Raw genomic sequence first — 53,066 nt, 5'->3', positions numbered from 1 at the left:
GCGCTGAGCGGCATCAGACTTCCAAGCGAAGGGCGCCATGCATGGCGCGGCCCCGCGGTCAGGTCTTGCAGGGGCCGGCCCCGCGGTCAGGTCTTACAGGGATCGGGCAAGCGGTCAGGGCACCGCGCGTGCCGGCACCGGCGGCATCGCATCGGTCAGGCGGGCCGTCTCGCCCGAGAGCCGCCAGCGGAACACCGCCTCGCTGGCCAGCACCCGCTGCACGTAGTTGCGGGTCTCGCGGTAAGGCATCGAGTCGACCCAGGCGTCGGCCGGCAGCGCGCCCTGTTCCGGCAGCCAGCGGTCGACGCGCGTGGGGCCGGCGTTGTAGGCGGCCGTGGCGAGCACGCGGTGATCGCCGAAACGGCCCAGCATCTGTGCGAGGTAGGTGATGCCGAGGGCGATGTTGGTTTCCGGGTCCACCAGCATGGCGGCGCCGCCCCAGGGCAGGCCGGCCTCGCGCGCCAGCTGGCGGCCGGTGGCCGGCATCAGCTGCATCAGCCCGAGGGCACCGGCGACGGAGCGCGCGTCGGGAATGAACAGGCTCTCGCTGCGGGCCACGCCGAGGGCCCAGGCGGTATCGATGCCGGCCTGGCCGCTGTACTGCTCGAAGGCGGGTTGCCAGGCGAGGGGGAAGCGCAGCCCGAGGTCGTCGTTGGCGCCGGCCACGGTGGCCGCGGTGATGGCGCGGGAATGCCAGCCCCAGCGGCTGGCGAGGATGCCGGCCTGGGCGCGCGCGGCCGGGTCCAGTTGCGTGAGCACGTCCTGCCACTCGCCGCGGCCGTAGGATTCCAGCCCGACCAGGAACAGCTCGCGGCTGCGCCGCACGTCGGGACGCTGCGCCAGCGCGGCCAGCACGTCGTCGCGCGGCGCAGTCGGGGCGTCCTGCCAGGCGTAGGGGGCATTGAGGTGGTCGGCGGCGAGGAAGCTGTAGTAGCCGCGCTCGCCGGACAGGGTGGCGTACACGGCCCGCGCCTCGTCGCTGCGGCCGGTGCTCTCGAGCAGGCGCGCGCGCCAGTAGCGCCAGGTCGGTTCCTGCGCCTCGGCTGCGGGCATGGCGTCGAGGGCGCGCTCGAGCGCGGCCCAGTCCTGCGCGCGCAGCGCGATGCGCGCGCGCCAGGCGCGGGTGTCCTCGTCCTGTGCCGCCGCCGGCAGCGCGTCGAGGAGCCCGGCGGCGCCGGGCAGGTGCCGCCAGGCGTGGATCAGCGCGATGCGCTGCTCGATCTCGGCGCGGGCGGCGGTGCTGAAGCTGAAGCGATCGCGGAAATACGGCCAGCGCCCGGCGGCGATCTCCGGGTGGGTGGCGGCGAGACGCCGGAACCCGTAGTGCAGCAGCTCGCGCCCTTCCGGCGTGTCGTGCCAGCTTGCCGGGCGGACCAGCCGGCCGAGCGGATCCTCGTGCATCTCCTGCCGGCGGGCGATGGCCGCCAGCTCGCTGTCGCCCAGGGGCCGGGCCAGCCAGCGGGCCAGGCGGAACTCTCCCGCCTCGAGCGCGAGCTGGACGCGGGCGCGGCGGGTGGCCGGGTCGATGCCGCCCTCGCGCTGCAGCCAGGCGAAGGCCGGGTCGCAGGCCTCGGGCTGGCTGGCCGGGGCCAGCCAGCGCTGCCGCACGGCGGCGGCCAGCCCGTCGAGGCGTCCCAGCGCCAGGCGCGCGCTGAAGGCATGGCACGCCAGCACGGTGTCGTCCGCGCGGGCGAAGTGGGCCTCGTACAGGGCGAGGTATTCGGCCCAGCGCTGGCGGCTGGCGAGGGAGCGGGCCCACTGGCGGCGCAGGCCGGGCGCGAAGCCGAGCCCCTCGTGCGCCGCGAGGAAGGCGCCGACCTCGGCGTCGTCGATCCGGCCGAGCCGGGTGCGCAGCCAGGCCGCCCGCAGGTCGGGCAGCAGTACATAGCCCTGGAGATCCCCCAGCAGCGGCTCGACTTCGCCCCAGCGGCCGGCTTCGGCCAGCGGCAGGGCGCGGCGGAACACTTCGCGCTGGGCTTCGAGCCGCGCCTCCGCGTCCAGCGCCGCGCCGGCCGGCTGGCCCGCGGCGAGCAGCACGAGGAAGATCAACAGTGGGCGCAGCGGCATGTGGTCGGCCTCCATGGCACGGCGGCAGCCTCGCAGGGCTGGTGGCGAACCATTATGCTCCCGCCACTGCCGTTCACAACCGGAGCGCGGATGCCGACGCCGCTGGTCATGTTGCTGCTGTTCCCGGCCATCGGCGCCGTCTCCGGCCTGCTGGCCGGGCTCTTCGGCATCGGCGGGGGGCTGGTGATCGTGCCGGCGCTCAACGCCGCCTTCGTGGCGGGCCTGGTGGCGGTGGACCCCGCGATCCGCATGCACGTCGCGATCGGCAGCTCGCTGGCGGTGATCGTCTTTACGGCCCTGTCCTCGGTGCGGGCGCACCACGGCTACCGCGCCGTCCTGTGGCCGGTGGTGCTCGGCCTGGCGCCGGGCATCGTGGTCGGCGGCCTGCTCGGCGCGGCGCTGGCCGACGCGCTCGCCACGCGGGCGCTCGAGTTGTGGTTCGGCGCCTTCGTGCTGCTGATGGCGGCCCAGCTGGCGCTTGCGCCGCGGGTGCAGGCCGCCGGCGGCGCCGGCCTGCCGGGACCGGGGCGGAACCTGGCGGCGGGCACCGGGATCGGCGCCGTCTCGGCGCTGGCGGGCATCGGGGGCGGCATCATGACGGTGCCGTATCTCGCCTGGCATGGCGTGCCGCTGCACCAGGCCGTGGGCACGGCCGCCGCCTGCACGCTGCCCGTGGCGCTGTCCGGCGCGGTGGGCTATGCGCTGGCGGGCCAGGGCGCCGGGACGCCGGCCTTCTCGACCGGCTACCTGTTCTGGCCGGCTGTCCTCGGCATCGCGGTGGCGGCGATCCTGACGGCTCCCCTGGGGGCGCAGCTGGCGCACCGGTTGCCGGTGCGCCAGCTGCGGATCCTGTTCGCCGTGCTGCTGGTCGTCGTCGCCGCCGACATGCTGCGCGGCTAGCGCCGGCCGTTAGCGGATCGGCAGGATCAGGTTGGCGTTGCCGCGCCGGATGTTGAGCAGCAGCGAGCCGCTGTCGGCGTACTGCTGCAGGTCGGCCAGGCTGTCGACTTTCTGCCGGTTCACGCCGGTGATCAGGTCGCCCGGCCGCAGGCCGCGCTGGGCGGCGGGGCTGCCCGGCATCACGTTGGTCACCAGCACGCCGGCCTGGCCCTCGTAGTCCGGCGAGCTCTCGTCGAGCGTCTCCAGTTCGGCGCCCTGCAGGCCCGGGTGCAGGTCCTCGGCGGCCAGCTGCGCGCTGACCGCCTGCTCGCCGAGCTTGGCGCGGAGGGTCCGCTCGCGCCCGTCGCGGACGATCTCCAGCGTCACGGTGTCGCCGCTGCGCTTGAGCCCGATGGCGTTGCGCAGCGCGTTGGCGTCGGCCACCGCCTCGCCGTCGACCTTGCGGATGATGTCGCCGGCCTCGACGCCGGCCTGCTCGGCGGCGGAGCCGGGCAGCACCTGGGACACCAGCGCGCCCTTGTTGTCCTTGATGCCGTAGGCCTCGGCGATGTCCGGCGTGATGGTGTAGATGTTCACGCCCAGCAGCCCGCGCCGCACCTCGCCGAACTCGAGCAGCTGGTCCATGACGCTGCGCGCCATGTTGCTCGGAATGGCGAAACCGATCCCGATGTTGCCGCCGCCGCGGGAAATGATCGCGGAGTTGACGCCCACCAGCTCGCCGCGCAGGTTGACCAGCGCGCCGCCGGAATTGCCCGGGTTGATCGAGGCATCGGTCTGGATGAAGTCCTCGTAGCCTTCCGGGTTGATGCCGGAGCGGCCGAGGGCGCTGATGATGCCCGAGGTCACGGTGTGGCCGAGGCCGAAGGGGTTGCCGATGGCGAGGACGAAATCGCCGACCTGGGCCGCGGCGGAGTCCGCCATCCGGATTTCGGTCAGGTTGTCGGCCTCGATGCGCAGCAGCGCGATGTCCGACGCCGGGTCGGTGCCGATGATCTCGGCCTTGTAGTTGCGGTCGTCCTGCAGCGTGACGTCGATCTCGTCGGCCCCGTCGACCACGTGGGCGTTGGTCAGCACCAGGCCTTCCTTCGCGTCCACGATCACGCCGGAACCGGCGCTCTGTGTCTGGCGGCGGCGCGGCTGGTCCGGCATGTCGAAGAAGCGGCGGAAGAACGGGTCGTCCATGAAGGGGTTGTTGCCGCGCAGTTCCACGCTGCCGCGGGTGGCGATGTTGACCACGGCCGGCGACGTGCGCTCGACCACCGGGGCCAGCGACGGCAATGGGGTGCCGTCGACCACGGCGGGGAGCTGGGCAGTTGCGGGCATTGCGGCCGTCAGGGTCGCCAGCGCCGCCAGGATGGCGAGTGAGCGTGAAATCATGGGAGGGGTCCCTCCAGGTGGTAGTCCGGTAAATATAGTCAGGATAGACGATGCCGCTGCGACCAAAAGGGTCGCAGCGGCTCGCTTCGGGGGGGATTCGACCGGCGCCGGCGCCGTCAGTTCACCTTGACGCTGATCCGGCGCGGCATCACCCGCTCGTGCTTCGGGATCACGACCTCGAGCACGCCGTTGGTGCTGGCGGCGGTGATGCCTTCGGCATCGGCGGTGTCGGGGAGGGTGAAGCGACGGAAGAAGCGGCCGGCGATGCGTTCCACGCGGCGGTAGCCGTTCTCCTCGTCACCCCGGGTCTCCTCGCGCGACCCGCTGATGGTCAGCACGCCGTTCTCCATCGTGACCTCGATATCCTCCGGTTTCACGCCCGGGATATCGGCGTGCAGGAGGAAGCGGTTCTCTTCCTCGCGGATGTCCACCGGCGGCGTCCAGTTGGCGACGCTGGCGCTGGTCTCGTCGAGGCCGAGGCGCTGCTCGAACAGGCGGTCGATGTCTTCGTGCAGGGACCGCATCAGGCCCCAGGGCTGGTAACGAATGAGGCTCATGGTTGACCTCCTTTGAGGGATCGGTTGGATTGGCTCATGGCCCGTGAAATAGGGGCTCGGCGCCGTTTTTCAAGGCCCCGGAAGCGCCATTCCGGGCCGTTTTGGCGCCCCGCCGAGACACAACATCTAGTGTCGCGGTGCAGCATCAGCTTTTTTTCCATGATCCGCCCGAAAACCATAGATGATTTCTATAAAAGATCTGTAACTAACTGTTTTTTAATAAAACATAACGTCATGGCGATTTACCGCAAAGTGCTTGACAGCACCCCCTCAGGCCCTTAACTTAACGCTCCCGTAACACAACATCTTGTGTTTAGCCGTCGTCGCCGCCACAGGCGGCCCGCAGGGAAGGCAAATACCAAGGCAAGCATCGCCCGGGGGGGTTCAAGGCATAATGAAAACCGCGCTTCAAGAACAGGTGATTCCGGTGGAGTCCGTCAACGACATCCCGTTCCAGGCTGCATCCCTGGATATTTGGGAGAAGAAGTATCGCCTCGTCGCCAAGGACGGGACGGTGCTCGACCAGACGATGGACGACACCTATCGCCGGATCGCGCGGGCGCTCGCGGACGTGGAGCCGGAAGACCGCCGGCAGCACTGGTACGAGCGCTTCACCTGGGCGCTGCAGAACGGCGCCATCCCCGCCGGGCGCATCGTCTCCAACGCCGGCGCCCAGGCGCACAAGCCCGCCACCTCGACCATCAACTGCACCGTGTCCGGCACCATCCGCGACTCGATGGACGACATCCTCGACAAGGTGCACGAGGCCGGCCTGACCCTGAAGGCGGGCTGCGGCATCGGCTACGAGTTCTCCACGCTGCGGCCCCGCGGCGCCTATGTCACCGGCGCCGGCGCCTACACCTCGGGCCCGCTGTCGTTCATGGATATCTACGACAAGATGTGCTTCACCGTGTCCTCGGCCGGCGGCCGCCGGGGCGCGCAGATGGGCACCTTCGACGTCGGCCACCCGGACGCGATGGAGTTCGTGCGCGCCAAGCGCGAGAACGGCCGGCTGCGCCAGTTCAACCTGTCGCTGCTGATCACCGACGAGTTCATGCAGGCGGTGGCTGCCGACGAGCAGTGGCGCCTGGCCTTCCCGATCAGCCTCAAGGAGCTGAAGGACGAGGCGCTCGACCTCGACGACGAGGAGACGGTGGTCTGGCGCGAGTGGCCGACCGACGGCGACTACGTGCGCAACGACGCCGGCCTGGTGGCCTGCAAGGTCTACAAGACGGTGCCGGCCCGCCGCATGTGGGACGTCATCATGACGTCGACCTACGATTTCGCCGAGCCCGGCTTCGTGCTGATCGACCGGGTCAACGAGATGAACAACAACTGGTTTTGCGAGAACATCCGCGCGACCAACCCCTGCGGCGAGCAGCCGCTGCCGCCCTACGGCTCGTGCCTGCTGGGCTCGGTCAACCTGACCCGCTTCGTGGTCGATCCCTTCACCCCCGAGGCGCGCTTCGACTGGGAGCGTTTCCGCGAGGTGGTGCAGGTCTTCACCCGCATGCTGGACAACGTCGTGGAGGTCAACGGCCTGCCGCTGGGCCCGCAGCGCGACGAGATCTTCCGCAAGCGCCGCCACGGCATGGGCTTCCTGGGCCTGGGCTCGACCATCACCATGCTGCGCATGAAGTACGGCGACAAGGCCGCGGTGGCGTTCACCCAGGACGTATCGCGCGAGCTGGCGCTGGCCGGCTGGGAAACGGCGCTGGAGCTGGCCCGCGAGAAGGGCCCGGCGCCGATCATGGAAGAGGAGTTCACCGTCACCGAGGAGATGCTGCGCAAGCGCCCCGAGATGCGGGCGGACGGCTGGCGCGTGGGCTCGCGCATCAAGGGCCGGATCCTGCATGCCCGCTACAGCCGCTACATGCAACGGGTGGCCGACGCCAGCCCCGAGCTGGTGGACGAGCTGGCCGAGGTCGGCGCGCGCTTCACCCACCACAGCTCGATCGCGCCGACCGGCACCATCTCGCTGTCGCTGGCCAACAACGCTTCCAACGGCATCGAGCCCTCCTTCGCGCACCACTACTTCCGCAACGTGATCCGCGAGGGCCGCAAGAGCAAGGAAAAGGTGGACGTGTTCTCCTTCGAGCTGCTGGCCTACCGCGCCCTCGTCAACGAGCGCGCCATGCCGACCTCGGACGACCCGCAGGAGCAGCTGCCGGACTATTTCGTCACCGCCGACGACATCACGCCGCGCCAGCACGTGGACATCCAGGCTGCGGCGCAGATGTGGGTGGATTCCTCGATCTCGAAGACGGCCAACGTGCCGACGGACTATCCCTACGAGGACTTCAAGGACATCTACACCTACGCCCACGAGCAGGGCCTGAAGGGCTGCACCACCTTCCGCTTCAATCCGGCCGCTTTCCAGGGCGTGCTGGTGAAAGAGCAGGACCTGAAGAACACCACCTACGTGTTCGAACTCGAGGACGGCAGCACGGTCGAATTGAAAGGCGACGAGGAAGTCGAGTACGACGGCGAGATGCACACTGCCGCGAACCTGTTCGACGCCCTCAAGGAAGGCTATTACGGCAAGTTCTGAGCCGCGCGCCCGTCGCGCCCCGGAACCCCCGCCGCCACCCCCCCAGACACAGGATTACCGCTCATGGCCGCAATGAAGATTGGCAAGAAGATCGTCGGATACCACGTCGCCAAGCCGGAAGAGAAGCCGGCGGCGCCGAAGCCGCGCGTGGAGGAGGGGACCGAAGGCAAGGTCATCCGGATGCACGAGAAGCTCGAGCGCCCGGAGATGCTCATCGGCGCCACCTACAAGATCAAGCCGCCGGTGGCCGAGCACGCCATGTACGTGACCATCAACGACATCGTGCTCAACTACGGCACCGAGCACGAGAGCCGGCGTCCTTTCGAGATCTTCATCAATTCCAAGAACCTCGACCATTACCAGTGGATCGTGGCGCTGACGCGGATCATGTCCGCGGTGTTCCGCAAGGGCGGCGACGTGACCTTCCTGGTGGAGGAGCTGAAGGCGGTGTTCGACCCCCGCGGCGGCTACTGGAAGCCGGGCGGCAAGTACATGCCCTCGCTGATCGCCGAGCTGGGCGAGGTGGTGGAGAAGCACCTCGTCAGCATCGGCATGATGCCGGCGCCGGGGCTGGACGAGCACCAGCGCGCGCTGATCGAGCAGAAGCGCGCCGAGTTCGAGGCCCGCGGCGCGCAACAGGACGCCTTCGCCGAGAACGCCTTCCCGGAGGGGGCGCAACTCTGCGCGAAGTGCAACACCACGGCCGTCGTCATGATGGACGGCTGCATGACCTGCCTGAACTGCGGCGACTCGAAGTGCGGCTAGCCGGGGACTGTCCCCGGGACTGTCCCCACCAGCGCGGACGCCGGCCGGCCGGTTCGTTGTCGCAGCCCAGGCGGCTCCCCGGCTGACCAGGACGCCGCGCCCGGGCGCGAGTTCAATGTGACTCTCAGTCGCTCGTGTGAAGCTGCCGCGGGCCGCGGTAAACTCCCGCCATGCCGCAGCCCCGCCATCCCGCCCGCCTTCGCTTCCCGCTCTTCGCGCTGTTCCTGCTGCTCGGCTGGCAGGCCGCCGCCGCCTGCAACCCGGCGCCGCCGCGGCCGCCCATCCTGCAGGGCTATACCTACGACGCGATGGCGGCGGGCGCGCTGCTGCGCGACGCCGATGCCGTGGTGAGTGCGCGACTCGTCTCGCGCATCGACCTGCAGCTGGCGCCGGGCACGGCGCCGGCGGGCGACACCGCCAGCTATGTCTTCGAGGTCATCGAGGGCTGGCAGGCCGAGCGCCCACAGCGGCTGGTGCTGGCCGGCGTGTGGGTGGACTGCGAGCTGCCGCTCGAGCGGGGGCAGGTGTTCCTGCTCTATCTCGCTGGCGAGCGGCTGCTCCATGCGGTGCCCGCCGAGGCGCTGTCGTTCGAGTTCGACCTGCTGGGGGACCCGGCGTGGTTCTACGACGCCGGCGGTCGCCTCGTGCGCCTGGAGGAAGAGTGACGCCACGCGTCCGGCGCGCGCGCCACTGCGGCCTGCTACTGGCCTGCTGCCTGGTGCCGGGGGGGCCCGCCGCGACGGCGCCGGCCGCCACCGCCACCGCCACCGCCACCGCCACCGCCACCGCCACCGCCACCGCCGAAGCGGACCTGGTCGCCGACCTCTCGGGCATCTCGCTGCGCCAGGCGCGGGTGATCGGGCTGCTGATCGAGTCGGCCCGGGCGATCGACGAGCTGTACCAGCGCCAGCTGGCGCCCGGCGGCTTCTATCCTGCCGACATGGGGCGCGCCGAGTTCGAGGCCTGGGCCGATCCCGGGGCCCAGCCGAAGGCGCGCGATCCCCACCATGCCGTGCGGCGCGGTCCCGACGGCGGGCTGGTGGCCGTGCCTTACCACGAGGCCTGGCCGCATGAGCTGGGCACCGTGGCGCGGCTGCTGGCCGAAGCCGCCGAGATCACCGCGGACGAGACACTCAAGCACTACCTGGCCCTGCGTGCCCGCGCCCTGATCGTGGGGGACTATCCCCGCGCCGACGCCGCCTGGCAGGCCGTGCGCAACAGCGACGTGGACCTGCTCATCGGCCCGCTCGGCGCCGATGCGGACCGCGACTTCGGCCTCAAGGCCGGGTTCGGCGCCTACGTCCTGCTGCGCGACTGGGCCTGGGGCGCCCGCGTGGCGCGCTTCAAGGTCTTCCTGCCCGAGCTCCAGCACGAGCTGCCGGTGTCGGCGGCCTTCCGGGACGAGGTGCCGCAGGTGGACGCCAAGCTCGCGGTCTACGACCTGCTGTACCACGGCGGCTACGGCATGCCGCCCGCGGCGGGGCGGCCGGACTCGGTGCGCGACGGGCGCGTGCGGCTGGAACGGGGGCCGCGCCAGCTGCAGCTGCGCAACGTCATGCGGGCGCGGTTCGAGACCCTGGTCGAGCCGGCCGCCGCGCTGCTGCTGGATCCCGCGCAGCTGGATGCAGTCCGCTTCGAGCCCTTCTTCCTCAACCTGATGCTGCGGGAAATGGCCCATGCGCTCGGGCTGAGCCGGACCGTCAGCACCGGGGAGCCGGTGGCCGTGGCCCTGGGGATCCACGCCGAGGCCATCGAGGAGGCCAAGGCGATCGTGCTGTCGCTGTGGCTGGCCGAGCGGCTGCACGCGCGCGGCGAGCTGCCGGACACGACCCCGCTCGAGCATTACGCCAGCTTCCTCGCCGGCAGCCTCCGCACGCTGCAGCTCGATCCCGGCTCGCCGGCCGGCCGGGCGCGGCTGCTGGTCTTCAACCACTGTCGCGACCGGGGCGCGATCCGGCGCGACCCGGCGACCGGCCGCTACCGGATCGACGCGGCGGCGATGCCCGCGGCCCTGGCGGCCCTGGCCGCCGAGCTGCTGACCCTGCAGGGCAGCGGGGACCGGGACGGCGCGGGCGAGTTGCTGGCTTACGGGGCGACCCTGCGGCCGGAGCTGGCCGCGGATCTCGAGCGCCTGGCGGCGGCCGGGCTGCCGGACCGCATCGCCTTCCGCCAGGGCCCGGCGCTGCTCGGGCTGTGAGCGTCCGTTACAATGCCGGCCGGACACCTCCCGGAGGAAACGCCATGAAGGCATGGTGCTGCCTGCTGGTCCTGCTGCCGGTGCTGCTCGCCGCCAACCCCGTCCGGGCCGACCGGGCCCAGGGCGGCGTGGCCGAGGCCTACCCGATGGCGGACGAGCTGGTGGTGTTCAAGGCGGAGCGCCGCCTCGAACTGCGGCGCGGCGGCGAGGTGCTGCGCAGCTTCCCCATCGCCCTCGGCGGCAGCCCCGAGGGCCACAAGGCGCAGGAGGGGGACCAGCGCACGCCCGAGGGCCGCTACCTGATCGAGGGACGCAACCCGAACAGCGCCTTTTTTCTCGCCCTGCGGGTCTCTTATCCGAACGCCACGGACGCGGAGCGGGCCCGGGCGCGCGGCGTGAGCCCGGGCAACAACATCATGATCCACGGCCTGCCGAACGAGCCCGAGCATCCCTCGCGCCAGTACCTGCAGGCCGACTGGACCGACGGCTGCATCGCGGTGAGCAACGCCGCGATGATCGACATCTGGCTGTCGGTCGAGGACGGCACGCCCATCACCATCCTGCCCTGAACCGGATCCCGCCTTGGACAAGCTTCCCGACAGTGTCACCGTCTACCCGCTCGGCAGCATGGACCTCCTGTCCCAGCTCGAGGTCGCGAAGCTGCGCGACATCGGCGCGGGCGAGGTCCGGGAGCGCTTCCGGCGCTGCGCCCTGGCGGTGCTCAACACCGGCAGCGACTTCGACGACGCCCGCGCCGTCTACGAGCACTTCGCCGATTTCGACATCGAGCTGCTGCAGGTGGAGCGCGGCATCCGCCTGCGCCTGGTCAACGCCCCGGCCCAGGCCTTCGTCGACGGCGAGCTGATCCGCGGCATCCGCGAGCACCTGTTCGCGGTGCTGCGCGACGTCATCTACTACAGCACCGAGATGGAGCAGCGCGCCGAGGCCGACGCGCCGGCCCGGATCACCGACATGGTGTTCCAGCTGCTGCGCAACGCGCGCGTGCTGCACACCCGCGTGGAGCCCGACGTGGTGGTGTGCTGGGGCGGGCATTCCATCGACCGCGAGGAATACGACTACTCGAAGGCCGTCGGTTACCACCTCGGCCTGCGCGGGCTCAACGTCTGCACCGGCTGCGGGCCCGGCGCCATGAAGGGGCCGATGAAGGGCGCGGCCGTGGCGCACGGCAAGCAGCGCATCAAGGACGGACGCTACATCGGCATCTCGGAGCCGGGGATCATCGCCGCCGAGCCGCCGAACCCGCTGGTCAACGAGCTGGTCATCATGCCGGACATCGAGAAGCGGCTCGAGGCTTTCGTCCGCTTCGGCCACGGCATCGTGGTGTTCCCGGGCGGCGTCGGCACGACCGAGGAGCTGTTCTTCGTGCTCGGCGTGCTGCTCAACCCGGCCAACGGCGACCTGCCCTTCCCGGTCGTGCTGACCGGCCCGGCGGAGGCGGCGCCCTATTTCGAGCAGGTCGACGCCTTCCTGCGCGGCACGCTGGGCGCGGCCGCGGCGCAGCGCTACCAGGTCGTGCTGGGCGACCCGGAGAAGGTCGCGCGGCTCATGCGCGAGGGGTTGCGGGAGGTGCGCAATTTCCGGCGCGACCAGGGCGACGCGTGGTACTTCAACTGGCGCCTGCGGATCGAGCACGAGTTCCAGCAGCCCTTCGAGCCGACGCACGAGGCCATGGCCGCCCTCGACCTGGGCGGCGCGCAGCCGCCGCACCTGCTGGCCGCCAACCTGCGGCGCGCCTTCTCCGGCATAGTCGCCGGCAACGTCAAGGACGACGGCATCCGCCGCATCGAGGCCCACGGCCCCTTCGAGCTCCGCGGCGAGCGGCAGGTGATGCAGCAGCTGGACCGGCTCCTCGAGGCCTTCGTGACCCAGCAGCGCATGCGCCTGCCGGGCGTGGAATACCACCCCTGTTACCGCCTCGTGACCTGATCCCCGCCTGCGCGTGACGCCCTTCACACTACCGCGGTCGAAGTTGTGCATCGGCACCCGGGTGTGACCCCCGTCACGGTGGCGCGCGCGGGCCCGTCGCCAGAATGGCGCCCTGTTCCATGCACAAGGCTGCTTCCATGGCGGGATCAACGCGCAAGCGCCAGGGGCCGAAGAACCGGCTGCCGGTGGCTGCTGCGGGCATGCCCGGAGTGGCTGCCCGGCTCGCGCCGCTCGGTCGCCGCCCGCCCGTGCTGGAGGAAGATTCCATTTACACCCTGCGCGGCTACAAGGCGTGGGCGGCCCGCGTGAAGGCCGCCTGGGACGCCGAATCGTGAGCCGCCGCCAGCCGCCCCCGGAGGGCGACGCGATGACGGAAGACGCTGTGCAGCGCGCCGGCGAGGCGTGCGGCCCGTCCACACTCGATGCCTGGTCCTGGGTGGCCCGCGCGCGCGCGGCTGCCAGGCGCGCGGTCGAGCCGGCCGGCCCGGCGCCGGAGGGAGACGCGCATGAGTCCGACAACAGCGCGGAGGCCCGGCCCGGCTAGGGTCGCGGCACCCGGCGCCGGCGCGAGACTGTCGTGCCGGCCCTGAGCCTGTTGCTGCTGCTGCCGCTGCTGGCCCTGGTCGGCTGGCTGGCGCGCGCCCGCCGCCTGCGCGGGGCCCGCCGGCGCCGGATTCACGACGTGCTGCTGCAGACCAACTCCGGGGACGATTGCTTCCTGGCCGACACCCTGGACGCGCTGCCGTTCCCGGCCGAGAAATACCTGCGCCACGCGCTCGTGCCGGGCGCCCCGCTGCCGCGCTCGGCGGATATCCGGCTGCGCGGGACCCTGCGGGTCGGCCCCGACGACTGGGTGCCCTTCGAGGCCCGCGAGCGGGTCAATGCCGAGCGGGGTTTCGTCTGGGAATCCCGGATCGGGGTGGTCGGGCGCATGATGCTGGAGGGCGCCGAATGGCTCCTGGTCGACGAGGCCGGCGCGGCCTATGCCCTGGCCGACTGGGTGCCGGCCGTGGAGCGCAACGGGCCGGAGCTGGCCCGCTCGGCGGCCGGGCGCCTGCTGGTGGACCTGGCCTGGCTGCCGGCGGCGCTCACGCCGCAGCGCGGCGCCCGCTGGAGCCGTGGCGACAACCAGCGGGCTGTGGTGACCATCCCGGGCCATGCCACGCCCATGACCGTGGCGATCCGCGACGACGGCCGTCTGCTGGAGGTCAGCCTCCTGCGCCGCCGGGTCGGGCCGGACGGGCGCTCCTCGCTGGCGTCCTACGGCATGGTGGTCGAGGCCGATGCCCGCTTCGGCGACCTCACGGTGCCGAGCGAGCTGGTGTTCGCCTGGGGCATCGGCACCGACGACCGCTACGACTTCATGCGCGTGGTCGTCGAGAGCATCGACTGGCTGTAGCGCGCTTGCGCGGGACGAGCTCCCTGCACTAAGGTGCCGGCTTTCCTTGATCGAATGCCGCTGCAGGAGCACCCATGCGCCGATTTGCCATGCTGACTGCGACTTTTCTCGCCCCCGCGCTGACGGGGTGCGGTCCCGGGGCCGAAGGCCCCGCCCAGATGCCGGCCGAAGCGCCCGCCGAGCTCGTGATCATCGAGCTGGCCGCGGGCGAGGGCCCGGCGATCGCCGCCGGCAGCACCGCCGTGGTGCATTACACCGGCTGGCTGTTCGACCCGGCGGCCGAAGACCGCAAGGGCGCCAAGTTCGACAGCTCGGTCGACCGCGGCCAGCCCTTCCGTTTCCCGCTCGGGGCGGGCCGCGTGATCCGCGGCTGGGACGAGGGCGTGGCCGGCATGCAGGTCGGCCAGAAGCGCACGCTGATCATCCCCCCGGACCTCGGCTACGGCAGCCGCGGCGCCGGCGGCGTGATCCCGCCGAACGCCACGCTGGTGTTCGACGTCGAGCTGCTGGGGATCGAGTAATGGCGCTCGGCCAGCGCAGCGTCGCGGCGCTCGCCGCGGCGGTCATCCTCCTGTCGTCGGGCGCGGCTGACGCCGCCACCCTGATCCACGCCGGCCGGCTGATCGACGGCCGCGCCGACCAGGCGGCGGGGCCGTCCACCATCGTGGTCGAAGGCGAGCGCATCGTGGCCGTGGAAGCGGGTCATCGCGCACCCGGGCCGGGCGACCGGGTCATCGACCTGTCGGACGCCACCGTGCTGCCGGGGCTGATGGACATGCACACCCATGTCTCCAGCGAGAACAGCCGCAACTCCTACATCGAGCGCTTTACCCAGGACGCGCCGGAAGTCACGCTCCAGTCCACGGTCTATGCGCGCCGGACGCTGGAGGCCGGGTTCACCACCATCCGCGACCTCGGCGACCGCTACAACGTCTCCATCGCCCTGCGCGACGCCATCGCAGGCGGCAAGGTGGTCGGCCCGCGCATCTTCACCTCCGGCAAGTCCATCGCCACCACCGGCGGGCATGCCGACCCGACCAACGGCTGGGCCGAGCACATCGCCGGCGACCCGGGACCGCGGGAAGGGGTGATCAACGGCGTGGCCGACGCGCGCAAGGCCGTGCGCCAGCGCTACAAGGACGGCGCCGACCTGATCAAGATCACCGCCACCGGCGGGGTGATGAGCCTGGCGAAGAACGGCCTCAACCCCCAGTTCAAGGAGGACGAGCTCGAGGCCATCGTCGACACCGCACGCGACTACGGTTTGCGCGTCGCCGCGCACGCGCACGGCGCCGAGGGCATGAAGCGCGCCGTCGAGGCCGGCGTGTACTCCATCGAGCACGGCACCTTGATGGACGACGAGGTGATCCGGCTGATGAAGAAGCACGGCACCTGGTACGTGCCGACCATCCACGCCGGCAAGTTCGTGGCGGAAAAGGCGGAGGAGCCCGGTTACCTCCCTGACGTCGTGCGGCCGAAGGCGGCGGCGATCGGGCCGCAGATCCAGGACACCTTCGCCAAGGCCTACCGGGAGGGCGTGAACATCGTCTTCGGCACCGACTGCGGCGTGGGCCCGCACGGCACCAACGCGCGCGAGTTCGGCTTCATGGTCGAGGCCGGCATGCCGCCGATGGAGGCCATCCAGTCGGCGACCTCGGTGGCGGCGAAGTTCCTCGGCATCGAGGACCGGCTCGGCACCATCGAGGCGGGCAAGCTGGCCGACATCATCGCCGTGGAGGGCGACCCGCTCACCGATATCGGCGCCATGAGCGAGGTGCGCTTCGTGATGAAGGAAGGCATGGTGTATCGCAACGACGCCTGGAGCCCGGCCGGATCGTGAACCGGCCGCTGCAGTTTTTGGGCTTCGCCGGCGCCGCCACCATGGTGGTGCTGGCGCTGATGGTCGGCGTGCTGTGGGGCTTCGGGCTGCTGGACCAGCCCGAGGACGAGCTCGAGACGCACCCGGTCGAGCTGCTGTCGCGGACCGACCGGGTCGACCTGGGCGCGCTGCTGAGCCGCGAGCGCCCCGACCCGACGCCGCCCCCGCCGCCGACCGTCGAGCCGCTGGAAATTCCCGCGCGCCAGGTTTCGGGTTTCGTCCAGCTCGAGGTCGAGACCGATGCCGAGGGGCGCGTCGTCCGCGCCGAGGTGGTGAACGCGCTGCCGGCCGGGGTCTACGAGGCCCGGGCGCTGCGCCAGGTGGAGCAGCGCCGCTACCCGCCGCGCGAGGGCGGCGGCAGCTACGTCGAAGTGGTGCCGTTCCGGGTCAGCCCGGACGAAGTGCCGCCGCAGCCCTGAGTCAGGCCGCCGGCACGTCCGGGTTGAGCGAGTAGAGCCCGGTCACCTTCGCGCTGGCCAGCACGTGGCCGATCAGCGCCGTCTCCACCTCGTCGGGGCTGAAGGCGCCCTCCACCGGGCAGCGCTCGAGGTCGGTGGCGTACAGCACGAAGTGGTAGTGGTGCGGGATCTCGTCGTTCCACGGCGGGCAGGGGCCGTCATAGCCGAGGTACACGCCGCCCATTTCCTCGTCGCCCTCGAACCAGGCCGTATAGTCGTTGCGGCCCTGGCGCGAGCCCTTCGGCCCCAGCGGCGAGCCCTTGCCCCGCGCGACCACGCCGTTGCTGCAGCTGCCCTCGGCGATGCTGCCGGGCTTGGGCGGCAAATCCACCATCACCCAGTGATAGAACTTGCCGCGCGGCAGCGAGGCCGGCACGGTCCGTCCTTCCTGGTTGACGTCGTCCGGCTTCGTCGGCACGTCGTCGTCGACGCAGACCAGCACGAGGGTCTTCGTGCCGTCGGGCAGGTCCGCCCAGCGGATGCCGGGGTTCAGGTTCCGGCCCAGCCGCACGTGGTTGTCCGGGTCCTGCACCCCGAAGGCGAACTTCTCCGGGATGGCCTTGCCGTCCTCGATGCCTTCGACGATCAGTTTCATCGCTTCAATCTCCTTCAGTCAGGACGAGGCGCAGCTCCTCGACCGCCCAGGCCAGCAATGCCATCGGGATTGCCAGGGGCGGCGCCAGCCGGACCACCGTCTCGTGGGTTTCCTTGCTCAGCAGGCCGCGCGCCATCAGCCGCTCGACCACGGCGCGCGCGGTGGACCGCTTGGGGTCGATCTCGATGCCGATGAACAGCCCGCGGCCGCGCACCTCGCGTACCAGGGGGCTGTCGATGCCGCGGAGTTCCTCCAGCAGCCAGGCGCCCTTGGACGCGCTCTCCTCGACCAGGTTCTCGTCCTCGAGCACCTGCAGGGCCTCGAGCCCGACCGCGGCCGCCAGCGGGTTGCCGCCGAAGGTGCTGCCGTGGTCGCCGGGACGGAACACTTCCATCAGCTCGCGCCGGGCGAGGAACATGGAAACCGGCAGCACGCCGCCGCCCAGGGCCTTCCCCAGCACCAGCCCGTCCGGCTGCACGCCCTCGTGCTCGCAGGCGAGCAGCTTGCCGGTCCGGCCGAGCCCGGTCTGGACTTCGTCGGCGATCAGCATCACGTTGTGGCGGCGGCAGATCTCGGCGCAGGCCGCGAGGTAGCCGTCCGGCGGGATGACGATGCCGCCTTCGCCCTGGATCGGCTCCACCAGGAAGGCGGCGGTGCGCGGCGTGATCGCGGCCTCGAGCGCGGCCGCGTCGCCGTAGGGCACCGTCTTGAGGCCGGGCGGGAAGGGGCCGAAGCCCTCCCGGTACTGGCGCTCGGTGGACAGCCCGCAGATGGCGATGGTGCGACCGTGGAAGTTGCCCTCGCAGGCGATGATTTCCTGCTTCCCGTCGGGGACGCCCTTGACCTGCCAGGCCCACTTGCGCGCGGCCTTGAGCGCCGTCTCCACCGCCTCGGCGCCGGTGTTCATCGGCAGCGCCATGTCCTGGCCGGTGAGGCGGCAGATGCGCTCCAGGAAGGCGCCGAGCCGGTTGCTGTGGAAGGCGCGCGAGACGATGTTGAGCGAGCGGGCCTGCTCGACCAGGGCATTGACGATGCGCGGATGGGCGTGGCCGTGGCTGACGGCCGAGTAGGCGCTCATCATGTCCAGGTAGCGATTGCCCTGGTCGTCCCACACGTAGTGGCCTTCGCCGCGCACCAGCACCACGGGCAGCGGGTGGTAATTGTGCGCGCAATGGCGCGACTCCAGCTCGATCAGCGGGTGCATGGGGTCCTCGCCTTCGGGCATCCTATGGGACATGACCGCATTGTACCGTGACCAGCCGTGGCGCCCGCCACGGCCGCAAAACGTCGTGATTCCGGGGCCGGCCGGCCCGCTGGAAGCGATTGTCGAGGACCCGGCCGAGGAGGGCGGCGGGGAACCCCCCGCGCTGGCGGTGGTCTGTCATCCTCACCCGCTCTACCAGGGCACCATGCGCAACAAGGTGGTGCACACGGTCGCGCGGGCGGCCAACCGGCTCGGGGCGCCGTCGGTGCGCTTCAACTTCCGCGGCGTCGGCGCCAGCGCCGGCGGCTGGGACGAGGGCCGCGGCGAGACCGAGGATGTGCTGGCGGTGATCGAGTGGGCGCGCCGGCGGTGGCCGGACCGGCCGCTGTGGCTGGCCGGCTTTTCCTTCGGCAGCTACGTGGCGCTGCAGGCGGCCGCCGCGGCCGCGCCCGCCGCGCTGGTGACCGTGGCGCCGCCGGTGCAGCGCTTTCCCCTCGGGGAGGGCCCGGCGCCGCGGCTGCCCTGGCTGGTGGTGCAGGGCCAGGCCGACGAGCTGGTGGACTGGCAGGCGGTACAGGCGTGGGTCGAGGCCCGCCCACAGCCGCCGGAGCTGGTGCTGCTGCCGGAGACCAGCCATTTCTTCCATGGCCGGCTGAATGAACTGCAGGCCGCGGTGCAGGATTTCCTGCAGCGCACGGCACGAGGAAGCGAGGCATGATCGAGCGACTGAAGGCATTGCTGCACGACGCGCTGGGCGGGGCGCCGGGCGAGACGGACGGGCCGCCCGGGCACGACCTGCGGCTGGCCACCGCGGCCCTGCTGCTGGAGATGGCGCGGGCCGACCGCGGCGAGACCGAAGAGGAGCGGAACGCCGCGGGCTTGGTGCTGGCCGAGCATTTCGCGCTGGAGCGGGAGGCGGCCGAGTCGCTGCTGGCGCAGGCCGACCGCCGGCTCGAGCACACGGTCTCGCTCTACGAGTTCACCCGGGTGCTGAACGATACCCTGGCGCCGGAGGAGCGGCGCGAGGTGGTCCGCATGGTGGCCGAGGTGGCGGCCAGCGACGGCCGCTTCGACTCGCACGAGCAGCACCTGCTGTCCAAGCTGGCGGACCTGCTGCACCTGCGCCGGGCGGAGTACGCAACGATAAGGGCGTCCGTACTGCGCAGTACGGACGCCCCGGAATAAGCAGGGCCCGGCACTGCCCGGGCCCGCAGCCCCGCAGGGCTCAGATCATATCCTTGAGGCCCTTGAGCGCGGTGACCTTGACGGCCTTCCGGGCCGGCTTGGCCTTGATCATGATCTCTTCGCCGGTGAAGGGGTTCTTGCCCAGGCGCGACTTGGTGGCGGGCTTCTTCACCACGCGGACCTTCATCAGGCCGGGCATGGAGAATTCGCCGGCGGACCGCAGCGACTTCTTGATGATGACGTTGAGCTCGTCGAACACGGCGCCGACGTCTTTCTTCGTCTGACCCGTCTTCTCGGAAATCTGGGTAATGATCTCAGCCTTGGTCGGCGGCTTCTTGGCTGCCGGGGCTGCCTTTTTCTTTGCGGCCATGAAGTTCTCCCTTGAGGTTCCTGGAGTGAGGCGAGCGAGCGCTGAAGCCTCCTGTGCATTAGCGGGATAACTATAGCTCAAAGTTTGCCGCTCGGCGCATTTCGCGGAGACGATTTCGTAAGGATATTTACTAGGTTTCAGGCCAGGTAGCCGGGCACGCGCAAGACGATCATCAGCGCCTGGAGACCGATCAGCACGAACAGCGGCGACAGGTCGAGCCCGCCGATGGGCGGTACTACGCGACGCACCGGTCGCAGCACCGGGTCGGCCAGGCTGTGCAGGACGCTGATCAGGGGATTCCAGTGGCCCGGGCTCACCCAGCTGATCACGACGTGGGCGAGGATCACCACGAAGTAGAGATAGAGGAGGCTCAGCAGGATGCGGAGCACCGCGTAATAGAACAGCATGCCGCTGCCGCTGATGCCGTCGGTGGCGATGAACATCAACAGCGCCGTGGCGACCAGCTGGAGCAGGAGCAGCGCCACCAGCGAGGCCAGGTCGAGCCCGCGCCACGTCGGCACCACGCGGCGCAGCGGGCGGACCAGCGGGTCGGTGACCCGCAGGATGAACTGCGACAGGGGGTTGTGAAAATCCGCGCGCGACCACTGCAGCAGGAACCGCAGCAGGTAGGTGAGCAGGTAGAGGTTGAGCAGGGTCTTGAAGACGAAAAACAGTGCCGCGTCCATCGGGGTTTATGACTCTCTTTGTTCCTGTCCGAAGCGATCGGCCAGCTCGCGCGAGCGGGCCTCGGCCCGGCGCAGCGCGGTGGCCACGAGTTCCCTGAAGCCGCCGGCTTCGAAGGCGTGCAGGGCGGCCTCGGTGGTGCCGCCCGGCGAGGTCACCCGGCGGCGCAAGGCATCGATCGGCTCTTCGCTTTCCAGCGCCATGCGCGCCGCGCCCAGCGCGGTCTCCACGGCCAGCAGCCGGGCGAGGTCCTGGGGCAGCCCGAGGTCCGCCGCCGCGTCGGCCAGGGCCTCGATGAGGAGGAAGAAGTAGGCGGGGCCGCTGCCGGAGAGCGCCGTGACGGCATCCATCTGGTCTTCCTGCGCCACCCAGCTGACCGAGCCGACGGCGCGCAGGATGGCTTCCGCCAGCTCCCGCTGGGGGTCGCTGACGGCGCCGCCGGCGTACAGCGCCGTGGCGCCGCAACCGAGCAGGGCCGGCGTGTTCGGCATGGCCCGGACCACCGCGGCGCCCGCGCCGAGCCAGCGTTCCAGGTCGCTGCTGCGGATCCCGGCGGCGATGGAGATGACCAGCGCGCGGTGATCGGCCACCGCGGTCGCGATCTCCCGCGCCACTTCCGGCGCGACCTGGGGTTTCACCGCCAGCACCACCACCTCGGCCGCGGCTGCGGCCGCCACGTTGTCGTCGCCGACCGCCACGCCGAAGTCCGCCTGCAGCGCGGCGCGGCGCGCGGGGTCGGGCTCGGCGACCTGCAGGGTGCCCGCCGGGGCGCCGTCGGCCAGCAGGCCGCCGACGAGGCTGCGCGCCATGTTGCCGCCGCCGATGAAACTGATGCGCGTGGCTTCCATGGGGTGACAGGATAGCGGAGTGGCCGGCGGCCTCAAATCGGGCCGGCCGGGCGCGGGCCGAAGACCGCGGTGCCGATGCGGACCATCGTGGCCCCCTCGGCGATGGCGGCCTCGAGGTCGTCCGACATGCCCATCGACAGGGTGTCGAGGGCCAGGCCGTCATGCTGCAGTGCGCGAAAGAGCTCCGCCAGCTGCCGGCACCAGGCGCGCTGGCGGGCCGGGTCGGTCTCCGGGGGCGGCACCGCCATCAGGCCGCGCAGCCGGAGTTGCGGCAGCCCGGCCACCTGGTGCGCCAGCGCGGCCGCCTCGGCCACGGGCACGCCCGCCTTGCTGGCCTCGGCCCCGATGTGCACCTGCAGGCAGACATTCAGGGGCGGCAGCTCGGCCGGGCGCTGGCGCGACAGCCGCTCGGCCAGCTTCAGCCGGTCCACGCTCTGGACCCAATCGAACCGGGCCGCCGCCACGGCGGTCTTGTTGGACTGGAGCGCGCCGATGAAATGCCATTTGGGACCGGTCCTGGGGACTGTCCCCGGGACAGTCCCCAGGACCGGTCCCAGCGCATCCATCTTGGCGACGGCTTCCTGGACGAAGTTTTCCCCCAGGTCCGCCAGGCCCGCGTCGATCGCGGCCCGGATAGCGGCCACCGGCTGGCGCTTGCTGACCCCGACCAGCCGGATTTCCGCCGGGTCCCGGCCGGCCGCGCGGGCCGCCGCCGCAATGCGCTCGCGCACCGCCCCCAGCCGCGCCGCAACCGGCCGTTCTGAGACGTCCGTCATGTTGCCGGGCAACAGGTTATGTATACTGCGGGCGACCCTCGGCGCGGCGCGTTCGGCGGTCGGACCGGGCGGTAAAACAAGGGATTAGCGATGGCTGTAGACATCGAGCAACTGCTCCGTTTCTCCGTCAAGAATGGGGCTTCGGACCTGCACCTGTCTGCCGGGGTGCCGCCGTTGATCCGTATCGACGGCGACGTCAAGCGCATCAACATGCCGCCGCTGACGCACAAGGAAGTGCACAGCATGGTCTACGACATCATGAACGACAAGCAGCGGAAGGACTACGAAGAGTTCTTCGAGACCGACTTCTCGTTCGAGATTCCCGACCTCGCCCGCTTCCGCGTCAACGCCTTCAACCAGCACCGGGGCGCGGGCGCCGCCTTCCGCACCATTCCCTCGAAGATCATGACGCTCGACGACCTCGCGGCGCCGAAGATCTTCAAGGACATCGCCATGTACCCGCGCGGCATCGTGCTGGTGACCGGGCCCACCGGCTCGGGCAAGTCCACCACGCTGGCGGCGATGATCGACCACGTCAACAACAACCGTCCCGATCACATCCTCACCATCGAGGACCCGATCGAGTTCGTGCACGAGAGCAAGAAATCGCTGATCAACCAGCGCGAGGTGCATCGCGACACGCTGGGCTTCGCCGAGGCCCTGCGCTCGGCCCTGCGCGAAGACCCGGACGTGATCCTGGTCGGCGAGATGCGCGACCTGGAGACCATCCGCCTGGCGCTGACGGCGGCCGAGACCGGCCACCTGGTCTTCGGCACCCTGCACACCAGCTCCGCCGCCAAGACCATCGACCGCGTGGTCGACGTCTTCCCGGCGGGCGAGAAGGAGATGGTGCGCTCGATGCTGTCGGAGTCGCTGCGCGCCGTCATCAGCCAGACGCTGCTGAAGAAGATCGGCGGCGGGCGCATCGCGGCGCACGAGATCATGATCGGCAGCGCGGCGATCCGGAACCTCATCCGCGAGGGCAAGATCGCGCAGATGTACTCCGCCATCCAGACCGGCCAGGCGATCGGCATGCAGACGCTCGACCAGTGCCTGACCGAGCTGCTGCGCAAGGGCCTCGTCAGCCGCGAAGAGGCCCGTTACAAGGCCCAGAACAAGGACGCCTTCTGATGGAACGCGACCAGGCTATCCGCTTCATCCACGAGCTGCTGCGCAAGCTGGTGCAGGTCAACGGCTCGGACCTGTTCCTCACCGCCGGCTTCCCGCCGGCCATGAAGGTCGACGGCCGGGTGAAGCCGGTGACCGACCAGCCGCTGACGCCGCAGCAGAGCGCCGCGCTGGTCCGCTCGATCATGAACGACAAGCAGACGCGCGAGTTCGACGCCACCAAGGAGTGCAACTTCGCCATCGCGCCGCCGCGCATCGGCCGCTTCCGCGTCAGCGCCTTCATCCAGCAGAACATGGCCGGCGCGGTGCTGCGCACCATCAACACCACCATCCCGACCATCGAGGAGCTGGAGCTGCCGCCCATCCTGAAGGACGTGGCGATGACCCAGCGCGGCCTGGTGCTGGTGGTCGGCGGCACCGGCAGCGGCAAGTCCACCACGCTGGCGGCCATGGTCGGCTACCGCAACGAGAACTCCAAGGGCCACATCGTCACCATCGAGGACCCGGTGGAGTACGTGCACACCCACCGCAACTGCATCGTCACCCAGCGCGAGGTCGGCATCGATACCGACTCCTGGCACGTGGCGCTGAAGAACACCCTGCGCCAGGCGCCGAACGTGATCCTGATCGGCGAGATCCGTGACCGCGACACCATGGAGTACGGGATCCAGTTCGCCGAGACGGGCCACCTCTGCCTGGCCACGCTCCATGCCAACAGCGCCAACCAGGCCCTGGACCGCGTGATCAACTTCTTCCCCGAGGAGAAGCGCGACCAGCTGCTGATGGACATGTCGCTGAACATCAAGGGCATCATCGCCCAGCGCCTGCTGCCGCGCTCCAGCGGCTCCGGCCGGATCGCGGCGATGGAGATCATGCTGGCCTCGCCCCTGATCTCGGACCTCATCTTCAAGGGCGAGGTCACGGGCATCAAGGAAGTGATGGCGCGCTCCACCCGCCTGGGCATGAAGACCTTCGACCAGGCCCTGTTCGACCTGTTCGAGGACGGCAAGATTTCCTACGAAGACGCCCTGCGCAACGCCGATTCCCGCAACGAGCTGCGCCTGCGCATCAAGCTCGAGAGCAAGCGGGACTTCAAGGCGCACGACGAGGGTTCCGAAAGCCTCCGCCTGGCCGAAGACCAGAAGACGCAGCACTATGGCAAGGACCTCTGAAACGGGGGACATCACGGCGCCCCCGCGGCCGTCGGTGTTCAACCTCAAGCCATACCTGAAGCTGATGGCGGACAAGGGGGCGTCCGACCTCTTTTTCACGCCCCATGCGCCGATCAAGATCAAGATCGAGGGCCAGATCATGCCGGTGGGGAAGGAAATCCTCACGGTCGACCTGGTGAACCAGATCGCGCTCTCGGTGATGGACGAGGAGCAGAAGCGCCACGTGGCGCGCGAGATGGAGATCGATTTCGCCATCTCGGAGCACGGCCTCGGCCGCTTCCGCGCCAACGTCTTCAAGCAGCGCGGCAATTACGCCATGGTGCTGCGCTACATCACGCTGGAGATGCCGCGGCTCGAGGACCTCGGGCTGCCGCGGGTGCTCGCCGACCTGTCGCTGAAGAAGCGCGGCCTGATCCTGATGGTGGGCGCGACCGGCTCGGGCAAGTCCACCACGCTGGCGGCGATGATCAATCATCGCAACGAGTCGGCCAGCGACCACATCATCACCATCGAGGACCCGATCGAGTTCCTCCACTCGAACAAGCGCTCCATCGTCAACCAGCGCGAGCTCGGCCTGGACACGCTGTCCTACGCCCGGGCGCTCAAGAGCGCGATGCGCTGCGCGCCGGACGTGGTGCTGATCGGCGAGATCCGCGACGAGGAGACCATGGCGACGGCCATCACGCTGGCGGGCACCGGCCACCTGTGCATCGCCACGCTGCACGCCAACAACGCCTCCGAGACGCTCGACCGCATCATCAACATGTTTCCCCAGGCCCAGCATCGGCAGGTGCTGATGGACCTGTCGCACTACCTCTCCGCGGTGATCGCCCAGCGGCTGGTGATCGGGAAGGGCGGCAAGCGCGTCGCGGCGGTCGAGGTGCTGCTGAACACGCCGCATATCGCCGACCTGATGCTCCAGGGCGACATCGGGGGCATCAAGCAGGCGCTGCGCGAGACTTCCCAGGGCGACATGCAGAGCTTCGACATGTCGCTGTACAAGCTCTACAAGGAAGGCGTCATCGACCTCGAGCGCGCCCTGGCCTACGCCGATTCCGCGGTCGACCTGGAGGCCCGGATCAACTTCGGCTGATTGCCTGCTTGCAAATAGGAATCATTCGCATATAGACTGCGGGCAAGCCTGAGCCCGGAGTCCTCCATGCCTTCCAACCAGTGGCAACTCGAAGTCCAGCGCAGCGGCGGCGATGCCGAGCTGCGCCTGGCGCATCCCTCCGGCCTGTGCCGGCACTGGACCGGCGACGTCGCCTGCCGGCTTTGCCAGCGTCTCGGCCTCGACACCGGCCGCTACCCCTGTCCCAAGTCCAGCGCCTGGCGGCTGTTCCTGCTCGCCCATGACCTCGAGAAGGAGGCAGGGCCGGTCCTGGGGACTGTCCCCAGGACCGGTCCCAAGGACTGGGACCCGAAACTGCGGGAGCACGGCCTGCGCCCGACCCCGGTGCGGCGGGCCGTCGCGGGCCTGCTGCTGGGCCAGCCGCGCCACGTCACCACCGAGGAGGTGATCGCCGAGCTCGCCCGCACCGGCCGCAAGTACACCTGGAACACCGTCAACCGCACCCTGAAGGAATTCGCCGAGTGGGACCTCTTGCAGGTGCTCGAACTCGGCGGGGGCGTGGTCTTCTACGACACCGTGACCACGCCCCACCCGCATGTCTACAACGTCGACACCGGCGAACTGTCGGACCTGAGCCCCGAACAGGCCTGGATCAGCGGCGTCCCCGAGCTGCCTGCGGGCGTCCGCCTCGAGGGCGTCCAGCTGGTGTTCCGCGTGCGGGGCCCGGGCAACGAGCCCTAGTCCTGGCGCACCGCCTGGTTGGCCAGCCGGCCGTCCCGGGCGATCCGCCGCAGGCTCCAGTTCAGCACGTAGGGCGTCGCGTCGCCGCCGGTCGGGGCACTGGCCGTCGCCAGCCCGACCTCGTGGTCGTGGCCGCCGCTGCCGCCCGGCCCGCAACCGCCGGTCTTCAGGCTGACGCGCAAGGTGTACTGCTCGGGCCGCCGGCTGCCGTAGTCCGGCAACGGGCATGCCAGCGCGGGGTCGCGCTGCCAGCCCGGCCGCAGCGGCCGGTCCGCCCAGCAGATGATGGTGCCGGCAGCGTCGATCACCTGCAGGCAGAGGCCGCCCGGGCCGCCGGCCCCGCCGCAACCGTCGCCTTCCTCGTGGCTGCTGCCGTCCTCGTGGCTGGAGCCGCCCGAGCTGCTGGCGGCGATGGCGGTCTCGTGCTCATCGCCATGGTCGCCGCCGCGCCGTCCCTGCACCTGGAAGATCTCGCTGTCCAGGTCGGCGAACAGCACTTCGCGGCCGCTGCTGGCGAAGATGAAGTCATCCGCCGTGTTCGCCACCGGATCCAGCACGCCGGCCAGCGAGCGGACATCGGCTTCGCGCACCACCTGGCCGTAGGCCGGCGCCGCGAGCGTCGCCGCCGCCGCGCAGGCCAGCAGCATCGCGCAAGTCCTGAGTAAGCTGTTCATCGTTTGCCCCCCTGTTGCCGTCGGCGGCCCGCCGTGAGGCGAGCCGCCTTCTTCGTTGCCCCGGGGCTTGCCCCCGGGGGGATATCAGTTCCCGCTACGGGCAATACTCAAGCAGTTCGACCGGCATCGGATTCTCGTGCACCCAGTTGATCACCGCGCGCGCGTCGTCCACTGCCCGGGAGAAGCCCCAGGCGTTACTGCCGATGAAGCCCGTGTAGCTGTAGCCATCGCCGGCGCCTGCGAAAAAGCCGCCCGCTGGGTATGCCGCGCCTTCCGGCAGTGCCGGGAAGACCACCTGCAGGATCGGCTCGCTGACCACTTCGGCCGTCACGACGGCGGGATCGGTCCCGCTGACGTTCATCACCTTCAGGTAGCACACGTCGCCGGCATAGGTGGCCGCGCGGTCGTAGCTGAAAGTCGAGAAGTCGAAGTAGAGGAACGGCGTCTTGCCCTCTTCCTGGCCGATGTTCGGCTCGCCGAAGATGCCCTTCGCCTCGGCGGTCATGTCGTCGCCGATCTCCATCAAGGCGACCACGTACATCAGTTCGTCCAGTCCCATGGGATGGAACTTGTCGGCCGCCGCCCCGAACATCGCCGCGGCGCGGTCGAGGCGCCTGAGCGCCACGTCACCCGAGCGATCCGGCCGCTCCGGCAGCAGGTCTTCCACCCCGGCGCCCCCGTTCACTTCGGGATGCGAGAGCCCGGCCGTCTCCAGCAGGCGCTCGAAGCCCGCGAGGTTCTCGCGTGGCGCATCGATGGTTTTCACCACCGTCAAGTCGTCTTCCTCGTACGTCACCATCACCCGACCGGCCTCGTCCAGGCCGACGACTGCGGCTTCGGTGCTCAGCGTGGTCACCAGTTCGAGCAGCGCGGCGTCCAGCACCTTGGGCGGCGACCGGACCGCGCTCAGGCGGCCGAAGTCGGCCTCGGTGACGCAGCCCGCGGAGCTCTCGGGGACCTCGCCGTCGACCAGGGGGATGCGATAGGCGTCGATGCCGAGCTCGGCGTAGACCGAGCCGGTGCCGAGGATCACGTAGTCCGAGGATGGATCTGCCGCGAGCAAATCCAGTTCCTCCGCCGTCAGCGGGCACTCCGTCGTGCCCAGCTTGTCCGGGAAGACGATCGGCGCGCGCACCCACATGTACTTGTCCTTCGGCCCGAGACCCCAGGCCAGGATCGGCACGCCGTCGACGTCGCGATCGACCAACGCCATGTCGCCGTAGAAGTCGTCGACCGTGGCGCCGGGCTTGCCGCTGCCGTCGCCGCCACCGCCGCCGCCCGGGCCGCCGCCGCCGCCACCGCCTTTACCGCCGCCACCGCCACCAGGGCCGGCGAGCGCCAGCGAGGCGGCCAGTCCGGCCACCAGTACCAACAGGATTTTTCTTGCCCCCAACATGACTGCTTACCTCCGTGTTCCGCCCAGGGCGAGCTTCGCCCTGCCTCCTGTATATGGGTCTCCACGACCGGGGTCGCCATGGGGTGAACACCCCATCCCGGTGCTAGACTCAGGCGGTGCCAGTGTTGCGCCGGGACAGCGGATCGTCCCGGGTGGCCGAGCAAGGAGCTTGGAACCTGGGGACGCGGACGTGGCGGGTGGCCGCCATGGTCGCGGCCGTGGCCATGGTCGGGTGGCTGGCCTGGCACGCTATCTCGGCGGCTATCGTCCTGCGCGAGCTCCAGGCGTCCCATGCCGAGGCCGCCGCCATCAAGGAAGCGCTGTGGGACCTGGAAGCCGAGATCCAGCGCACGGCCCAGCTGGCCATCGCCACCGGCGACGCGGGCTGGCTGGCTCGCCATGCCGACTCCGAGCAACGCCTGCGTGGGCTGGTGGTCGACCTGGCGGCGGCCGAGGCCCCGGGCGACGAGACGCTGGCCGAGGCCCTCGGCGCCCTCGAAGAACTCAGCCTCATCGAGGCGCGTGCCCTGGCGCTCCAGGAGGATGGGCGCGAGCGCGCGGCCTTCGAGCTCATCACCGGCGAGGAATACACGGCCCGGCTGGCCGCGCTGCGCCGGGCTATCAATACCTTCGACGCCCGCCATCACGCCCTGCTGCTGTCGCGGGAGGCCGGCCTCACGCGCAACGAGGTCGCCTCCCTGTTCGGCGCTCTCGTCCTGTTCGCCCTGGCGATCGCCGCCTGGCTGCTGCTCGTGCGGCGGCTGGACCAGGAGAAGGCGTTGCTGCGCGCGGAAATCGAGGCCCGCCGCCAGGCCGAGGACGAGCTGCGCGAGACCGAGAAAATGAAGCTGCTGGGCCAGCTGTCCGGCACCATTGCGCACGATTTCGACAACGTGCTGGCCGCGCTGGCCGGCTACGCCGGGATGGCCCGCCAAGAGGCCCAGCGCGAGCGTGCCCTGGCGGGACTCGAACAAGCGATCCGCCAGGGCGAGGAGCTGACCGACAACCTGCTGTTGTTTCTCCGCGGGGAAGAGCCGGGTCGCCGGCCGGTCGAGCTGGGTGCGCTGCTGCGCGAAATGCGGGACTGGCTGGAGCCGCTCATGCCCGCCAACCTCAGGCTGGATTTCGACGACCAGGTCGAGGGCGAGGTCTGGGTGGAGGCCGATGCCAGCCAGCTGCGGCAGGCGCTGGTCAACCTCGCCCTCAACGCCCGCGACGCCATGCCCGAGGGCGGCGTGCTGCGTTTCGTGCGCTGTGATTCCGGGCTCCCGCCAGGCTGCGGCCCCGGCGCCGACGGCTACGCCTGCCTGTCCGTGATCGACACTGGCCCCGGCATGGACGCGGCGACCCTGCAGCGCGCCGGCACGCCGCTGTTCACGACCAAGGCGCCGGGCAAGGGCACCGGGCTGGGCCTGGGCTCGGTCGAGCGCTTCGCGCGCGGCCACGGCGGTCGGCTGGAGATCACTTCCAACCCTGGCGGCGGCACGCGGGTGCGCATCCTGTTGCCCCGGATACAGGCATGAACGAGCGCATCACCGTCGTGCTGGCCGACGACCATGCCGTGCTGCGCGAGATGCTGGCGCTGCGGCTGGAGCAGGAGCTCGACTTCCAGGTGGTGGCCGAGGTTGCGGACGCCGGCGAGGCACTGGCGGCTGCACGCGAGCACGACGCCCGCCTCCTGGTGCTGGACATCGACATGCCCGGGCTCTCGCCCTTTGCGGCGGCCCGGCAGTTGGGCGAACAAAGCCCGGGGACCCGGATCGTGTTCCTCAGCGGCCACCTGCGCGACCGCTACCTCGACCAGGTCCTGGAGGCCGGCGCGGCCGGCTACCTGCTGAAACACGAGCACCTGGACACCATCGTCAACGCGCTGCGGCTGGCGGGCCGCGGCCGGGCCGTCTTCTCGCCGGCGGTGCGGGAGCGCATGCGGCCGGCCGCGGCGCCTGGGGGCGGCCAGGCCGCGGGACGTCTCGACCAGCTGAGCCCCAGGGAACTCGAGGCGCTTCGCTATCTCGCCGGCGGCCTGAGCCACAAGGAAATAGCCCAGGTCATGGCGATCAGCCCAAAGACGGTGGAGCAGCACTGCACCCACCTGATGGACAAGCTGGACATCCACGATCGCGTCGAACTGGCCCGCTTTGCCATCCGCGAGGGGCTGCTCGAGCCCTGAGCTGCATGCTGCCCGGGTGGGGTCTTCACCCCATATCGCGGCGCCGCCTTCACCGCCAGCATTGGGTTGAGGCCGGAGTTCCGGCCCTTTGCATGGAGGACGGGTAATGAAACTCAACAGACTGATGACGGCGTTGCTGGCCGGCGTGCTGGCGGCCTATGCCCTTCCGGTGCTGGCCCAGCAGGGCCAGGGCAAGGGCGAGCCCGCCCGGACCGGCCAGTCGACCCAGGAACGGCAGATGGAGCGCATGCAGTCGCGCGAGCAGATGATGAAAGGCGAGCAGGTGCAGCAGCGCGACCAGGACCGCCTGCAGCAGCAGGACCAGGACAAGGACCAGCTGCAGCAGCAGGACCGTGACCAGGACCAGGACCGCGACCAGGACCGTGATCGCGAGCACATGATGGACGGCATGGGCAAGGCCATCTACGGCGGCGAACTCATGACCGAGCAGGAGCGCAACCGCTATCGCGAGCAGATCCGGACCGCCGGCTCCGAGCAGGAGCGTGAGCAGATCCGGGCGCGTCACCGCGAAGAGATGCAGCTGCGGGCCCGTGAACGCGGTGTCGAGGTCGAGGAGCCCGTGCCGCCCGGCGGCACCGGCCAGTAAGCCCCGTGAACACCCGGTGCAGCCCCCGCGGAGGGCGTGAAGCAGGTTGGCTGCCCGCCGCTACGGGTGTCCTCCTGGCGCTCGTCGTCCCGGCTTCGGCCGGGGCGGCGGGCGACCGCGAGGCCGGCATCGCGGTCGGCACCGAGTTCGTTTCCGGCGAATACGGCGGCGAGGAGCGGGTGGAGGAGTGGTATACCCGCTTTTCGGGCTGGGTTCGGCTGGGGCGGGTTTCGCTGCAGCTCACGGTGCCCTGGCTGAGCGTGGATGCGCCCGCGGGCACCGTCATCGACGGCCCGGGCGGCCCGGTCATCGGGGACGGGCCCCGCCGGACGGAAAGCGGGATCGGCGACGTCACGGCGGCGGTGACGCTGCGCGACGTCTGGCAGGCGGCCGACGGCGCCGCAGCGCTCGACCTGGCCGGCGAGGTCAAGCTGGGCACGGCGGACGAGGACCAGGGACTGGGCAGCGGCGAGACCGACATCACCTTGCGGGCCGACTACCTGGCGTTCTTCGACCGCTGGACCGGGCTGGCCTCGCTGGGCTACACGGTGCGCGGCGATCCGGCCGGGTTCGAGCTGGACGACGGCATCGTGGCGGCGGCGGGCGGCTTGTTCCGGGTGACCGCAGCAAATCGGGCCGGCGTGTTCCTCGAGTATCGCCAGGCGGCATATTTTGCCAATGACGACCCGCTGGAGCTGACCGGCTTCTATTCCTGGCGCGCAGGTCCATGGCGGACCAGCCTGAGCCTGCGGGCGGGACTCAGCGACAGCGCGCCCGACTGGGGCGCCGGCCTGTCGCTGGCGACCACCTTCTAGCTGCCGGCTCGCCCGGCGGGCTGCCTCAGTCGTAGCCCAGCCCGCTGAAGGTGCAGTCCTCCGGCCCCGCGTAGCCGAAGGGGCAGGTGTAGGCGCCGAGGAACAGCAGGTCCGGGCTCATCAGCGCGCCGGCGATGCCTTCCTGGCCCAGCGAGTCCGCGAACTCGCCGCGGTACATCCCGAAGTCGGTCTCGAGCACGTCGAAGTACAGCGTGGCGGCGTAGCCGTCGGCCGCCACGGTGTCGCAGCGGGCCTCGCCGCACACCGCCCAGGACGCCTGCACCAGGCCGGGGCCCCAGTCGCCGTACGCCTCGCGGCCGCTCCACTGGCCGTCCAGGTCATTGAAGAACCAGCCGGGCAGTTCGGTCGCCCCGCGCTCGAGCACGGCGAACTCGAAGAAATCGTTCACCATCACGAGATGGCGGCGCGCCGGGTCGGCCAGCAGCCGGAACCAGGTGCCGTCGCTGAGCCGGCCTTCCCAGGCGCCCGCGCCCGTCTGCCAGAGCTGGCCGGACACGCTCGAGGCGAAGCCGTTGACGTACTCGCGCGTGATCCGGTCGCCGCACACCTGCCATTCCAGGGTGAACAGGGCGCCGGTGTCGTCTTCCATGGCGCCGAACCAGCGGCCGTCGAAGCCGAGGTCGGGACCGGGGCAGTCGATGACGATGACCTCGGTCTCTTCGGTGCAGCCGGCCAGCACCAGGGCCGCCAGCAGCAGGGCGGCGATTCTCAGGCGTGCAGTCATGTCGGTCTCCCGCGTCAGCCAGGGGCAATGCCCACGGGACCCGAGTCTGCGGGAGCGAAGCTGAACGGAAGCTGAGCGGCCGGCGGGGGCGCTCAGGCGGCCTCGCGGTCGGCCTCGCGGCTGGCTTCGCGGGCGCGGCGGCGGTGTTCCTTGCGGTGCTGGGCCAGGTCGAGCCAGGTCTTCAGCGCCACCATCGCTACCAGCATCGGCGCCGCCGAGCCGCCGCCCAGGGCGATGATCATGCCGCCGCCGGCCAGGATGGCGACGTGCATTACGGCGATGCGCCGGTAGGGATCGCCCATGATCTTCTGGGCGCTGCGGCCCTGGTCCTCGCCGCCGACGATCACGTGCTCGACGAAGGACAGGCCGTGGCTGACGACGAAGCCAAGCAGCGGCAGGAACAGCAGTGCCGGCATCTCGCGCCCGATCCAGTCGAGCAGGTTGGCAAGCAGCAGGAAGGGCAGCAGCGGGAAGATCGCGTCGTCCGGGAATACCTCGTCGGCGGGGTTGGCGGCGGCGCCGAGCGACGCGATGGTCAGCACGAACACGCCATGGATGGCGCAGAAGAAGCCGTAATGGAAGACGAAGAAGGCGCCCGCGCCGAGCCCCTTGAAGCCCTCGGCGCGCACCATCCTGAGCAGCGTGTAGGCGCCGATCACCAGGTTCTCGAGCCAGTAGAGCAGCAGCAGCGCCAGCGCGTCCCAGCCAAAGAACAGCACGCCGGCGAGCGGCACGAGATTGGCTAGTACCAGCGCCGCCTGGACCGGCATCAGTGCTGCATCGCTCCCCAGTCCACCGCCGCCGCCTCGAACACCGGCCCGTCCACGCAGACGCGCTTCATCGCCGGGCCCGCGGGCGTGTTGACCTGCACCACGCAGCCGGCGCAGCCGCCCACGGCGCAGGCCATGTATTCCTCCAGCGAGACCTGGCAGGGCAGGCCGAAGTCGCGCGCCAGCGCGGCGGCGGCCTTGAGCATCGGGGTCGGGCCGCAGGCGAAGATCTCCACTTCCTGCAGGGCGCCCGCATCCAGGCCCCGCAGCCATTCGCGGCCGAGCTCGGTGACGTAGCCCGGGTAGCAGCCGGGAAAGCCGCCGAGCGAGGCCAGACGGCTCGGCACGCCGAGGTTCTCCATCAGCGGCATCGCGGCCACCACGCCCTGCGGCAGGTGCGCCACGTCGAGCCGGGAGTCCGCCGGGTCGAAGGGGAACGGCACTTCCGAGCCCATCAGCACCAGCCCGTCGCGCGCCGCCGGGCCCAGCGCCTCGGCCAGGAACACCATCGGCGGGATGCCGACGCCGCCGCCCACCAGCAGCGGCCGGCGGCGCCCCGGCGTCGGCGTGAACGGCCGGCCGATCGGGCCCATGACGCTGACCGTCTCGCCCGGGCGGCGCTGCGCCAGCAGCCGCAGGCCGTCGCCGACGATCTTGAACAGGAACTCGATCACGCCCGAGCCGGGATCGGCGCGCATCAGCGACAGCGGCCGGCGCATGGGCAGCGCGGGATCGCAGGTGACGTGGGCGAAGCTGCCGGCCCGCGCGTGGGCGGCGCACTGCGGCGCCACCAGCCGCATGATGAACTGCTCGGCGGGCCAGGCCTCGACGTCGAGCACCTCGGCGTCCTCGACGAAAATCGTGCCGCGGTGCGGGCGATCCTTGGCGGCGGCTTCAGTCATGGAGCGTCTCCATCACGGTCTGCATCACGGCCATGCGCACCGCCACGCCGTTGGTGACCTGCTCGGTGATCACCGACTGCGGCGAGTCGGCCACGCTGCCGGCGATCTCCACTTCGCGGTTCATCGGTCCCGGGTGCATCACGATGGCGTGCGGCTGCGCCAGCGCCAGGCGCTCCGGCGTCAGCCCGAACTCGCGGTGGAAGTCGCTGCCGTCGGGCGCCCGGGTCTGCTCCATGCGCTCGCGCTGGATGCGCAGGCACATCACCACGTCGGCGCCCCGGACCCCGGCGTCGGTGTCGTCCAGCATCACGGCGCCCGGGAACTCGGCCGGGTCGGGCCTGAGCGCCGGCGGCGCGACCAGCCGGAGCTCCCCGACGCCCAGCGTGCCCAGCGCATGGTGGGCCGAGCGCGCCACGCGCGAATGCTGGATGTCGCCCAGGATGGTCACCACCTTGTCGGACAGGTCGCCGAGGTGGCGGCGCATGGTGAGCACGTCCAGCAGGCCCTGGGTCGGGTGGTTGAGATGCGACTCGCCGGCGTTGAGCACCGCCACGTGCGGCGCGACGTGCTCGCAGATAAAGGCCGGGACGCCCGACTGGGCGTCGCGGATGACGAAAATGTCGATCTGCATCGCCTGCAGGGTGTAGATGGTGTCGAGCAGGCTCTCGCCCTTGGCGCGCGAGGAGGTGCTCACGTCCAGGCTCAGCACCTCGGCGCCGAGGCGCTGCGCGGCCAGCTCGAAGGAGGCCCGGGTGCGGGTGCTGGGCTCGAAGAACAGGTTGGCGATGGTGCGGCCGGCGAGGGCGTCCGAGCGGGCCGGCTGCGCCCCCATGGGCGTGAGGAAGGACTCCGCCCGGTCCAGCAGCGCGGCCAGCTGGGTCCGCGGCATGTCCTTGAGGGTGACCAGGTGCCGGAGCCGGCCGTGCGCGTCGAACTGGGATGCCATGGGGTCCCTCAGCTGTGATGGTCGAGCCAGTGCTGCAGGATCACCGCCGCCGCGGCACTGTCGATGTCCTGTTTGGCGATGCGGCCGCGCTGGCCGGCGCGGCGCTCCGCCTTCAAGCCCGCATAGGCCTCGGCGGAGCTGAGCTGCTCGTCCACCGTGTCCACCGGCAGGTCGAAGCGGCCGTGCAGCTGCCGCGCGAAGCGCTGCGCCTCCGTCGCGATATCGTCCGCGCCGAAGCCGCCGCCATTATACGGGACGCCGACCACCAGCCGTCCGGGTTTCCACTCACCCAGCAGCGCGGCGATCCGGTCCCAGTCCGGGCCGGCGTCGGTGGCCGCCACGGTCGCCAGCGCCCGCGCCCGGCCGGTGAGGGTGTTGCCCACGGCCACGCCGATGCGGCGCCGACCGTAATCGAAGGCCAGCAGGGTGTTGGCGGCCGCGGCCATGCTCAGCCGTGGCCCGCCTCGGAGGACAGCGCGGTGATGTCGATGCCGATGAGTTCGGCGGCGGCTTCCCAGCGCCGCTCGAAGGGGACGGAGAAAATGATGGCGGGATCGGCCGGCACGGTCAGCCAGGAATTCGCCGCCATCTCCGCTTCCAGCTGGCCGGCGCCCCAGCCGGCGTAGCCGAGCGCCACGATGGCGCGCGGCGGGCCCTTGCCGGCGGCCATGGCGGCCAGGATGTCGCGCGAGGTGGTCACGCACAGGCCGTCCGGCACTTCCAGGGTGGCGCCGAACTCGGTCTGGCCGTCGTCGTGGATGACGAAGCCGCGCTCCGGCTGCACGGGCCCGCCCTCGAGCACGGGCTGCACCACCAGCGCGTCGTCCTCGGCCTGCAGGTCCAGCTGGGCGAAGATCTCGCCCAGCGCCATGCCGATCGGGCGGTTGATGACGATCCCCAGCGCGCCGTCGTCGTTGTGCTCGCAGACGTAGGTGACGGTGCGATCGAAGTTCGGATCGTCCATGGCCGGCATGGCGATCAGGAACTGCCCGGTCAGGTACTGGCCCTCGGTCATGGGCCTAGTATATCGCCGCGCCCGTCGATGAACCGCCACTCGTAGGCGAAGCGCAGGGTGTCGTACTGGGCCCGCACTTCGGGCGGGAAGGGATCGAAGGGGCTGGCCAGCCGCACCAGGTCGAGCGCCGCCTGGTCCAGCGCGCCCACCCCGGAGGAATGGGTCACCCGCGCCTCGGCGATGGTGCCGTCGGCGTTGAGCGCCACTTCCAGCACCGGGTTGCGCTGGTGGCGCTGCCGCGCCACTGCCGGGAAGTTCACCGTCCCCAGCCGTTCCATGCGCGCCTTCCAGCCGGCCAGGTACTCGGCGAAGAGGCTGGCCCGGGTGTCGATGGAGACGAAGAACTCCCGCGGGTTGGCGTCGCTGATGCGCGTCGGCCCGCCCTCGGGCTGCGGCGGCACGGGCTGCGGCGCGGCCTCGGCGGCGGGCGGCGCGATCGCGACGGTGAGCGGGCCGGCCCAGGACTGCACCACGGCGTCGGCCGGGTCGGGCGGCGCCAGCGGCTCGGCGGGCACGGCCTCGGGCGCCGGCGGTTGCTCGTGGAACTCCGGCCGCAGGGACTCGGCGGTGTTGCCTTCGCCCTGCTGGTTCTCCTGGGCGAGATACCGGGCGTCGTCCGGCTCCAGCTCGTCCGGCACCGGCGATTCCAGCAGCGTGACCTCCAGCGTCGGGACTTCCTCGGGGCCGGCGCGCTCCGGCTGCGAGAAGCCGACGCCGAGGATCACCAGCCCGTGGACGGCGGCGGCCAGGAAGAGCGCCCAGCTGAGGCGCTCGCCGGCCAGCCACTGCGGCGTGGCGGGACTCATGGTCGCGCCGGCTCCGGCCCGGCGAGTTTTTGCAACACGATCGCGGCGATCACGCCGCTCACGATACCGAACACCAGCGCCGCGGTCAGCAAAAACGGCGCCAGCTTGAGCAGCGCGGGATGCGGGATGAACAGCTGCCAGGCCAGCAGCACCTGGGCGCCCATGTGCGCCAGCGCGGCGCAGACGCTGTAGCCCGGGGCGCCCAGCCAGCGGCCGAACAGCCGCTGCGCCAGCCACAGCGCGGCCAGCGCGGCGATCGCGCCGCCGGCGCTGAGGATGAAGGTGGGGCTCAGGAACGTGCCGACCAGCAGGCTGCCGGCCAGCACCCGCAGCCCCGCGACCCAGGCCGCGATGCCCCAGCCCCAGCGCAGCAGGACGACGACGGTGATGACGTTGGCCAGGCCGGGCTTCACCCCGGGCAGGGGGCTGGGCAGCGCCGCTTCCAGCACGTGGATGGCAATGGCCAGCGCGGCGAAGCCGGCGATCAGCCGGTCGCGGCCGGCCCCGGTCGGCGCGACGCGCTCAGTGGCTGACGGCATCGAACTCGCGCCGGCCCCCGCCGACCTCGACCACCACGCCGTTCGGCAGGCAGGCGGCGACCTGCCCGCTGCGGTCGAGCCAGCCGCTGTGCACGCACAGCCGGCCGACGCAGGGCGAGTCGGTGAAGCGCACCCGGCCGTCGCGCACCTCCAGCGTGCTCGGGCCGAGCCGCCCCGCGACCTCGGTGACGGTGTCGGCGTCCAGCGGCAGCGTCTGCGCCGCCGCGGCGGGCGCGGTCACGACGGCGAACTCCGCCGGGCCGCCGCCGGACCAGAGCGCCGCCCACGACGCCCCGACCAGCGCCGCCGCCGCGGCGAGCACCACCAGGTCGCCGGCGCGGAACAGCTTCACGGCAGGGACCGGACCCTGGCCTGGCGGCCGTAGTCCTCGCTGGTGAACCACACCCGCGGTTGCATCGCGGGGGTCAGCTCGATGCGGCCGTCGTCATGCACCACCATCACCGCCTCGAGGCCCAGCGCGGCCGCCGTGGCGGGCCAGTCCGCCGGCCCGGCCACCGCCAGCGCGGTGGCGGCGGCGTCGGCCAGGGCGGCGTCGGTGTGCAGCACGGTCACCGAGGCCAGGCCCTCGGTCGGGTAGCCGGTGCGCGGGTCGAGGATGTGGTGGTAGCGCCGGCCCTCGAACTCGAACCAGCGTTCGTAGTCGCCGGAGGTGAACACGGACTCGTCGTCCCCGGCCTCGAGGGCGGCCATGACCTTGCCGGCGTCGCGCGGGGCGCGAATGCCGATGCGCCAGCGCCGCTCGCCCTTGCGCCCGATGGCCCGCAGGTCGCCGCCGGCGTTGACGATGGCGTGCTCGATGCCGCGCGCCTGCAGCAGCTCGATGGCGCGGTCCACCGCCACGCCCTTGGCGAAGCCGCCGAGGTCGTACTCCACCGGCCGGGTCGCCAGCCAGGCCGCGATGGCTTCCGGGGGCGGCGGCGCGGCGGGCATGGTCTCGTCCGAGCCGAAGCCCCACAGCTTGACCAGCGCGCCGAGGCGCGGGTCGAACAGCCCCCCGGTGGCCTCTGCCAGCCGTTCGGCCTCGGCGATTAGCGTCGCCAGGTCAGTGGGGACTGTCCCCGGGACAGTCCCCAGGGCGTGGTTGAGCTGTCCCAGCGCCCCGTCCCCGTATGGCTGCCACTCGCGGTGCAGCGCGTGGAACAGCGTCTCGACTTCGCGCGCCGCAGCTTCGGCCTCGGCCGCCGGCACGCCGTAGAGCGTGACGTCGACCAGGGTGCCCATGGCCATGAAACGGTGGCGGGTCTCGGCTTCCTCCGGCCCCGGCCCGCAGGCCGCCAGCAGCAGGATCGCCGGCAGGAGCCAGGCGCGCATCATGCGCCGGCGCGACGCCCGGCCAGGCGCCGCTCGATGGCGTCGAACAGGCCGGCCAGGATGTTCGCGCCGTAGAGCTTGTCCAGTTCGCGCACGCCCGTGGGGCTGGTGACGTTGACCTCGGTGAGCTTGTCGCCGATCACGTCCAGCCCGGCGAACAGGATGCCCTTGTCGCGCAGCACCGGCCCGACGGCGGCGCAGATCTCCCGCTCCCGGGGCGTCAGGTCGCGGCCCTCGCCGCGGGCGCCGGCTGCCAGGTTGCCCCGGTTCTCGCCCGCCGCCGGGATCCGCGCCAGCACATGCTCGAAGGGCTCGCCGTCGACCAGCAGGATGCGCCGGTCGCCGCCCGCGACGATCTCGGGGATGTACTGCTGGATCATGGCGAAGCGCGTGTTGTGCGCCGTCAGGGTCTCGAGGATCACGCCGGTGTTGGCGTCGCCCGGCCGCAGCACGAAGATCGAGCGCCCGCCCATGCCGTCCAGCGGCTTGACCACCGCCGCCCCGTAGCGCTCGACGAAGCGCCGCATGTCGGCCATCGAGCGGGCCACCATGGTCGGCGGCGTAAACTCCGGAAACCACATGGTGTAGGCCTTCTCGCTGACGTCGCGCAGCGCGGCCGGCTTGTTGACCACCAGCACGCCGTGCTCCTCGGCGCGCTCCAAGAGGAAAGTGGTGTAGATGTACTCCATGTCGAAGGGCGGATCCTTGCGCATCAGGATCACGTCCAGCTCGCCCGGGTCGGCCTCGCGCACCTCGCCCAGCGCGTACCAGCACTCCGGGTCGTCGCGCACCTCGAGCGCGCGCATGCGGGCCCCGAGCCGGCCCTCCAGCACCCACAGGTCGCCCTGGGTCATGTACTCCAGCGCATAGCCGCGCCGCTGGGCCTCCAGCAGCATGGCCAGGGTGGTGTCCTTGGCGGGCTTGATGTGCTCGATCGGGTCCATGACCACGCCAAGGCGGATCGGGGCGTTACTCATCGGCCGGGCTCCATGGGTGCGGCGCAACTATAGCAAGGGGCGGCGGGTCGCGGCGCGGCGGTGGCGGACGCGGGCTTAAACGAACAAGAGCATACTATTGACAGATGATAGTAAAAATACTATAAATCGTCCGGCCTCTTATCCGACACCTGGTTTCTGGACACAGTGAGCACGCGATGGGACGACTACCCAAGACCACAGCCGAGCAAGTGCACAACCGACTGGCGGTGTTGCGGGCCGAGCGGCAGCTGAGCCGCCAGGAACTCGCCGACGCCATCGGCGTGCACTACCAGACCATCGGTTACCTCGAGCGGCAGGAATACAGCCCGACCTTGGCTCTCGCGCTGCGCATCGCGCAGTTCTTCGAGCTGCCGGTCGAAGCGGTTTTTTCCCTCCAGCCGTTCGCGCCGATGAGCGAATCCCTCTACCGGCAACCCGGAGACACACGATGACCAAGCCTGACCCGCGCGACCCGCGCGAAACTGCCATGGCGCGCGACGCCGCCGCCATGCTCAACGACACGCGCTTCGACGGCTGGCGCGCCGCCCGCCGGCGCCGCCTGCTGGTGGTCGCGGCCGCCCTGGCGATCGCCCTGACCGTGGCGGCCGCCTGGTACGGCAACAACCTGCTCTTCCTGCCGGCGCTGGCGCTCGCGGGCGGGGCCTGGTGGCTGCTGCGCCAGGTGGTGCGCGGCATGGCCGACCTGCCCGACGAGTTCGTGGACGAGCGGATCCGCTCGGTGCGCAACGAGCATTACCTCTACGCCTACCGTGCCCTCAGCGGCCTGGTGGCGCTCGCGACTCTCGCGATGTACCTGGCCGCCGACGCGACCCGGGTGGGGTGGCAGCCTGGCGCCGACCAGTTGCATGCGCTGTTCTGGGGCGTGCTGCTGCTGGCCGGCATGCTGCCTTCGATGCTGCTCGCCTGGAGCCAGCGCGAAGTCTGAAGGCCGCATGGCGGGTCCACGCTCAATATGTTAAAAATCGGGAACTTCAAGCGGAGGTACGTGGTGGACGCAGACGAGTCGCGCAGCCTCAACGGGCTCAAGGTGCTGGTGGTGGACGACAGCAAGACCATCCGCCGGACCGCCGAGACGCTGTTGACCAAGGAGGGTTGCGAGGTCTACACGGCCGTCGACGGCTTCGACGCCCTGTCGAAGGTGGCCGACCATCACCCGGACATCATTTTCGTCGACATCATGATGCCCCGGCTGGACGGCTACCAGACCTGCGCCCTGATCAAGCACAACAAGGTGTTCCGGTCGACGCCGGTGATCATGCTGTCGAGCAAGGACGGGCTGTTCGACCGCGCCCGCGGGCGGATCGTCGGGTCCGAGCAGTACCTCACCAAGCCCTTCACGCGCGACGAGCTGCTGTCCGCTATCGGCGCGCACGTCAAGTCCTGAGCGCCGCGCCAGGCGGAGGAGCGACATGGCCCTGGTTCTGATCGTGGATGATTCCCCGACCGAGGTGCACGTTCTCGGCGGCTACCTCAAGAAGCACGGTTTCGATATCGCCGCCGCGGCCGATGGTCGCGAGGGGATTGACAAGGCCCGGATCCTGAGTCCCGACCTCATCCTGATGGACGTGGTGATGCCGGGCATGAACGGCTTCCAGGCCACCCGCGAGCTGGCCCGCGCGCCCGACACGGCCAGTATCCCGGTGGTGATGGTGACCACCAAGGGGCTGGAGACCGACCGGATCTGGGGCCTGCGCCAGGGCGCCCGGGACTACCTGGTGAAGCCCGTGTCGGAGGCCCAGCTGGTGGCGAAGGTGCGCGCCGTGCTGGAGCAGACTGCGGCGGGCGAAGCGGGGGCCAATGACTGAAGCGCCGCTGGCAGAACTGCGCGCCGACCCCTGGGCCCTGCTCCGCGCAATGGAGCGCCGCGCGCTCGCCAGCGCCGCGGCCAGTGACGCCGAGACCGAGTCCCGCGACTGGGTCGGGATCGGTTTCCGGCTGGGCGAGGAGTGCTTCCTGGCGCCCCGCGAAGAGGTGCGGGAAATCGTCGCCTGCCCGGCGGCCCTGGCCCGCGTGCCGGGCGCGCGCCCCTGGGTGGCGGGGATCGCCAGCCTGCGCGGCCAGCTGCTCACCGTGATCGACATGAAGAGTTTCCTCGGCGGCGGCACGACCCGGCGCGGGCGCGATTCCCGCGTCATCGTGCTCAACCATCGCGAGCTGCTGGCCGGCCTGCTGGTGGACGAAGTATTCGGCTTCCGGCGTTTCCCCGAGAGCGAGCGCGGCGAGCCGGGCCCGGAGGGCGAGCTGCGCTGCCGCCGCTACCTGGCCGGCGCCTTCGGCGGGGACGACGAGTCCTGGCCGGTGTTCAGCCTCCAGGCGCTGGCCGAGAGCCCGAATTTCCTGCAAGCGGCGCGCGACGACTGAGGGCCCGCGGCAATGGTTTCCACGACGGACAAAAACATGAGACAGCATTCACGGGGTATGGCCCTGTTGCCGGTACTGGGCCTGGTGCTGGTCGCGGTGGTGCTCGCCGCGGTCGTGTTGACCTGGCGCGGCCTGCCGCCCGGGTCGGGACTGGCGGACGAGGCGGCCTGGCCGCTGTGGCTGGCGACCGGGGCGCTGTTGCTGTCGCTGGCGCTGACGGTCGGCCTGTTCCGCGGCGAGGAGCTGCGCCGGCGCGCCGCCGAGCAGACCCGCCAGAACGACCGCAACCAGGCCGCCATCCTGCGGCTGCTGGACGAGCTCGGCAACCTGGCCGACGGCGACCTGACGGTGCAGGCCTCGGTGACCGAGGACATCACGGGCGCCATCGCCGACTCCATCAACTACGCCATCGAGGCGCTGCGCGAACTGGTCGAGACCATCAACCAGACCGCCATCAAGGTGGACGCCGCCGCGCGCCAGACCCAGGCCACCGCGACCCACATGGCGGAAGCCAGCGACACCCAGCTGCGCCAGGCCAGCGACGCCACCGAGTCCATCGCCCGCATGGCCGCCTCTATCGAGGCCGTCTCCGGCGACGCCGAGCGCGCCGCCGACGTGGCGCGCCACTCGGTGGACGTGGCCCACAAGGGCGGCGCCGCGGTACGCCGCACCATCGAGGGGATGAACACCATCCGCGAGACCATCCAGGACACCTCCAAGCGCATCAAGCGCCTCGGCGAGAGCAGCCAGGAGATCGGCAACATCGTCGAGCTGATCAACGACATTGCCGAGCAGACCAACATCCTGGCGCTGAACGCCTCTATCCAGGCCTCGATGGCTGGCGAGTCGGGGCGCGGCTTCGCCGTGGTGGCGGACGAGGTGCAGCGCCTGTCCGAGCGCGCCGCCAATGCGACCCGCCAGATCGAGGTGCTGGTGAAGACCATCCAGTCCGACACCAACGAGGCGGTGACCTCGATGGAGCGCAGCACGACCGACGTGGTCGGCGGCGCGCTGCTGGCGGAGAACGCCGGCGCGGCGCTGGACGAGATCGAGAGCGTGTCCAACCAGATCGCCACCCTGGTGCAGAACATTTCCCGCTCGGCGCGCGACCAGGCGACGGCGGCCGGCGACATCACCAGCAACATGAACGTGCTGCGCGAGATCAGCGAGCAGACCGCCGACGCCACCGGCGCGACCTCCCAGTCGATCGGCAAGCTGGCCGACCTCGCCACCCAGCTGCGTAATTCCGTGGCCGGCTTCCGGCTGCCGGAGACGCCGCCGAAGTGAGCGCCCACGCCTCGCCACAGCTGCTCTGGGTGACCACCGAGGTCACCAACGCGATGAACGACGTGCGCATGGCGCTGGAGGAGTTCGTCGAGAAGCCGGACCAGGCGGAGACCATGGAGCGCTGCGCCGACCTGCTGCACCAGGCCCACGGGGCGCTGCGCATCGCCGAGGTCTACGGCGCCTCGCTGCTGGCCGAGGAAATGGAGCAGCTGGCCCAGCACCTGCGGCGCAACGCCACCACCGCCCAGCCGCCGCAGGAGGCGCTCGACGCGCTGTCGCGCGCCGTGGTGCAGCTGCCGCCCTATCTCGAGCGCGTGGTCAGCGGCGGGCGCGACGTTCCGCTGGTGCTGCTGCCGCTGCTGAACGACCTCCGGGCCGCCCGCGGCTCCGCGCTGCTGTCCGAGAACACCCTGCTGCTGCTGAACCTGCCCAGCGATCGCAAGCCGTCGGGCGGCGACGTCGCCCTGCAGCCTTCCGGCGAGGACGTGGTGAAGCTGGGCCGCCAGCTGCGGCCCCGCTACCAGGCGGCGCTGCTGGCCTGGATCCGCGGCGAGCGCCCCGACAGCAGCCTGGCCGTGATCGCGGACGTGGCGGCCCGGCTCGAGCGGGCCTCCACCGACCCGAATGTGCACCAGTTGTGGTGGGTGCTCGGCGGCGTGGTCGAGGCCTTGCGCCAGGGCGGCCTGCCGGCCAGCGCCTCGGTGAAGCGGCTGCTCGGCCAGGTCGACCGCCAGGTGCGGCGCATGATCGACGAGGGCGAGGAAGCCATCGGCGCCGAGCCGCCGCTGGACCTGCTCAATGCACTGCTGTTTTACGTGGCGCGCGCCGGCACCCAGGGCAGCCGCGTCAGCGCCATCCGCGACGCCTTCAGCCTGGGCGACCTGTTGCCCGAGCAGCCGGACGTGGCCCAGGCGCGCGACAGCCTCGGCGGGCCGAGCGTGCAGCTGATGCGCACCGTCGCCGGCGCCATCCGCGAGGACCTGGCCAAGGTCAAGGACGCGCTCGACCTGCATGCCCGCACCGGCACCATCCCCACCGAGGTGCTCGAGCACCAGTGCGGCATGCTGGGCAAGATCGGCGAGACCCTCGGTGTCCTCGGGCTGGGCGAGATTCGCGAGCAGGTCCGGGGGGAGGCGGAGCGGCTCAAGGCCCTGCTGCACAAGGACCGGGCCGATACCGAGGACGAGCTGCTGGCCGTGGCCGCCAGCCTGCTGCGGGTGGAAGACCGGCTCGACGAGCGGCTGATCGGCCTGGTGCTGGACGAGCCGCAGCCGGTCGTGCGGACGGAGGCCGAAGACGAGCAGGCCGACGCCATGCGCCAGGTCACGGAAGCGCTGCTGCGCGAGTGCCTGGTGAACATGGCGCGGGTGCGGGACGCGGTCAGCGAGCGCCTGAGCGGCCCCATCGACCCGCAGCTGGCCGACGCCGTGCCCGGGCTGCTGCAGGGCGTGACGGCGGCGCTGCTGATGCTGGAGCAGCGGCGGGCCGTCGGCGTAATGGAGCAGGTCACCCGGTACGTGCGGCGCCTGCTGGAGCCGGACGGCGTGGAGTTGTCGCGCCACGCCCTGGACCGCCTGGCCGATGCCATCGTCAGTCTCGAATACTTCATGGAGACCGTCCGGGCCGGCCGCACGCCGCCGGAATTCATGCTGGACAACGCCGAGGAGTGCCTGGCGGCGCTGCAGGCGCGCGAGGCCGAGGCCGAGGCCGCCGCCGCGGCGCCGGCCCCGGAGCCCGTGCCCGAGCCGGAGCCCGTGCCCGAGCCGGAGGCCCCGCCCGAGCCGGAGGCCCCGCCCGAGCCGGAGGCTGCACCGGAGGAAGCTGCGCCGGAGGAAGCGGAACCGGAGGAAGCGGAACCGGAGGTCGCGGAGCCAGAGATCGCCGCGTCCGAGGCGGAGCCGGAGGCCGCGCCGGAAGAGACCGCGCCCGCGCCCGCAGCGGCCGGCATGGCGGTGTTCGAGGGCGGCGAGCAGCCGGACACCGAGCTCATCGAGCTGTTCATCGAGGAGGCCAAGGAGCTGGACGCGCTGTCGCGCCAGCATTACGCCCAGTGGTCGGCGACCAACGACCGCGACGACCTCGGCACCCTGCGGCGCGCGTTCCATACCCTCAAGGGCAGCGGCCGCATGGTGGGGGCGCGGCGCATCGGCGAGTTCGCCTGGAGCATCGAGCAGATGCTCAATGCCCTGATCGAGGGCCGCATCGAGCGCAGCGACGCGCTGGCGCAGTTCCTCGGCGAGGCGGTGGCGCAGGTCCCGGCGCTGATCGAGCAGATCGAGAGCGGCCAGGCGCCGGCCGCCGACATCGAGGCACTGATGGCCCAGGCGGCCGACTTCACCGCCGGACGGGCCGCAGCGCCGGCGGTCGAGGCGGCGCCCGAGCCCGAGCCCGAGCCCGAGCCGGAGCCCACGCCGGAGATGGACCCGGTGTTGCGCGAGATCTTCACCCGCGAGGCCAGCGGGCATCTCGCGGAGCTGCGCGCCTTCATCGAGGACTGCGCGCTGCGCACGCCGCCGTTTGCCGTGACCGAGGCCGTGCACCGCGCCTGCCATACCCTGGCAGGCAGCGCCAACATGGCCGACGTGGCGGCCGTGGTGACGGTGGCCCGGCCGCTGAACGACTACCTGCGCCAGCTCTACGACGACCACGTCGGGCTGCCGCCGGAAGGGATCGCGCTGCTCGGCCGCGCCGTGGAGGCGATCGACCGCGTGGTGCAGGCGGTAGAAGCCGGCGAACCGACCGGGCCGCCCGACGAGGCGCTGGCGGAAGAGATCCGGGCCCTGCACCAGGACTACGAGCTGCGGGCCCAGGCCGGCGCCGTGGACACCATCCTCGAGCAGCCCGATTTCGATTTCGAGATCCTCGGCATCTTCGTCGAGGAGGCCGGCGAGATCCTGGACGAGTCCCAGGACGCCATGGCCGCGTGGCGGGCGCGGCCCTCGGACCAGGAGCCGCTGCACGCGCTGCAGCGCTACCTGCATACCATCAAGGGCAGCGCGCGGCTCGCCGGCGTGACTACCATCGGCGATTTCAGCCACGAGCTGGAGAACCTGTTCCAGGCCCTGCGCGAGGGCCGGCGCCAGGTCGAGCCGGGACTGGTCGAGGTCGTGCAGCGCTGCATCGACGCCCTGCACGGCATGCGCGACGCGGCCGCCGACGGGCGCATGCCCGAGATGCCCGCGGACCTGGTGCGCCAGCTCGAGGCGCCGGGGGCGGTCGAGGAAGCAGCACCGGTCGAGGAAGCGGCGCCCGCCGAGGAAGCAGCGCCCGCCGAGGAAGCAGCGCCCGCCGAGGAAGCGGTGGCAGAGCCAGAGGCGCCGGCGGAGGAGGAGCTGCCGGCCGAGGAAGCGCCCGAGGAAGCGCCCGAGGAAGTGCTCGAGGACACGGCGGCTTTCGCGCCGGCCGAGCTGCCGTCCGTCGAGCCCGCGCCGCTGGTCGAGCCCGAGCCCGAACCCGAACCCCAGTTCGTGCCTGCGCCGGCCGCGTCCGTCCCCGCCGCGCCCCCGGCGGCGGCCATGCAGCGGCAGGAGCTGGCCCGCGTCGACGCCTCGCTGCTGGAGAAGCTGCTCGACAACGCCGGCGAGGTGGGCATCTACCGCAGCCGGCTGGAAGAGCAGCTCGGCTCGGTCCAGTTCAACCTCGAGGAGCTGAACGCCACGTTCGTCCGCCTGCGCGACCAGTTGCGCAAGATGGAGATCGAGACCGAGACCCAGATCCTCCACCGCCACCAGGGCGACGTGGACCGGCGTGGCGACTTCGACCCGCTGGAACTGGACCGCTACTCGACCATCCAGCAGCTGTCCCGCGCCCTGGCCGAGACCGCCAGCGACGTGGCCAGCATCCAGCAGCTGATCAGCGAGCGCATCGGCGAGGCCGAGAACCTGATCGTGCAGCAGTCACGCGCCGTCAGCGAGCTGCAGGACGGCCTGATGCGCACCCGGCTGGTGCCTTTCAACCGCCATGCGCAGCGGCTGTCGCGCCTGGTGCGCCAGATCGCCGCCGAGTTCGGCCGGCGGGCCGAGCTGCAGGTGGTCGGCGGCACCGCGGAGCTGGACCGCCAGATCATGGACCGCATGCTGGGGCCGATCGAGCACCTGCTGCGCAACGCCATCATCCACGGCATCGAGGCGCCGGAGCGGCGGCGCGCCGTCGGCAAGCCCGAGACCGGCCGTGTCACCGTCGACGTGCGGCGCGAGGGCGCCGAGGTGGTGGTGGAGGTGAGCGACGACGGCGCCGGCCTCGACCTGGAAGCGATCCGGCGCAAGGGCCAGGGCCTGGGCCTGGTCGGGCCGAGCGAGACGCTGAGCAGCGAGGCCGCCTGCCTGATGATCCTGCGGCCGGGCTTCAGCACCGCCCGGCAGCTCAGCCAGGGCGCCGGCCGCGGCGTCGGCACCGACGTGGTGGCCAGCGAGGTGCGCCAGCTGGGCGGCTCGCTCGACGTGCGCAACCGCTCCGGCGAGGGCATGACCTTCGAGATCCGCCTGCCCTTCACCCGCGCCATCACCCAGGCGCTGGTGATGCGCGCCGGGGACGAGTGGTACGCGCTGCCGCTGCCGGCGGTGGAGGGCGTGGTGCGGGTGCCGGCGGCCGAGCTGGGCCGCTACTTCGGCCCGCACGCCATTCCCTTCCGCTACGGCGATCACGACTACCACTTCGAGCACGTCGCCGCGCTGGTCGACGGCGAGGCCGCGGGCCTGCCGGAGGCCGGCACGGTGTCGGCCATCCTGGTGCGCGCCGCCGAGCGGCCCACCGCGCTGCTGACCGACGAGATGCTCGGCGCGCGCGAGATCGTGGTGAAGCCCCTCGGGCCGCAGCTGGCGGGCATCCGCGGCGTGGCCGGCGCGACCGTGCTCGGCGACGGCAAGATCGTGCTGGTTCTCGACGTGGCGGCGCTGATCCGCGCCCGCGTGCGCGGCCCCGAGCCGCCGCCGGTGGCGCCGCCGAAGGCCAAGGAGGACGACCGCACCTTCGTCATGGTGATCGACGACTCCATCACCGTGCGCCGCGTCACCGAAAGACTGCTCGAGCGCAACGGCATGCGCGTGATCACGGCGAAGGACGGCGTCGACGCCGTCGCGCTGCTGCAGGAGCACACCCCGGACATCCTGCTGCTGGACATCGAGATGCCGCGCATGGACGGCTACGAGGTGGCCAGCCACGTGCGCAACGATGCCCGCCTGCGCCACATCCCGATCATCATGATCACCTCGCGCGTCGGCGAGAAGCACCGCGCGCGGGCCATGGAGATCGGCGTCGACCACTACCTCGGCAAGCCCTACCAGGAGAGCGACCTGCTGAACGCCATCCGCACCCTGACGGGCGAGGAGCAGCGAGCCGCGGAGAGCAGCGATGAGTGAAGAAGAAGCTGCCGAGGACCTGCTGCACGCGCTGCTCCTGCCGCTGGTCGGCCGCCGCCTGCTGGTGCCGCGCGCCGGCGTGGCCGAGGTGATCGGTCTCGGCCGCATCCGGCTGCGCGAGGAAAAGCCCGACTGGCTGCTCGGCGAGGTCGCCTGGGGCGACCGGATGGTGCCGCTGGTGTCCTTCGAGGCGGCCTGCGGCGACCCGGTGCCCGAGATCGGCGGCCGCAGCCGCGCGGTGGTCCTGCGCAGCCTGACCGGCCAGCTCGGCCGCGGCGGGCTGGCGCTGCTGTGCCAGGGACTGCCGCAGCTGGTGCGGCTCGGCAAGGACGTGATCGAGCTCGACGCCGATAGCGGCGAGGGCAACGGCGCCTCCGACGATGCCCCGGTACTGTGCCGCGTGCGGGTCCTCAACGAGACGCCGGCGATTCCCGACCTCGAGCGGCTGGAGACCGACGTCGCGAACGTGCTCCAGGGCGAGTGAGCTCAGCCGCGCCGCAGGCGTGACTCGGTCGTCAGCAGGGTATTGACGAAGTCCGGCTTCGCGATCGCGGCCGCCACCAGCGCCAGCACCCCGTCGGCCAGCGCCAGCAGCGGGTCGGCGTGCAGGATCGCCAGCAGCAGCACCGCCACCGGGATGACGTCGAGCAGCGCCGCGGTGCGCATGGCGGCGAACTGCACCCGGACGAAGGCCTCGCCCTCGACGTCGCCGTGTTCCAGTTCCCGCCAGGGCTTCGCGCCCGCCGCCACCCGGTCCGGCGCCATGCGCTGGCGGGTGAAGGGCCGGCCGGCCGCCAGCAGCAGGGCGAGCGCCACCAGCGACCCCTGCCACAACAGCTGCCGCGGCAGCCACTCGACCATCGGGCCATAGGGGATGGCCAGCATGATCACCGCCACCAGCAGCGGCCCGCCGAGGGCGGTGTACCAGAGCATGTTCAGCATGCGTTGCTGGAAGCGCTTGTCCATGGGGTCGTGCATGGCGCAAGGGTAACCGGCCGCGGTGCGGCCGGTCACGGCAGTTGACGCAGGTCATAACGCAATGGCGCAGGCGAACTAGCTTATTGGGTAGACGCGGTGCGTCGCGCCGCAGTGCGCGGCCGCGTGCCTGACCCGGGGTTTCCCCGGGCCTCCGAACGGAGGAACCGCCATGTCCTGCCGCCGCAGACTCGAAGCCCGCATCCGTCTCACCGCGCCCGCCTGCCTGGTCTCGCTGGCCGCTTTCCTGGCGCTGCCGCCGTGCCTGTTCGCGGCGCCGGACCCCTGTGAAGTCAACGTCGACACCGGCGAACTGGACTGCCGCGGCGACCAGTCGGACGGCATCGAGCTGGCAGCGCCGCCGGTGGCGCAGCCGGTCCGGGTGGGCGAACTGGCCGGCCCGATCCAGGTGACGGGCGACGCCATCCGCTTCACCAGCGGCGCCGGCAGCGACCTGGTGCTCTACACCGGCGCGCCCGGCGCGAACGTGGTGCTCTCGACCACTGGCGACAACGGCCGCGGCCTCTACCTGCGCAGCGTCGGCCAGTCGCCTGCGCCGCCGAACGATCCCCTGCTCGGGGTGCCGGTGCCCGGCACGCCCGGCGTCGCGGGCGGCGTGATCACGGCCGAGAACCACGGCGAGATCGACACCGCGGGCCGCGGTGCGCACGGCATCTACGGCTACAGCAGCACCAGCGGCTATCCCGACGCGATGATCACCGCGCTGGAGAATTTCGACCCGGCCGGCATCACCTTCCAGCTGACCGGCGCCGCCGACCCCGACGGCGGCGAGCTGCAGGCCGTCACGGCCGACGCGCCGCTGACGCTCGACGCCCGCAGCGTCGAGATCGTCGAGCTCGGCAACGAGGTGGACCCGGATGCGCTGACGCCCACCAACGAGGTGCAGTACGGCGCGATCGCCGGCAGCTTCACCGTCAACCTGGACGGCAGCTTCAGCTTCGATCCCGGCGACGATTTCGCCGACCTGGCCGACGGCGAGGCGCGGACGGTGAAAGTGCTGGTTTCCCTCGACGGCTTCCGCGGCGGCCCGGACCCGCTGCGCACCGGCGAGACCGGTTTTCTCAGCGCCCGCGTGGAAAACGTCGACGGCACGCTGGTGACCCGGACCTTCGTCGAGTTCGATACCTTCGGGCTGGTGGAGTTCGGGGAGGCGACCACGGGCGTCGCCTGGCCCGACCTCGACCTGTACGTGAAAGGTGACCCGGACAACGAGATTCCCGGCCTGCTCGGCCAGGCCCGGGGCGTCTCGGGCGGCGCCGGCAGCACCGTCAATATCTCTCATCTCGGCGGCACCATCGCCACCACGGGCGCGGCGGCGCACGGCGTCTATGCCCACAGCCAGGGCCAGCGCGGCACCGACGGCCGCGATGGCGGCGGCTTCTGGACCTTCGGCGCGCGTCCGCCGACGGCCGGCGGCCACGGCAACGACGGCGGCGACGTGAACGTGCGCATCGAGGGCGAGGTGATCACGCGCTTCGAGCCGGCGGCGGACGCCGAGGCCGACGCCAGCGTCGGCGTGCTGGCCCACAGCCAGGGCGGGCGCGGCGGCGACGGCGGCGCGGGCGGCTTCTACTACGGCGGCCGGCGCGGCGGCGCCGGCGGGGCCGGCATGGCGGTGACGGTCACCGGCTCCGGCGCCATCGAGACCTTCGGCCGCTTCGGCAGCGGCATCCTCGCCATCAGCGAGGGCGGCGACGGCGGCGTCGGCGGCGACGGCGGCGTGTTCGCCGGCGGCACGCTCGGCGGCTTCGGCGGCCTGGCGGGCGACGTGCGGGTCGAGGGCGACTGGACGGTGACGACCCATGGCGACGAGGCCCACGGCATCTGGGCCAAGAGCGCCGGCGGCAATGCCGGCGGCGGCGGCAGCGGCGGCTGGCTGGTCGGCGCGGCCGGTGGCGGCGGCCAGGGCAGCGACGGCGGCGACGTGACCCTGCTCAGCGGCGGGCTCATCACGACCCGGGGTGCGAACGCCTTCGGCCTGTTCGGCCAGAGCGTGGGCGGCTTCGGCGGCAGCGGCGGCACCGGCCGCAGCCTCTTCTATTCCCGCGGCGGCGACGGCGAGAGCGCCGGCAGCGGCGGGGTCGTGGCGGTGACCCAGGTCGCGGGCGGCAGCGTCACCACTCACGGCGACGGCTCGCACGGCCTGGTGGCGCTCAGCGTGGGCGGGGGCGGCGGCGCCGGCGGCAGCGCCGGCGGGCTGGTTGCCGTGGGCGGCGACGGGGCGTCGGGCGGCAACGGCGGCGCGGCCAGCGCCAGCAACGAGGGCAGCCTCGTGACCTTTGGCGACTTCGCGCGCGGCCTGTACGCGCAGAGCGTGGGGGGCGGCGGTGGTGATGCCGGCAGCGGCGGCGGCCTGGTGGGCATCGGCGGCCAGGGCGGCGGGGGCGGTGATGGCGGCACAGTGAGCGTGGCGAACCGGGGCGTGATCGAGACCACCGGCGCCTGGTCCGAGGCCCTGTTCGCGCAGAGCGTGGGCGGCGGCGGCGGCAGCGGCGGCTCGGCCGTGGGCTGGTTCTCCATCGGTGGCGAAGGCGGCGCGGGCGGCCAGGCGGCCGCAGTCCGGGTCGATAATACCGGCGCGCTGACCACGCGGGGTGACGACGCCAGCGGTATCTTCGCCCAGAGCGTGGGCGGCGGCGGCGGCAGCGGCGGCAACAGCGTGGCCGTTGGCCTGTTCGGTTCCCTGGCCATCGGCGGCACCGGCGGCGACGGAGGGCCGGGCAGCTCGGTGGTCGTCAACACCGCCGACAGCGCAATCTCCACCAGCGGCGACCGGGCGCGCGGCATCGACGCCCAGAGCGTGGGTGGCGGCGGCGGCCGGGGCGGGTTCGCCATCGCCGCGTCGGTCGGTCTCGGCGCCTCCTTCTCGGTCGGCGTCGGCGGCGACGGCGGTGGTGGCGGCGACAGCGACACCGTGACCGTGACCAGCGGCAGCGATATCCACACGCGCGGCGACGATGCCCAGGGCATCTTCGCCCAGAGCGTGGGCGGCGGTGGCGGCAGCGGCGGCTTCAGCATTGCCGGCGCGGCCAGCGACGGCATTGGCGTGGCCCTGGCTTTCGGCGGCCAGGGCGGCACCGGCGGCGCCAGCGAGGCAGTGACGGTCGCCAACGACGGCAGCATCGCCACCGAGGGCCTGCGTGCAGTCGGCCTGTTCGCCCAGAGCGTGGGCGGCGGCGGCGGCAGCGGCGGTTTCAGCATCGCCGGCAGCGGCGGCGGGCTCGGCGCCTTCAGCCTGGGGCTCGGCGGTGACGGCGGCGGCGGCGGGCATGCCGCGGCGGTCGAGGTCGATAACAGCGGCGCCATCGCGACCCTCGGTACCGAGGCCCACGGCATCCAGGCCCAGAGCGTGGGCGGCGGCGGCGGCAGCGGCGGCTTCAGCATCGTGGCGGGCGGCGGCGGCGTCGGCGCGGCCACCGTCGGGATCGGCGGCAAGGGCGCCGGCGGCGGCTCGGCCGACGCGGTGGACGTGGCGACT

55 protein-coding genes are annotated in these 53,066 nt (G+C 71.4%); 32 read left to right on the top strand and 23 right to left on the bottom strand.

The features are described from left to right. Positions 1–114: 114 nt before the first annotated feature. A complete protein-coding gene (locus tag G6N75_RS04675) occupies positions 115–2,067 on the bottom strand; it encodes a transglycosylase SLT domain-containing protein (RefSeq protein ID WP_165347079.1) in 1,953 nt (650 codons plus the stop codon). 90 nt (positions 2,068–2,157) lie between these two features. Here G6N75_RS04675 and G6N75_RS04670 point away from each other — a divergent pair, with 90 nt between their 5' ends. Continuing rightward, a complete protein-coding gene (locus tag G6N75_RS04670) occupies positions 2,158–2,967 on the top strand; it encodes a sulfite exporter TauE/SafE family protein (protein ID WP_165347077.1) in 810 nt (269 codons plus the stop codon). Positions 2,968–2,976: 9 nt separating this feature from the next. Here the strand turns inward: G6N75_RS04670 and G6N75_RS04665 are convergent, their stop codons facing one another. Both G6N75_RS04665 and G6N75_RS04660 read right to left on the bottom strand, forming a co-directional pair. Next, a complete protein-coding gene (locus G6N75_RS04665) occupies positions 2,977–4,344 on the bottom strand; it encodes a DegQ family serine endoprotease (RefSeq protein ID WP_206202921.1) in 1,368 nt (455 codons plus the stop codon). Positions 4,345–4,460: 116 nt separating this feature from the next. Further along, the gene (locus tag G6N75_RS04660) at positions 4,461–4,901 is read right to left on the bottom strand and encodes an Hsp20/alpha crystallin family protein (RefSeq protein WP_165347075.1); all 441 of its coding nucleotides are present in this window, start codon (positions 4,899–4,901) and stop codon (positions 4,461–4,463) included. 394 nt (positions 4,902–5,295) lie between these two features. On the opposite strand from G6N75_RS04660, the gene G6N75_RS04655 reads away from it, so the two are divergent. The 12 genes from G6N75_RS04655 (at position 5,296) to G6N75_RS04600 (ending at position 16,058) form a co-directional block, all read left to right on the top strand. Further along, the gene (locus G6N75_RS04655; protein WP_165347073.1) at positions 5,296–7,452 is read left to right on the top strand and encodes an adenosylcobalamin-dependent ribonucleoside-diphosphate reductase; all 2,157 of its coding nucleotides are present in this window, start codon (positions 5,296–5,298) and stop codon (positions 7,450–7,452) included. Between the two features lie 63 nt (positions 7,453–7,515). After that, positions 7,516–8,217: an NrdJb gene (locus G6N75_RS04650; RefSeq protein WP_165347070.1), complete on the top strand. Its 702-nt coding sequence runs from the start codon at positions 7,516–7,518 to the stop codon at positions 8,215–8,217. Positions 8,218–8,387: 170 nt separating this feature from the next. Continuing rightward, positions 8,388–8,882 (top strand): hypothetical protein, encoded by a 495-nt coding sequence (locus tag G6N75_RS04645; RefSeq protein WP_165347068.1) that lies wholly within the window; start codon positions 8,388–8,390, stop codon positions 8,880–8,882. Next, the gene (locus G6N75_RS15440; RefSeq protein ID WP_165347065.1) at positions 8,879–10,414 is read left to right on the top strand and encodes a hypothetical protein; all 1,536 of its coding nucleotides are present in this window, start codon (positions 8,879–8,881) and stop codon (positions 10,412–10,414) included. The genes G6N75_RS04645 and G6N75_RS15440 overlap by 4 nt, the downstream gene beginning before the upstream one ends. A 44-nt stretch (positions 10,415–10,458) precedes the next feature. Continuing rightward, a complete protein-coding gene (locus G6N75_RS04635) occupies positions 10,459–10,983 on the top strand; it encodes a L,D-transpeptidase family protein (RefSeq protein ID WP_165347062.1) in 525 nt (174 codons plus the stop codon). A 13-nt stretch (positions 10,984–10,996) separates the two neighbouring features. Further along, a complete protein-coding gene (gene ppnN / locus G6N75_RS04630) occupies positions 10,997–12,361 on the top strand; it encodes a nucleotide 5'-monophosphate nucleosidase PpnN (protein ID WP_165347060.1) in 1,365 nt (454 codons plus the stop codon). A 119-nt stretch (positions 12,362–12,480) separates the two neighbouring features. Then, positions 12,481–12,696 carry a hypothetical protein gene (locus tag G6N75_RS04625; protein ID WP_165347058.1) on the top strand — a complete coding sequence of 72 codons (216 nt, stop codon included), beginning with the start codon at positions 12,481–12,483 and terminating at the stop codon, positions 12,694–12,696. Between the two features lie 32 nt (positions 12,697–12,728). Continuing rightward, a complete protein-coding gene (locus tag G6N75_RS04620) occupies positions 12,729–12,905 on the top strand; it encodes a hypothetical protein (protein WP_165347056.1) in 177 nt (58 codons plus the stop codon). A 33-nt stretch (positions 12,906–12,938) separates the two neighbouring features. After that, positions 12,939–13,760 carry a DUF6544 family protein gene (locus G6N75_RS04615; RefSeq protein ID WP_165347054.1) on the top strand — a complete coding sequence of 274 codons (822 nt, stop codon included), beginning with the start codon at positions 12,939–12,941 and terminating at the stop codon, positions 13,758–13,760. Between the two features lie 74 nt (positions 13,761–13,834). Beyond that, entirely contained in the window at positions 13,835–14,281 is a 447-nt protein-coding gene (locus G6N75_RS04610) for an FKBP-type peptidyl-prolyl cis-trans isomerase (protein WP_165347051.1), read from the top strand. Further along, positions 14,281–15,600, top strand: coding sequence for an amidohydrolase family protein (locus G6N75_RS04605; protein ID WP_165347049.1), 1,320 nt, complete (start codon positions 14,281–14,283; stop codon positions 15,598–15,600). Before G6N75_RS04610 ends, G6N75_RS04605 begins: the two co-directional genes overlap by 1 nt. Then, positions 15,597–16,058 (top strand): hypothetical protein, encoded by a 462-nt coding sequence (locus tag G6N75_RS04600; protein ID WP_165347047.1) that lies wholly within the window; start codon positions 15,597–15,599, stop codon positions 16,056–16,058. The genes G6N75_RS04605 and G6N75_RS04600 overlap by 4 nt, the downstream gene beginning before the upstream one ends. A 1-nt stretch (position 16,059) precedes the next feature. Here the strand turns inward: G6N75_RS04600 and G6N75_RS04595 are convergent, their stop codons facing one another. Continuing rightward, positions 16,060–16,692: a YbhB/YbcL family Raf kinase inhibitor-like protein gene (locus tag G6N75_RS04595; RefSeq protein ID WP_165347045.1), complete on the bottom strand. Its 633-nt coding sequence runs from the start codon at positions 16,690–16,692 to the stop codon at positions 16,060–16,062. A gap of 4 nt (positions 16,693–16,696) precedes the next feature. Further along, positions 16,697–17,929 (bottom strand): ornithine--oxo-acid transaminase, encoded by a 1,233-nt coding sequence (gene rocD / locus G6N75_RS04590; protein WP_276611227.1) that lies wholly within the window; start codon positions 17,927–17,929, stop codon positions 16,697–16,699. Between rocD and G6N75_RS04585 the strand changes: the two genes are divergently transcribed. Further along, positions 17,928–18,614 carry an alpha/beta fold hydrolase gene (locus tag G6N75_RS04585; protein ID WP_165347043.1) on the top strand — a complete coding sequence of 229 codons (687 nt, stop codon included), beginning with the start codon at positions 17,928–17,930 and terminating at the stop codon, positions 18,612–18,614. The two genes, rocD and G6N75_RS04585, sit on opposite strands and share 2 nt — an antisense overlap. Then, entirely contained in the window at positions 18,611–19,081 is a 471-nt protein-coding gene (locus tag G6N75_RS04580; protein ID WP_165347040.1) for a TerB family tellurite resistance protein, read from the top strand. The genes G6N75_RS04585 and G6N75_RS04580 overlap by 4 nt, the downstream gene beginning before the upstream one ends. Before the next feature lie 40 nt (positions 19,082–19,121). On the opposite strand, the gene G6N75_RS04575 is transcribed toward G6N75_RS04580, so the two are convergent. The 4 genes from G6N75_RS04575 to G6N75_RS04560 form a co-directional block, all read right to left on the bottom strand. After that, entirely contained in the window at positions 19,122–19,451 is a 330-nt protein-coding gene (locus tag G6N75_RS04575; protein WP_165347038.1) for an HU family DNA-binding protein, read from the bottom strand. A gap of 137 nt (positions 19,452–19,588) precedes the next feature. Beyond that, entirely contained in the window at positions 19,589–20,137 is a 549-nt protein-coding gene (locus tag G6N75_RS04570; RefSeq protein ID WP_165347036.1) for a YggT family protein, read from the bottom strand. A 6-nt stretch (positions 20,138–20,143) separates the two neighbouring features. Beyond that, positions 20,144–20,983, bottom strand: a complete 840-nt coding sequence (gene proC / locus G6N75_RS04565) for a pyrroline-5-carboxylate reductase (RefSeq protein WP_165347034.1) — start codon at positions 20,981–20,983, stop codon at positions 20,144–20,146. Positions 20,984–21,015: 32 nt separating this feature from the next. Further along, a complete protein-coding gene (locus G6N75_RS04560) occupies positions 21,016–21,759 on the bottom strand; it encodes a YggS family pyridoxal phosphate-dependent enzyme (RefSeq protein WP_165347032.1) in 744 nt (247 codons plus the stop codon). Between the two features lie 90 nt (positions 21,760–21,849). On the opposite strand from G6N75_RS04560, the gene G6N75_RS04555 reads away from it, so the two are divergent. From G6N75_RS04555 to G6N75_RS04540, 4 genes are all read left to right on the top strand, one after another. Continuing rightward, entirely contained in the window at positions 21,850–22,890 is a 1,041-nt protein-coding gene (locus tag G6N75_RS04555; protein ID WP_165347030.1) for a type IV pilus twitching motility protein PilT, read from the top strand. Beyond that, entirely contained in the window at positions 22,890–24,059 is a 1,170-nt protein-coding gene (locus G6N75_RS04550; RefSeq protein WP_165347028.1) for a PilT/PilU family type 4a pilus ATPase, read from the top strand. The genes G6N75_RS04555 and G6N75_RS04550 overlap by 1 nt, the downstream gene beginning before the upstream one ends. Beyond that, on the top strand, positions 24,043–25,152 hold the full coding sequence (locus G6N75_RS04545; RefSeq protein ID WP_165347026.1) for a PilT/PilU family type 4a pilus ATPase: 1,110 nt from the start codon (positions 24,043–24,045) through the stop codon (positions 25,150–25,152). Before G6N75_RS04550 ends, G6N75_RS04545 begins: the two co-directional genes overlap by 17 nt. A 66-nt stretch (positions 25,153–25,218) precedes the next feature. Next, positions 25,219–25,872, top strand: a complete 654-nt coding sequence (locus tag G6N75_RS04540; RefSeq protein WP_165347024.1) for a transcriptional repressor — start codon at positions 25,219–25,221, stop codon at positions 25,870–25,872. Here G6N75_RS04540 and G6N75_RS04535 read toward each other — a convergent pair. Both G6N75_RS04535 and G6N75_RS04530 read right to left on the bottom strand, forming a co-directional pair. Beyond that, on the bottom strand, positions 25,869–26,546 hold the full coding sequence (locus G6N75_RS04535; RefSeq protein WP_165347022.1) for a hypothetical protein: 678 nt from the start codon (positions 26,544–26,546) through the stop codon (positions 25,869–25,871). The genes G6N75_RS04540 and G6N75_RS04535 overlap by 4 nt on opposite strands. A 94-nt stretch (positions 26,547–26,640) precedes the next feature. Then, positions 26,641–27,942, bottom strand: coding sequence for a hypothetical protein (locus G6N75_RS04530; protein ID WP_165347020.1), 1,302 nt, complete (start codon positions 27,940–27,942; stop codon positions 26,641–26,643). A 206-nt stretch (positions 27,943–28,148) separates the two neighbouring features. On the opposite strand from G6N75_RS04530, the gene G6N75_RS04525 reads away from it, so the two are divergent. The 4 genes from G6N75_RS04525 (at position 28,149) to G6N75_RS04510 (ending at position 31,534) form a co-directional block, all read left to right on the top strand. Next, complete coding sequence (locus G6N75_RS04525; protein ID WP_240900939.1) at positions 28,149–29,465, top strand: ATP-binding protein; 1,317 nt, start codon at positions 28,149–28,151, stop codon at positions 29,463–29,465. Beyond that, entirely contained in the window at positions 29,462–30,112 is a 651-nt protein-coding gene (locus G6N75_RS04520) for a response regulator transcription factor (protein WP_165347016.1), read from the top strand. Before G6N75_RS04525 ends, G6N75_RS04520 begins: the two co-directional genes overlap by 4 nt. A 106-nt stretch (positions 30,113–30,218) precedes the next feature. Continuing rightward, complete coding sequence (locus G6N75_RS04515; protein WP_165347014.1) at positions 30,219–30,719, top strand: hypothetical protein; 501 nt, start codon at positions 30,219–30,221, stop codon at positions 30,717–30,719. A gap of 5 nt (positions 30,720–30,724) precedes the next feature. Beyond that, positions 30,725–31,534 carry a hypothetical protein gene (locus tag G6N75_RS04510; RefSeq protein ID WP_165347013.1) on the top strand — a complete coding sequence of 270 codons (810 nt, stop codon included), beginning with the start codon at positions 30,725–30,727 and terminating at the stop codon, positions 31,532–31,534. Positions 31,535–31,559: 25 nt separating this feature from the next. On the opposite strand, the gene G6N75_RS04505 is transcribed toward G6N75_RS04510, so the two are convergent. The 11 genes from G6N75_RS04505 to gshB all read right to left on the bottom strand — a co-directional run bounded on the left by G6N75_RS04505 (position 31,560) and on the right by gshB (position 39,566). Beyond that, positions 31,560–32,279, bottom strand: coding sequence for a hypothetical protein (locus tag G6N75_RS04505; RefSeq protein WP_165347011.1), 720 nt, complete (start codon positions 32,277–32,279; stop codon positions 31,560–31,562). A gap of 92 nt (positions 32,280–32,371) precedes the next feature. Then, positions 32,372–33,049, bottom strand: coding sequence for a DUF6498-containing protein (locus G6N75_RS04500; protein WP_165347009.1), 678 nt, complete (start codon positions 33,047–33,049; stop codon positions 32,372–32,374). Beyond that, positions 33,049–33,951, bottom strand: a complete 903-nt coding sequence (locus tag G6N75_RS04495) for a dihydroorotate dehydrogenase electron transfer subunit (RefSeq protein WP_165347007.1) — start codon at positions 33,949–33,951, stop codon at positions 33,049–33,051. The genes G6N75_RS04500 and G6N75_RS04495 overlap by 1 nt, the downstream gene beginning before the upstream one ends. Then, positions 33,944–34,897 carry an aspartate carbamoyltransferase catalytic subunit gene (locus G6N75_RS04490; protein ID WP_165347004.1) on the bottom strand — a complete coding sequence of 318 codons (954 nt, stop codon included), beginning with the start codon at positions 34,895–34,897 and terminating at the stop codon, positions 33,944–33,946. The genes G6N75_RS04495 and G6N75_RS04490 overlap by 8 nt, the downstream gene beginning before the upstream one ends. A gap of 8 nt (positions 34,898–34,905) precedes the next feature. Beyond that, on the bottom strand, positions 34,906–35,343 hold the full coding sequence (gene ruvX / locus G6N75_RS04485) for a Holliday junction resolvase RuvX (RefSeq protein ID WP_165347002.1): 438 nt from the start codon (positions 35,341–35,343) through the stop codon (positions 34,906–34,908). A 2-nt stretch (positions 35,344–35,345) separates the two neighbouring features. Continuing rightward, positions 35,346–35,912 carry a YqgE/AlgH family protein gene (locus G6N75_RS04480; RefSeq protein ID WP_165347000.1) on the bottom strand — a complete coding sequence of 189 codons (567 nt, stop codon included), beginning with the start codon at positions 35,910–35,912 and terminating at the stop codon, positions 35,346–35,348. After that, positions 35,909–36,718 (bottom strand): energy transducer TonB, encoded by an 810-nt coding sequence (locus G6N75_RS04475; protein ID WP_165346998.1) that lies wholly within the window; start codon positions 36,716–36,718, stop codon positions 35,909–35,911. The genes G6N75_RS04480 and G6N75_RS04475 overlap by 4 nt, the downstream gene beginning before the upstream one ends. Next, positions 36,715–37,257 carry a Gx transporter family protein gene (locus tag G6N75_RS04470; protein WP_165346996.1) on the bottom strand — a complete coding sequence of 181 codons (543 nt, stop codon included), beginning with the start codon at positions 37,255–37,257 and terminating at the stop codon, positions 36,715–36,717. The genes G6N75_RS04475 and G6N75_RS04470 overlap by 4 nt, the downstream gene beginning before the upstream one ends. Then, positions 37,241–37,609: a NusG domain II-containing protein gene (locus tag G6N75_RS04465; RefSeq protein WP_165346994.1), complete on the bottom strand. Its 369-nt coding sequence runs from the start codon at positions 37,607–37,609 to the stop codon at positions 37,241–37,243. The genes G6N75_RS04470 and G6N75_RS04465 overlap by 17 nt, the downstream gene beginning before the upstream one ends. Next, positions 37,606–38,592: an FAD:protein FMN transferase gene (locus G6N75_RS04460; RefSeq protein ID WP_240900936.1), complete on the bottom strand. Its 987-nt coding sequence runs from the start codon at positions 38,590–38,592 to the stop codon at positions 37,606–37,608. The genes G6N75_RS04465 and G6N75_RS04460 overlap by 4 nt, the downstream gene beginning before the upstream one ends. Next, a complete protein-coding gene (gene gshB, locus G6N75_RS04455; RefSeq protein ID WP_165346992.1) occupies positions 38,589–39,566 on the bottom strand; it encodes a glutathione synthase in 978 nt (325 codons plus the stop codon). The genes G6N75_RS04460 and gshB overlap by 4 nt, the downstream gene beginning before the upstream one ends. Positions 39,567–39,742: 176 nt before the next feature. Between gshB and G6N75_RS04450 the strand changes: the two genes are divergently transcribed. From G6N75_RS04450 to G6N75_RS04415, 8 genes are read left to right on the top strand one after another with little or no spacing between them, the layout of a single operon-like run. After that, on the top strand, positions 39,743–40,018 hold the full coding sequence (locus tag G6N75_RS04450) for a helix-turn-helix transcriptional regulator (RefSeq protein WP_165346990.1): 276 nt from the start codon (positions 39,743–39,745) through the stop codon (positions 40,016–40,018). Next, positions 40,015–40,512 carry a hypothetical protein gene (locus G6N75_RS04445; RefSeq protein ID WP_165346988.1) on the top strand — a complete coding sequence of 166 codons (498 nt, stop codon included), beginning with the start codon at positions 40,015–40,017 and terminating at the stop codon, positions 40,510–40,512. Before G6N75_RS04450 ends, G6N75_RS04445 begins: the two co-directional genes overlap by 4 nt. Before the next feature lie 60 nt (positions 40,513–40,572). Next, positions 40,573–40,971, top strand: coding sequence for a twitching motility response regulator PilG (gene pilG, locus G6N75_RS04440; protein WP_346765491.1), 399 nt, complete (start codon positions 40,573–40,575; stop codon positions 40,969–40,971). Positions 40,972–40,996: 25 nt separating this feature from the next. After that, complete coding sequence (locus G6N75_RS04435) at positions 40,997–41,392, top strand: response regulator (protein WP_165346984.1); 396 nt, start codon at positions 40,997–40,999, stop codon at positions 41,390–41,392. After that, the gene (locus G6N75_RS04430; protein WP_165346982.1) at positions 41,385–41,948 is read left to right on the top strand and encodes a chemotaxis protein CheW; all 564 of its coding nucleotides are present in this window, start codon (positions 41,385–41,387) and stop codon (positions 41,946–41,948) included. The genes G6N75_RS04435 and G6N75_RS04430 overlap by 8 nt, the downstream gene beginning before the upstream one ends. Positions 41,949–41,984: 36 nt before the next feature. Further along, positions 41,985–43,235, top strand: coding sequence for a methyl-accepting chemotaxis protein (locus G6N75_RS04425; protein WP_346765490.1), 1,251 nt, complete (start codon positions 41,985–41,987; stop codon positions 43,233–43,235). Further along, the gene (locus G6N75_RS15540; protein ID WP_165346978.1) at positions 43,232–48,592 is read left to right on the top strand and encodes an Hpt domain-containing protein; all 5,361 of its coding nucleotides are present in this window, start codon (positions 43,232–43,234) and stop codon (positions 48,590–48,592) included. Before G6N75_RS04425 ends, G6N75_RS15540 begins: the two co-directional genes overlap by 4 nt. Beyond that, positions 48,585–49,076: a chemotaxis protein CheW gene (locus G6N75_RS04415; RefSeq protein ID WP_165346976.1), complete on the top strand. Its 492-nt coding sequence runs from the start codon at positions 48,585–48,587 to the stop codon at positions 49,074–49,076. Before G6N75_RS15540 ends, G6N75_RS04415 begins: the two co-directional genes overlap by 8 nt. 2 nt (positions 49,077–49,078) lie before the next feature. On the opposite strand, the gene G6N75_RS04410 is transcribed toward G6N75_RS04415, so the two are convergent. Continuing rightward, the gene (locus G6N75_RS04410) at positions 49,079–49,570 is read right to left on the bottom strand and encodes a hypothetical protein (protein WP_165346974.1); all 492 of its coding nucleotides are present in this window, start codon (positions 49,568–49,570) and stop codon (positions 49,079–49,081) included. 169 nt (positions 49,571–49,739) lie between these two features. On the opposite strand from G6N75_RS04410, the gene G6N75_RS15435 reads away from it, so the two are divergent. Next, positions 49,740–53,066: hypothetical protein (locus tag G6N75_RS15435; protein ID WP_276611226.1), on the top strand; the 3,327-nt coding region annotated here is incomplete at its 3' end.

This window comes from Thioalkalivibrio sp. XN8, assembly GCF_011058255.1.
Classification (GTDB): domain Bacteria; phylum Pseudomonadota; class Gammaproteobacteria; order Steroidobacterales; family XN24; genus XN24.
This window is presented reverse-complemented; position numbering and strand designations above follow the sequence as displayed.

Bases quoted from the DNA above. Each gene is read 5' to 3' on its own strand.
- G6N75_RS04585 (WP_165347043.1), top strand. From the start codon at position 17,928: ATGACCGCATTGTACCGTGACCAGCCGTGGCGCCCGCCACGGCCGCAA.
- G6N75_RS04635 (WP_165347062.1), top strand. From the start codon at position 10,459: ATGAAGGCATGGTGCTGCCTGCTGGTCCTGCTGCCGGTGCTGCTCGCC.
- G6N75_RS04500 (WP_165347009.1), bottom strand. From the start codon at position 33,049: ATGCCGGTCCAGGCGGCGCTGGTACTAGCCAATCTCGTGCCGCTCGCC.
- rocD (WP_276611227.1), bottom strand. From the start codon at position 17,929: ATGTCCCATAGGATGCCCGAAGGCGAGGACCCCATGCACCCGCTGATC.
- G6N75_RS04515 (WP_165347014.1), top strand. From the start codon at position 30,219: ATGAAACTCAACAGACTGATGACGGCGTTGCTGGCCGGCGTGCTGGCG.
- G6N75_RS04655 (WP_165347073.1), top strand. From the start codon at position 5,296: ATGAAAACCGCGCTTCAAGAACAGGTGATTCCGGTGGAGTCCGTCAAC.
- G6N75_RS04470 (WP_165346996.1), bottom strand. From the start codon at position 37,257: ATGCCGTCAGCCACTGAGCGCGTCGCGCCGACCGGGGCCGGCCGCGAC.
- G6N75_RS04540 (WP_165347024.1), top strand. From the start codon at position 25,219: ATGCCTTCCAACCAGTGGCAACTCGAAGTCCAGCGCAGCGGCGGCGAT.
- G6N75_RS04415 (WP_165346976.1), top strand. From the start codon at position 48,585: ATGAGTGAAGAAGAAGCTGCCGAGGACCTGCTGCACGCGCTGCTCCTG.
- G6N75_RS04660 (WP_165347075.1), bottom strand. From the start codon at position 4,901: ATGAGCCTCATTCGTTACCAGCCCTGGGGCCTGATGCGGTCCCTGCAC.
- G6N75_RS04525 (WP_240900939.1), top strand. From the start codon at position 28,149: ATGGTCGCGGCCGTGGCCATGGTCGGGTGGCTGGCCTGGCACGCTATC.
- G6N75_RS04570 (WP_165347036.1), bottom strand. From the start codon at position 20,137: ATGGACGCGGCACTGTTTTTCGTCTTCAAGACCCTGCTCAACCTCTAC.
- G6N75_RS04530 (WP_165347020.1), bottom strand. From the start codon at position 27,942: ATGTTGGGGGCAAGAAAAATCCTGTTGGTACTGGTGGCCGGACTGGCC.
- G6N75_RS04495 (WP_165347007.1), bottom strand. From the start codon at position 33,951: ATGACTGAAGCCGCCGCCAAGGATCGCCCGCACCGCGGCACGATTTTC.
- G6N75_RS04645 (WP_165347068.1), top strand. From the start codon at position 8,388: ATGCCGCAGCCCCGCCATCCCGCCCGCCTTCGCTTCCCGCTCTTCGCG.
- G6N75_RS04445 (WP_165346988.1), top strand. From the start codon at position 40,015: ATGACCAAGCCTGACCCGCGCGACCCGCGCGAAACTGCCATGGCGCGC.
- G6N75_RS04435 (WP_165346984.1), top strand. From the start codon at position 40,997: ATGGCCCTGGTTCTGATCGTGGATGATTCCCCGACCGAGGTGCACGTT.
- G6N75_RS04555 (WP_165347030.1), top strand. From the start codon at position 21,850: ATGGCTGTAGACATCGAGCAACTGCTCCGTTTCTCCGTCAAGAATGGG.
- G6N75_RS04550 (WP_165347028.1), top strand. From the start codon at position 22,890: ATGGAACGCGACCAGGCTATCCGCTTCATCCACGAGCTGCTGCGCAAG.
- G6N75_RS04605 (WP_165347049.1), top strand. From the start codon at position 14,281: ATGGCGCTCGGCCAGCGCAGCGTCGCGGCGCTCGCCGCGGCGGTCATC.
- G6N75_RS04620 (WP_165347056.1), top strand. From the start codon at position 12,729: ATGACGGAAGACGCTGTGCAGCGCGCCGGCGAGGCGTGCGGCCCGTCC.
- G6N75_RS04505 (WP_165347011.1), bottom strand. From the start codon at position 32,279: ATGACTGCACGCCTGAGAATCGCCGCCCTGCTGCTGGCGGCCCTGGTG.
- G6N75_RS04460 (WP_240900936.1), bottom strand. From the start codon at position 38,592: ATGATGCGCGCCTGGCTCCTGCCGGCGATCCTGCTGCTGGCGGCCTGC.
- G6N75_RS04450 (WP_165346990.1), top strand. From the start codon at position 39,743: ATGGGACGACTACCCAAGACCACAGCCGAGCAAGTGCACAACCGACTG.
- G6N75_RS04650 (WP_165347070.1), top strand. From the start codon at position 7,516: ATGGCCGCAATGAAGATTGGCAAGAAGATCGTCGGATACCACGTCGCC.
- G6N75_RS04430 (WP_165346982.1), top strand. From the start codon at position 41,385: ATGACTGAAGCGCCGCTGGCAGAACTGCGCGCCGACCCCTGGGCCCTG.
- proC (WP_165347034.1), bottom strand. From the start codon at position 20,983: ATGGAAGCCACGCGCATCAGTTTCATCGGCGGCGGCAACATGGCGCGC.
- G6N75_RS04545 (WP_165347026.1), top strand. From the start codon at position 24,043: ATGGCAAGGACCTCTGAAACGGGGGACATCACGGCGCCCCCGCGGCCG.
- G6N75_RS04665 (WP_206202921.1), bottom strand. From the start codon at position 4,344: ATGATTTCACGCTCACTCGCCATCCTGGCGGCGCTGGCGACCCTGACG.
- G6N75_RS04625 (WP_165347058.1), top strand. From the start codon at position 12,481: ATGCACAAGGCTGCTTCCATGGCGGGATCAACGCGCAAGCGCCAGGGG.
- G6N75_RS04575 (WP_165347038.1), bottom strand. From the start codon at position 19,451: ATGGCCGCAAAGAAAAAGGCAGCCCCGGCAGCCAAGAAGCCGCCGACC.
- G6N75_RS04425 (WP_346765490.1), top strand. From the start codon at position 41,985: ATGAGACAGCATTCACGGGGTATGGCCCTGTTGCCGGTACTGGGCCTG.
- G6N75_RS04535 (WP_165347022.1), bottom strand. From the start codon at position 26,546: ATGAACAGCTTACTCAGGACTTGCGCGATGCTGCTGGCCTGCGCGGCG.
- G6N75_RS04580 (WP_165347040.1), top strand. From the start codon at position 18,611: ATGATCGAGCGACTGAAGGCATTGCTGCACGACGCGCTGGGCGGGGCG.
- G6N75_RS04410 (WP_165346974.1), bottom strand. From the start codon at position 49,570: ATGCACGACCCCATGGACAAGCGCTTCCAGCAACGCATGCTGAACATG.
- G6N75_RS04475 (WP_165346998.1), bottom strand. From the start codon at position 36,718: ATGAGTCCCGCCACGCCGCAGTGGCTGGCCGGCGAGCGCCTCAGCTGG.
- G6N75_RS04610 (WP_165347051.1), top strand. From the start codon at position 13,835: ATGCGCCGATTTGCCATGCTGACTGCGACTTTTCTCGCCCCCGCGCTG.
- G6N75_RS04520 (WP_165347016.1), top strand. From the start codon at position 29,462: ATGAACGAGCGCATCACCGTCGTGCTGGCCGACGACCATGCCGTGCTG.
- G6N75_RS04490 (WP_165347004.1), bottom strand. From the start codon at position 34,897: ATGGCATCCCAGTTCGACGCGCACGGCCGGCTCCGGCACCTGGTCACC.
- ruvX (WP_165347002.1), bottom strand. From the start codon at position 35,343: ATGGCCGCGGCCGCCAACACCCTGCTGGCCTTCGATTACGGTCGGCGC.
- gshB (WP_165346992.1), bottom strand. From the start codon at position 39,566: ATGAGTAACGCCCCGATCCGCCTTGGCGTGGTCATGGACCCGATCGAG.
- G6N75_RS04595 (WP_165347045.1), bottom strand. From the start codon at position 16,692: ATGAAACTGATCGTCGAAGGCATCGAGGACGGCAAGGCCATCCCGGAG.
- G6N75_RS04560 (WP_165347032.1), bottom strand. From the start codon at position 21,759: ATGACGGACGTCTCAGAACGGCCGGTTGCGGCGCGGCTGGGGGCGGTG.
- G6N75_RS04480 (WP_165347000.1), bottom strand. From the start codon at position 35,912: ATGACCGAGGGCCAGTACCTGACCGGGCAGTTCCTGATCGCCATGCCG.
- G6N75_RS04670 (WP_165347077.1), top strand. From the start codon at position 2,158: ATGCCGACGCCGCTGGTCATGTTGCTGCTGTTCCCGGCCATCGGCGCC.
- G6N75_RS04675 (WP_165347079.1), bottom strand. From the start codon at position 2,067: ATGCCGCTGCGCCCACTGTTGATCTTCCTCGTGCTGCTCGCCGCGGGC.